Origin of the sequence: Paenibacillus sp. JJ-223, from assembly GCF_927798175.1 — a bacterium.
Lineage (GTDB): Bacteria > Bacillota > Bacilli > Paenibacillales > Paenibacillaceae > Paenibacillus > Paenibacillus hubeiensis.
Genome location: NZ_CAKMMP010000008.1, coordinates 57672 through 114931, shown reverse-complemented (window position 1 = coordinate 114931; position 57260 = coordinate 57672). Strand labels below are relative to the sequence as shown.

The 57260-nt window shown below is 50.6% G+C and carries 58 protein-coding genes and 1 tRNA gene (2 of these 59 cut by a window edge); 42 read left to right on the top strand and 17 right to left on the bottom strand.

Translation table 11 applies throughout. The features are described 5' to 3' along the window. Window positions 1–728, top strand: the final stretch of a protein-coding gene (locus L6H98_RS15705) for an ABC transporter ATP-binding protein (RefSeq protein WP_236416552.1). Its footprint begins 988 nt before the window's first position; only the last 728 of its 1716 coding nucleotides appear in the window; its start codon lies beyond the left edge, outside the window; the stop codon is at window positions 726–728. Between the two features lie 284 nt (window positions 729–1012). Here L6H98_RS15705 and L6H98_RS15700 read toward each other — a convergent pair whose 3' ends face one another. Continuing rightward, the gene (locus L6H98_RS15700) at window positions 1013–1915 is read right to left on the bottom strand and encodes a manganese catalase family protein (RefSeq protein ID WP_236416551.1); all 903 of its coding nucleotides are present in this window, start codon (window positions 1913–1915) and stop codon (window positions 1013–1015) included. A gap of 230 nt (window positions 1916–2145) precedes the next feature. On the opposite strand from L6H98_RS15700, the gene L6H98_RS15695 reads away from it, so the two are divergent. The 4 genes from L6H98_RS15695 to L6H98_RS15680 all read left to right on the top strand — a co-directional run bounded on the left by L6H98_RS15695 (window position 2146) and on the right by L6H98_RS15680 (window position 3460). After that, on the top strand, window positions 2146–2451 hold the full coding sequence (locus L6H98_RS15695) for a hypothetical protein (RefSeq protein ID WP_236416549.1): 306 nt from the start codon (window positions 2146–2148) through the stop codon (window positions 2449–2451). A gap of 50 nt (window positions 2452–2501) precedes the next feature. Continuing rightward, a complete protein-coding gene (locus L6H98_RS15690; RefSeq protein ID WP_236416547.1) occupies window positions 2502–2819 on the top strand; it encodes a DUF3889 domain-containing protein in 318 nt (105 codons plus the stop codon). Window positions 2820–2969: 150 nt separating this feature from the next. Further along, window positions 2970–3182, top strand: a complete 213-nt coding sequence (locus L6H98_RS15685) for a hypothetical protein (RefSeq protein ID WP_236416545.1) — start codon at window positions 2970–2972, stop codon at window positions 3180–3182. Continuing rightward, window positions 3176–3460, top strand: coding sequence for a hypothetical protein (locus L6H98_RS15680; protein WP_236416543.1), 285 nt, complete (start codon window positions 3176–3178; stop codon window positions 3458–3460). Before L6H98_RS15685 ends, L6H98_RS15680 begins: the two co-directional genes overlap by 7 nt. Window positions 3461–3550: 90 nt before the next feature. Here the strand turns inward: L6H98_RS15680 and L6H98_RS15675 are convergent, their stop codons facing one another. The 3 genes from L6H98_RS15675 to L6H98_RS15665 all read right to left on the bottom strand — a co-directional run bounded on the left by L6H98_RS15675 (window position 3551) and on the right by L6H98_RS15665 (window position 4871). After that, window positions 3551–3787, bottom strand: coding sequence for a DUF3892 domain-containing protein (locus L6H98_RS15675; RefSeq protein WP_236416540.1), 237 nt, complete (start codon window positions 3785–3787; stop codon window positions 3551–3553). A gap of 145 nt (window positions 3788–3932) precedes the next feature. After that, entirely contained in the window at window positions 3933–4376 is a 444-nt protein-coding gene (locus tag L6H98_RS15670; protein ID WP_236416536.1) for a GNAT family N-acetyltransferase, read from the bottom strand. 243 nt (window positions 4377–4619) lie between these two features. Then, window positions 4620–4871: a hypothetical protein gene (locus L6H98_RS15665; protein ID WP_236416533.1), complete on the bottom strand. Its 252-nt coding sequence runs from the start codon at window positions 4869–4871 to the stop codon at window positions 4620–4622. A gap of 149 nt (window positions 4872–5020) precedes the next feature. Between L6H98_RS15665 and L6H98_RS15660 the strand changes: the two genes are divergently transcribed. The 8 genes from L6H98_RS15660 to L6H98_RS15625 all read left to right on the top strand — a co-directional run bounded on the left by L6H98_RS15660 (window position 5021) and on the right by L6H98_RS15625 (window position 9436). Next, window positions 5021–5093: transfer RNA gene (locus tag L6H98_RS15660), tRNA-Val, on the top strand. 225 nt (window positions 5094–5318) lie between these two features. After that, window positions 5319–5876, top strand: a complete 558-nt coding sequence (locus L6H98_RS15655) for a YdhK family protein (protein ID WP_236416530.1) — start codon at window positions 5319–5321, stop codon at window positions 5874–5876. Between the two features lie 82 nt (window positions 5877–5958). Beyond that, window positions 5959–6138 (top strand): hypothetical protein, encoded by a 180-nt coding sequence (locus L6H98_RS15650; RefSeq protein ID WP_236416528.1) that lies wholly within the window; start codon window positions 5959–5961, stop codon window positions 6136–6138. A 218-nt stretch (window positions 6139–6356) separates the two neighbouring features. After that, the gene (locus L6H98_RS15645; RefSeq protein WP_236416527.1) at window positions 6357–6557 is read left to right on the top strand and encodes a hypothetical protein; all 201 of its coding nucleotides are present in this window, start codon (window positions 6357–6359) and stop codon (window positions 6555–6557) included. Window positions 6558–6894: 337 nt separating this feature from the next. Further along, a complete protein-coding gene (locus L6H98_RS15640; RefSeq protein WP_236416526.1) occupies window positions 6895–7509 on the top strand; it encodes a TetR family transcriptional regulator in 615 nt (204 codons plus the stop codon). 4 nt (window positions 7510–7513) lie between these two features. Continuing rightward, complete coding sequence (locus L6H98_RS15635; protein ID WP_236416525.1) at window positions 7514–8254, top strand: SDR family oxidoreductase; 741 nt, start codon at window positions 7514–7516, stop codon at window positions 8252–8254. A gap of 212 nt (window positions 8255–8466) precedes the next feature. Beyond that, complete coding sequence (locus L6H98_RS15630; protein ID WP_236416524.1) at window positions 8467–9021, top strand: copper amine oxidase N-terminal domain-containing protein; 555 nt, start codon at window positions 8467–8469, stop codon at window positions 9019–9021. Between the two features lie 97 nt (window positions 9022–9118). Further along, on the top strand, window positions 9119–9436 hold the full coding sequence (locus tag L6H98_RS15625; protein ID WP_236416523.1) for a DUF1292 domain-containing protein: 318 nt from the start codon (window positions 9119–9121) through the stop codon (window positions 9434–9436). Between the two features lie 1046 nt (window positions 9437–10482). On the opposite strand, the gene L6H98_RS15620 is transcribed toward L6H98_RS15625, so the two are convergent. After that, window positions 10483–11802, bottom strand: a complete 1320-nt coding sequence (locus L6H98_RS15620) for an MFS transporter (RefSeq protein WP_236416521.1) — start codon at window positions 11800–11802, stop codon at window positions 10483–10485. A gap of 65 nt (window positions 11803–11867) precedes the next feature. Continuing rightward, window positions 11868–13109 carry an ATP-grasp domain-containing protein gene (locus L6H98_RS15615; protein WP_236416519.1) on the bottom strand — a complete coding sequence of 414 codons (1242 nt, stop codon included), beginning with the start codon at window positions 13107–13109 and terminating at the stop codon, window positions 11868–11870. Between the two features lie 205 nt (window positions 13110–13314). On the opposite strand from L6H98_RS15615, the gene L6H98_RS15610 reads away from it, so the two are divergent. Together L6H98_RS15610 and L6H98_RS15605 are read left to right on the top strand one after the other, a co-directional pair. Continuing rightward, entirely contained in the window at window positions 13315–13878 is a 564-nt protein-coding gene (locus tag L6H98_RS15610; protein ID WP_236416516.1) for a hypothetical protein, read from the top strand. Beyond that, window positions 13875–14285 (top strand): DUF2000 family protein, encoded by a 411-nt coding sequence (locus L6H98_RS15605; protein ID WP_236416513.1) that lies wholly within the window; start codon window positions 13875–13877, stop codon window positions 14283–14285. The genes L6H98_RS15610 and L6H98_RS15605 overlap by 4 nt, the downstream gene beginning before the upstream one ends. A gap of 572 nt (window positions 14286–14857) precedes the next feature. Here L6H98_RS15605 and L6H98_RS15600 read toward each other — a convergent pair. Beyond that, window positions 14858–16333: an aminotransferase class I/II-fold pyridoxal phosphate-dependent enzyme gene (locus tag L6H98_RS15600; protein ID WP_236416734.1), complete on the bottom strand. Its 1476-nt coding sequence runs from the start codon at window positions 16331–16333 to the stop codon at window positions 14858–14860. A 201-nt stretch (window positions 16334–16534) separates the two neighbouring features. On the opposite strand from L6H98_RS15600, the gene L6H98_RS15595 reads away from it, so the two are divergent. Beyond that, entirely contained in the window at window positions 16535–17833 is a 1299-nt protein-coding gene (locus L6H98_RS15595) for an MFS transporter (RefSeq protein ID WP_236416510.1), read from the top strand. A 93-nt stretch (window positions 17834–17926) separates the two neighbouring features. On the opposite strand, the gene L6H98_RS15590 is transcribed toward L6H98_RS15595, so the two are convergent. After that, window positions 17927–18550, bottom strand: coding sequence for a DUF1054 domain-containing protein (locus L6H98_RS15590; RefSeq protein WP_236416509.1), 624 nt, complete (start codon window positions 18548–18550; stop codon window positions 17927–17929). 213 nt (window positions 18551–18763) lie between these two features. Here L6H98_RS15590 and L6H98_RS15585 point away from each other — a divergent pair, with 213 nt between their 5' ends. The 3 genes from L6H98_RS15585 to L6H98_RS15575 all read left to right on the top strand — a co-directional run bounded on the left by L6H98_RS15585 (window position 18764) and on the right by L6H98_RS15575 (window position 21801). After that, a complete protein-coding gene (locus tag L6H98_RS15585; protein WP_236416508.1) occupies window positions 18764–19363 on the top strand; it encodes a hypothetical protein in 600 nt (199 codons plus the stop codon). A 203-nt stretch (window positions 19364–19566) separates the two neighbouring features. After that, window positions 19567–20976: an NADP-dependent phosphogluconate dehydrogenase gene (gndA, locus tag L6H98_RS15580; protein WP_236416507.1), complete on the top strand. Its 1410-nt coding sequence runs from the start codon at window positions 19567–19569 to the stop codon at window positions 20974–20976. A gap of 315 nt (window positions 20977–21291) precedes the next feature. Continuing rightward, the gene (locus L6H98_RS15575) at window positions 21292–21801 is read left to right on the top strand and encodes a shikimate kinase (RefSeq protein ID WP_236416506.1); all 510 of its coding nucleotides are present in this window, start codon (window positions 21292–21294) and stop codon (window positions 21799–21801) included. A gap of 55 nt (window positions 21802–21856) precedes the next feature. Here L6H98_RS15575 and L6H98_RS15570 read toward each other — a convergent pair whose 3' ends face one another. Next, window positions 21857–22162, bottom strand: coding sequence for a rhodanese-like domain-containing protein (locus L6H98_RS15570; protein WP_236416505.1), 306 nt, complete (start codon window positions 22160–22162; stop codon window positions 21857–21859). A 151-nt stretch (window positions 22163–22313) separates the two neighbouring features. Here L6H98_RS15570 and aroA point away from each other — a divergent pair, with 151 nt between their 5' ends. The 4 genes from aroA (at window position 22314) to ptsP (ending at window position 28063) form a co-directional block, all read left to right on the top strand. Beyond that, the gene (gene aroA, locus L6H98_RS15565) at window positions 22314–23609 is read left to right on the top strand and encodes a 3-phosphoshikimate 1-carboxyvinyltransferase (protein ID WP_236416504.1); all 1296 of its coding nucleotides are present in this window, start codon (window positions 22314–22316) and stop codon (window positions 23607–23609) included. 36 nt (window positions 23610–23645) lie between these two features. After that, complete coding sequence (locus L6H98_RS15560; RefSeq protein WP_236416503.1) at window positions 23646–24080, top strand: CoA-binding protein; 435 nt, start codon at window positions 23646–23648, stop codon at window positions 24078–24080. A 345-nt stretch (window positions 24081–24425) separates the two neighbouring features. Beyond that, the gene (locus tag L6H98_RS15555; protein ID WP_236416502.1) at window positions 24426–26306 is read left to right on the top strand and encodes a glucose PTS transporter subunit IIA; all 1881 of its coding nucleotides are present in this window, start codon (window positions 24426–24428) and stop codon (window positions 26304–26306) included. After that, window positions 26303–28063 (top strand): phosphoenolpyruvate--protein phosphotransferase, encoded by a 1761-nt coding sequence (gene ptsP / locus L6H98_RS15550; RefSeq protein ID WP_236416500.1) that lies wholly within the window; start codon window positions 26303–26305, stop codon window positions 28061–28063. The genes L6H98_RS15555 and ptsP overlap by 4 nt, the downstream gene beginning before the upstream one ends. A gap of 154 nt (window positions 28064–28217) precedes the next feature. Here the strand turns inward: ptsP and L6H98_RS15545 are convergent, their stop codons facing one another. Further along, window positions 28218–28745, bottom strand: coding sequence for a type 1 glutamine amidotransferase domain-containing protein (locus tag L6H98_RS15545; protein WP_236416498.1), 528 nt, complete (start codon window positions 28743–28745; stop codon window positions 28218–28220). Between the two features lie 281 nt (window positions 28746–29026). On the opposite strand from L6H98_RS15545, the gene L6H98_RS15540 reads away from it, so the two are divergent. The 4 genes from L6H98_RS15540 to L6H98_RS15525 all read left to right on the top strand — a co-directional run bounded on the left by L6H98_RS15540 (window position 29027) and on the right by L6H98_RS15525 (window position 31876). Beyond that, window positions 29027–29428, top strand: coding sequence for a hypothetical protein (locus L6H98_RS15540; protein ID WP_236416495.1), 402 nt, complete (start codon window positions 29027–29029; stop codon window positions 29426–29428). A 122-nt stretch (window positions 29429–29550) separates the two neighbouring features. Continuing rightward, window positions 29551–29898, top strand: a complete 348-nt coding sequence (gene ytxJ / locus L6H98_RS15535; RefSeq protein WP_236416493.1) for a bacillithiol system redox-active protein YtxJ — start codon at window positions 29551–29553, stop codon at window positions 29896–29898. 92 nt (window positions 29899–29990) lie between these two features. Continuing rightward, complete coding sequence (ccpA, locus tag L6H98_RS15530; protein WP_236416492.1) at window positions 29991–30998, top strand: catabolite control protein A; 1008 nt, start codon at window positions 29991–29993, stop codon at window positions 30996–30998. 182 nt (window positions 30999–31180) lie between these two features. Beyond that, a complete protein-coding gene (locus L6H98_RS15525) occupies window positions 31181–31876 on the top strand; it encodes a 5'-methylthioadenosine/adenosylhomocysteine nucleosidase (RefSeq protein WP_236416489.1) in 696 nt (231 codons plus the stop codon). A 121-nt stretch (window positions 31877–31997) separates the two neighbouring features. Here L6H98_RS15525 and L6H98_RS15520 read toward each other — a convergent pair whose 3' ends face one another. Then, window positions 31998–32630 carry a GNAT family N-acetyltransferase gene (locus L6H98_RS15520; protein WP_236416486.1) on the bottom strand — a complete coding sequence of 211 codons (633 nt, stop codon included), beginning with the start codon at window positions 32628–32630 and terminating at the stop codon, window positions 31998–32000. A gap of 277 nt (window positions 32631–32907) precedes the next feature. Between L6H98_RS15520 and acsA the strand changes: the two genes are divergently transcribed. Then, window positions 32908–34632 carry an acetate--CoA ligase gene (gene acsA / locus L6H98_RS15515; RefSeq protein WP_236416482.1) on the top strand — a complete coding sequence of 575 codons (1725 nt, stop codon included), beginning with the start codon at window positions 32908–32910 and terminating at the stop codon, window positions 34630–34632. Between the two features lie 158 nt (window positions 34633–34790). Here the strand turns inward: acsA and L6H98_RS15510 are convergent, their stop codons facing one another. Together L6H98_RS15510 and rpsD are read right to left on the bottom strand one after the other, a co-directional pair. Beyond that, a complete protein-coding gene (locus tag L6H98_RS15510; protein ID WP_236416479.1) occupies window positions 34791–37883 on the bottom strand; it encodes a penicillin-binding protein 1A in 3093 nt (1030 codons plus the stop codon). 255 nt (window positions 37884–38138) lie between these two features. Further along, a complete protein-coding gene (gene rpsD / locus L6H98_RS15505) occupies window positions 38139–38738 on the bottom strand; it encodes a 30S ribosomal protein S4 (protein ID WP_236416476.1) in 600 nt (199 codons plus the stop codon). 464 nt (window positions 38739–39202) lie between these two features. Here rpsD and L6H98_RS15500 point away from each other — a divergent pair, with 464 nt between their 5' ends. From L6H98_RS15500 to L6H98_RS15480, 5 genes are all read left to right on the top strand, one after another. Further along, on the top strand, window positions 39203–41179 hold the full coding sequence (locus L6H98_RS15500; RefSeq protein WP_236416474.1) for a GGDEF domain-containing protein: 1977 nt from the start codon (window positions 39203–39205) through the stop codon (window positions 41177–41179). A gap of 138 nt (window positions 41180–41317) precedes the next feature. After that, window positions 41318–42187 (top strand): hypothetical protein, encoded by an 870-nt coding sequence (locus tag L6H98_RS15495; RefSeq protein ID WP_236416472.1) that lies wholly within the window; start codon window positions 41318–41320, stop codon window positions 42185–42187. Between the two features lie 167 nt (window positions 42188–42354). Next, on the top strand, window positions 42355–43470 hold the full coding sequence (locus L6H98_RS15490; RefSeq protein ID WP_236416471.1) for an aminopeptidase: 1116 nt from the start codon (window positions 42355–42357) through the stop codon (window positions 43468–43470). Window positions 43471–43568: 98 nt separating this feature from the next. Further along, window positions 43569–43814, top strand: a complete 246-nt coding sequence (locus L6H98_RS15485; protein WP_236416469.1) for an HPr family phosphocarrier protein — start codon at window positions 43569–43571, stop codon at window positions 43812–43814. Window positions 43815–44044: 230 nt separating this feature from the next. After that, window positions 44045–44338 carry a YlaN family protein gene (locus tag L6H98_RS15480; protein WP_236416467.1) on the top strand — a complete coding sequence of 98 codons (294 nt, stop codon included), beginning with the start codon at window positions 44045–44047 and terminating at the stop codon, window positions 44336–44338. A 165-nt stretch (window positions 44339–44503) separates the two neighbouring features. Here the strand turns inward: L6H98_RS15480 and cax are convergent, their stop codons facing one another. Continuing rightward, window positions 44504–45574: a calcium/proton exchanger gene (gene cax / locus L6H98_RS15475; RefSeq protein WP_236416465.1), complete on the bottom strand. Its 1071-nt coding sequence runs from the start codon at window positions 45572–45574 to the stop codon at window positions 44504–44506. A gap of 180 nt (window positions 45575–45754) precedes the next feature. Here cax and L6H98_RS15470 point away from each other — a divergent pair, with 180 nt between their 5' ends. Continuing rightward, on the top strand, window positions 45755–46117 hold the full coding sequence (locus L6H98_RS15470; RefSeq protein WP_236416464.1) for an Asp23/Gls24 family envelope stress response protein: 363 nt from the start codon (window positions 45755–45757) through the stop codon (window positions 46115–46117). Window positions 46118–46193: 76 nt separating this feature from the next. On the opposite strand, the gene ftsW is transcribed toward L6H98_RS15470, so the two are convergent. Both ftsW and L6H98_RS15460 read right to left on the bottom strand, forming a co-directional pair. Beyond that, the gene (ftsW, locus tag L6H98_RS15465) at window positions 46194–47489 is read right to left on the bottom strand and encodes a putative lipid II flippase FtsW (RefSeq protein ID WP_236416461.1); all 1296 of its coding nucleotides are present in this window, start codon (window positions 47487–47489) and stop codon (window positions 46194–46196) included. A 14-nt stretch (window positions 47490–47503) separates the two neighbouring features. Further along, on the bottom strand, window positions 47504–47851 hold the full coding sequence (locus tag L6H98_RS15460; RefSeq protein WP_236416457.1) for a YugN family protein: 348 nt from the start codon (window positions 47849–47851) through the stop codon (window positions 47504–47506). Window positions 47852–48059: 208 nt separating this feature from the next. Between L6H98_RS15460 and L6H98_RS15455 the strand changes: the two genes are divergently transcribed. From L6H98_RS15455 to L6H98_RS15420, 8 genes are all read left to right on the top strand, one after another. After that, entirely contained in the window at window positions 48060–49235 is a 1176-nt protein-coding gene (locus L6H98_RS15455; protein ID WP_236416454.1) for a M20 family metallopeptidase, read from the top strand. A gap of 129 nt (window positions 49236–49364) precedes the next feature. Continuing rightward, window positions 49365–51017, top strand: coding sequence for a DNA repair helicase XPB (locus tag L6H98_RS15450; RefSeq protein WP_236416452.1), 1653 nt, complete (start codon window positions 49365–49367; stop codon window positions 51015–51017). A 55-nt stretch (window positions 51018–51072) separates the two neighbouring features. Continuing rightward, window positions 51073–52941 carry a helicase-associated domain-containing protein gene (locus L6H98_RS15445; RefSeq protein WP_236416449.1) on the top strand — a complete coding sequence of 623 codons (1869 nt, stop codon included), beginning with the start codon at window positions 51073–51075 and terminating at the stop codon, window positions 52939–52941. Window positions 52942–53125: 184 nt separating this feature from the next. Further along, on the top strand, window positions 53126–53566 hold the full coding sequence (locus L6H98_RS15440; RefSeq protein ID WP_236416445.1) for a YlbF family regulator: 441 nt from the start codon (window positions 53126–53128) through the stop codon (window positions 53564–53566). Window positions 53567–53658: 92 nt separating this feature from the next. Next, a complete protein-coding gene (locus tag L6H98_RS15435; protein WP_236416733.1) occupies window positions 53659–53922 on the top strand; it encodes a YlbG family protein in 264 nt (87 codons plus the stop codon). Between the two features lie 212 nt (window positions 53923–54134). After that, the gene (locus L6H98_RS15430; protein ID WP_236416443.1) at window positions 54135–54572 is read left to right on the top strand and encodes a hypothetical protein; all 438 of its coding nucleotides are present in this window, start codon (window positions 54135–54137) and stop codon (window positions 54570–54572) included. A gap of 139 nt (window positions 54573–54711) precedes the next feature. After that, window positions 54712–55614, top strand: a complete 903-nt coding sequence (locus L6H98_RS15425; protein ID WP_236416440.1) for a selenium metabolism-associated LysR family transcriptional regulator — start codon at window positions 54712–54714, stop codon at window positions 55612–55614. Between the two features lie 84 nt (window positions 55615–55698). Next, window positions 55699–56574 (top strand): PHP domain-containing protein, encoded by an 876-nt coding sequence (locus L6H98_RS15420; RefSeq protein ID WP_236416437.1) that lies wholly within the window; start codon window positions 55699–55701, stop codon window positions 56572–56574. A 157-nt stretch (window positions 56575–56731) separates the two neighbouring features. Here the strand turns inward: L6H98_RS15420 and L6H98_RS15415 are convergent, their stop codons facing one another. After that, on the bottom strand, window positions 56732–57260 hold the end of the coding sequence (locus L6H98_RS15415) for an NFACT RNA binding domain-containing protein (protein WP_236416434.1). Its footprint extends 1223 nt past the window's final position; the window shows 529 of its 1752 coding nt (coding positions 1224–1752); its start codon lies off the right edge, out of view; the stop codon is at window positions 56732–56734.

Sequence of the window (57260 nt, the reverse complement as noted above, 5' to 3'; positions counted from 1 at the left end):
AAGGAGATATCCGTTATGAAAATGTCACCTTCGGTTATTCCGATCAGGAGCCTGTGTTGAAAGGCATCGATCTCCGCATTCAAGCCGGAGAGACGGTAGCCCTCGTCGGCCCTTCGGGAGCAGGCAAAACCACGATGTGCAGTCTGCTGCCGCGTTTCTACGACGTGTTAGGCGGCCGTATTACGATCGATGGACACGATATCCGGCAAATGAAGCTCGAATCGTTGCGCAGCCATATCGGGATCGTGCAGCAGGATGTGTTCCTCTTTGACGGCACGATCCGCGAAAACATAGCCTACGGCAAACTGGACGCCACGGAGGAAGAAATTTGGGATGCGGCACGCCGTGCCCAAATGGAAGCATTGATCAGCTCCATGCCCGAAGGGCTGGATACATTGATTGGCGAACGCGGCGTGAAGCTGTCCGGGGGACAGAAGCAGCGACTGTCGATTGCCCGGATGTTCCTGAAAAATCCGCCGATCCTCATCCTGGATGAAGCGACATCCGCGCTCGATACCGAGACGGAAGCCGCCATTCAGCAGTCGCTTTCCGAGCTGTCCGAGGGACGCACCACGCTGGTCATTGCCCATAGGCTTGCTACGATCAAAAATGCGGACCGCATTATCGTCGTTGCCGAACAAGGCATTACCGAGCAGGGCCGTCACGATGAACTGCTTGCCGCAGGAGGCGTATACAGCCGCTTGCATTATGCGCAATTTGGCGCGTAAGCCCTTTGCTCTAGAGTCGTCCTGTGTTTCATCCTATGTTTTCAAACCAATACACCACAAAACGCCTTCAGCCGGTTCGGGAAGAACCGTGAAGGCGTTCTTAGCGTTTAGGCCATGTTGGGGGAGGCCGGCCCATACTTCCCGCGAAAGTGGATGTTTTATGAGTCTGGGCATGACAACGGCAGGCCCTCCCCGGTGATTGGATCATCGAAAATCCATTCACCGCACCCGTTTGTTTTGGATTGCAGGCATGCCGTTTCGAATGATTTCGGGAAAATCATGATCTACTCGTGGATATTCCCGGCGATTTTCAACCGGCGTGCGATTTCTTTGAAATCTTCCTCGGAGATGCCTGGCGCGAATTCCTCTTCGGCTGCGGGATATTCCTTGATGGGCACACCTTCGGGTGCGCCTTGAATGACCTCCAACGGCTGATCGTCCTCGGGATGCGTACCCTTCCAAATCTGTCCAAGGGTATTGAAATCCTGTTCGCTCCATGTGTACAGCTTGCGATGGACGCCTTTGTCCTCGAATTTTCGGGCTTCGGTGAAAGCTTTGTTGTTTAAGGAAGGGATCGGCACCAGTTTGGTCACGTTGACTCCTGTTGCCACTTCCAAAGCTTTGGCATATGCCACGACATGAACGCCGCCGCGGACCAGCAGGTAGCCGACCACTTCCCGTGCCGCGGGATGGTCGGTCATTTCATAAACTTTCATTTTGTGGGTTCGCGCCCCGCATTCGAGAAAAAAGTTGTGCAGCAGGTCTTCCACCAGATTGCCGCTGTTGAATACGTTTGCTCCGGTCCACGGATGGCCCATTGAATCTACGGGCATGGCTCCTTGTGCGCCGGCGAGGTAATGATAGGAAAGCCTTGCGTCTTTAACCGGGTCCAACGGCGTTTGATCCGGGGTTTTGTGTTCGGTGGAGCCGCGCAGGATTTTGTTGATGCCATGCGAGACCAGTTCGACATGGCCAAGCTCCTCGGCCGTGATGCTCATCACCAAATCATAGAAGGGTTTGAGTTTGTCTTTTGCGCGGAAATTAAAAGATTGGTAAAGGTAATTGTTCAAGGTGGACATTTCGCCGAACTTACCTCCCAGCAGCTCTTGCACGGCTGCTGCGGCGTTCGGGTCGGGCTTGTGGACGTCAGGAATTTCAATGGCGATTTCATCCATACGTTTGAACATACCGAGATAGCCTCCTCATCATCATTTTGCGAAATGAAGGATCGTTCCGACAAGGGCTATTACACTTGAAATGATGGGAATAAACCATTTATTGGAGGATTGAGTCGGGAGTCGCAGTCCTGAAGAACCTATGTTTTGTTATTTCCAAGCCGGTTGAATTTTCGATACAATCAGATGAAATGCCTTATTGGCTTTAAAGGATTGAATGGATAGGGATGAGGGGGATTTCAGTGAGAAAACATAAATTATGGCGAGCTGCCATGATCCTTTGGACGGTACTTGTGATCCTTTTGGGGGCTGAGATTTCGAGCACAGAGGTGACGTTTGCGTTTGAACAAGGCGGTGTTGACCAGGAGACGGCAGATCGGCTTGCCGAAAAATACGGGCTGACCCAAGATACGGGAACATCCCCGTCCGCCATGTCGGTGGATTGGGGAATAAGTTTTGGGGACGAGCTTCTTTCATTGGGTGGAGCAGTAAGTATGGTCCGGGCATTCACGCATCCGATGGTGTTCTTGGTTCGTGTGTGGCTATGAATTAAATAGCTTGGGCACGCTAATAGAAATGCGGTTATGGAGGGAAAATAATGAGGACACTCTTTATTATTCTTATTGCAGTATTGCTTGGCGCGACCGGCGGTGGGACAGGATCGGCTTCTCCGATTCCCGATTATGCGAAATGGGGATTGATTGCAGTCAAAGAGACGCAGGCCAAATATGATGTCGACATTTTGGATTACAAACATATCGGCCGTTCGCCGCTTGCGGGCGGTTTGTCCCAGGAACAGTTCAAGCTGTGGGTGAAAGACAAAAACGGAAAGGAATTTGCCGTAAATGTACGCGTCAATTTCAATCCGGATACGCAAATGTTGAAAAACGTGGAGTTCACGGTTGAAAATCAATAGTGTGAAACAGGCGGGATGGAAGCCGGTTACCCTAAGACGGGGGTTCCGGCTTTTTTATATGGCGTGAGCATCCTTTTTTTGGAGGTTGAATAAAGAACTTATGTTCGCATATAATAAAAGCAAACAAATGTTCTTATTGGAGGGAATGGCATGATTGACAAATATGTCGGTCAGATGATCGAACTCGTTTACATGGATCGGGCAGGACGCATCACGCAGCGCGAGATCCGGATCAATAGCGTCAAGAGCGGGAAAATCCGAGCATCTTCCGGGGCCGACGGTTCGCCGCGGACGTTTCTGGAGCAAGGCATATTGGCATGGCGTCCTATTTCCGGTAAGGACAAGGAGGCGGGAGTATGCTGAATGATTTTGAACGAAAAATATTGCGTATTATCGTGAATTACGCTGGACAGCGGCGCCGTATGCCAAGGATGGATGAACTGGAGAACAAAACGGGCAGAAGCAAGGCGTTGATTCGCGAGTCTTTGCTGGAGCTTGAACGCAGGCAGCATATTTTGTGGGAGGATAAATCTTCGTTGGAGGGCATTCGCATATTGCAAGCATGGGAGCAGCCGCCGCAGCCTGTACGTAAGAGCGAGCCTGCCGGCGACCTTGCGGTCAAGTATTTTATGGAATACTGAACGTCCTATCCATAAGAAAACAAGCACCGATCCAATATCCAAGAGGATGGAAGGGTGCTTGCCAGTGGAATGCATGACTGCATCCGGGCTTTAGAATGGGGGAAGTTGATCCAGGTTGTTGGTTGGATCGCCATCGGCGTCGCCGCGGATGTACATTTCTCCATCCCTGCCTTTAAAGACGTTCACGCCCGAAATGGCACCGGACTTCACCTCAGCCAATGCTTGTTGATAATCCAGCACGCGCCCGGTGGAAGTCTGGAAAGCGGTCAGGTCGCCATCGCCGTTTTTCTGCACGGCCACGAACGTTTCACGATTCGTTGCATCCATCTGTACACTCTCCTTGTCTGCTGCGAATGGAATCCTTCCTTAGGTAGGTTGGCCCCATTGCATGAATAATATGCGTAAAGAGAGCGATTGGCGATCTGCTTGCATGGGGAGCAATGGTGCTCCTCTGGCGGGAGCAAGCAAGTTGTTACAGGCTTTTTCTCATCCGGACGTGCAAAATGCCTGCATCGTAAAAAGGCTCCGCGGAGATTACTTCATATCCCAGTTTTTCGTAAAAAGCTTGTGCTTGGCACTGGGCATCCAGCACGGAATAAGCAAGGCCCAGCTCACGCGCCCGCTCTTCCATGGCCAGCAGAAGCACACGGCCGTAGCCGAACGAGCGATAGGATTTAAGCACGGCGATGCGCTGCATTTTGGCCGTATCGTCAGCATAATAGACCAAACGGCCCGTCCCAACGGGTTGTCCGTCCACATGAAGCAATGCGTGATGCACGTCCGCGCTAATGACGTCATAATCGTCGATCTCGATTTCAGCCGGGACCTGTTGTTCTACCACAAATACATCATGGCGAATGTCCAACGCTTGTTGAAGTTGTTCCTCTGTCTGTGCATAGCTAATCTCCGCTGCCAATTCCATTCCTTCTTTCTTTCAATTCTGGCATAACATATCCGTCTGAAATTATACAAAAAACGGCGGATGCTGTATAGTTGAGGGAATATATGGGAAAGTGGTGAGGGTGGGGTATGGCGGGAGTTGTGGTCATTGCCATTTTGATGTCGCTTGGAATGATGGTTCTTATGTACTTTGTTACCAAGAAGGCCTATTCTCGAAAATGGGATGAGGAGGAGTGAAGCCTTCCGAATCGAGGCCTGTTCAAGGCAGAGATTCGACATGTCCTCGCGGGGAGTAAACGTCATGCTGAACGGAGTTGGAATAAACGTCCCGCCACACAGGTAGATCGTTCGTTTCGTTGGGCTGCATCAGCTGCTGGATTTGCACCGTGCGTTCATCCTTCTCCAGACTGCAGCCCGTAATAACAATGCACATCAGCAGGGAGATTGAACCGAAGCACAAACGGGCAATGATCGGATGGGAAGTGGTTTTGGATTCCGGCATATTATTCAAAGGTTGGACCTCCATTACTTAATTGGTAATCTTACCATAGTGTGCTCAAAATCAGCGAAAATATAACGTTAAAAAAAAGGATTGACAGTGTACGCGTTTACTTGGTATGATACTGTTACTTGATCGATACAACATTTAATATTTGATCTGATCTGTTAGCTCAGCTGGGAGAGCACTATCTTGACAGGGTAGGGGTCAGTGGTTCGAGCCCACTACAGATCATACAAAAGAAGCCTTGCGCAGCAAGGCTTCTTTTCTTTTGCCGATCCAGATAATAAGCTATGAATAAATGAAGTTGGGGGACGAATCAACAAGTTCGAACGAAAGCTCCGAAACCCCATGTCGACGTTTTCCTCCGCTTGGCTGACTTTTTGATGATTGAAATATACCCTATATGGGTATATTATGAAAAGTGATTCCAACTCTATTCATTAAAGGAGATTACTCATGAAAAAGACGGCCAGCATCGGACTTGCTATATTGCTTCTCAGCACGATTGTGTTCAGCGGATGCGGAAAAAACGAACCGCAGCCAGTTAGCAGTTCGAACCATGAAGGAAACATGGAGGAGATGCATCATTCCGGCTCGGGCGAGCTGCCCGCGAATCTGAAGGAGAAAAGCCATCCGACCTTTCCGATCGGGAGCAAGGCAACGATGAATGCAGATCACATGCCCGGTATGAAGGGGGCTAAAGCTACGATTGTCGGTGCATATGAAACCACTGCTTACGCTGTTACGTATAAACCGACAACGGGTGGCCATCCCGTAGAAAACCATAAATGGGTTATTCACGAAGAAATAAAGGACTCTGCTGATCAGCCGTATGAGCCTGGCGACGAGGTCATTCTCCAAGCCGACCATATGCCAGGAATGAAGGGGGCCGCAGCGACGGTCGAGACCGCCGAACTAACGACCGTTTATATGGTTGATTACAAGTCGACAACAGATGGAGAGATGGTTCGCAACCATAAATGGGTGACCGAACAAGAGCTGGCTGTTGATTGAGTTTCGAATTATTCCAAATTTGAAGTGATCTGGTGTTTAGTAGAGATTCAAAAACGACTTAGTAAACAGGAGGAGAATGGATATGATGGACTTCAGTAAGCCACCCCATGGCTCCGAAAGTTATACGCACCAGCAGCGTCACGAGGAGAATGAGCAAAAGTTGCTAGCCGGAGGCACCAGCATTTGGACAGAAATCAGTAACTGGCTGATTGTTGCCGGGATTTTTGTGGGCATTTTCCTGTTGTTTATATATGTGTTCTAAGCACTAAACAACTAAACTGCATTTGCTGCGAAGCCTCTGAACAGAGGCTTTTTTTGCGCCTGAACGTCGAACCATGGTTCAATCCTCATACTAAGCGTTGTGATCGACTCGTATACCGACGCCCTGCTCGCCATCACATTTGATGCATGCACACCTCTAGGCGAATTTCCATATAATGCTGTACTTCAACAAGCAATATGGGAAGCGGGGGAATCGGAATGGCAAAAGCAAAAGGCAAAAAGGCTTCGGCAGCAAAGAGTGACAAGGTTCGCGTATCGATGAAGTTGGTCACTTCGGATGTATGCGAACGATGTAAAACCCCTTGTGCCCGAGGGACGGAGTATGCTGCCAGAATGAGACTGGATGGAGCGGTTGGCAAAGGCGTGCCCTGCATCCTGACTCGTCATATCTCCTCATAACGCTTATTTATCTACGCGCAGCATACGTTCAATATGCGCCGAATGGATGTGAAACGATGATATGGATCAGTCGGAAATTTCCGGTTGATCCTTTTTGTATGCGTTTTAGCCTATGGGCTCGCGATCAGCTCGGGTTCAGCATGGATATTCCCGTTCCAACTGAATCGAAATTGTGTCCTATGCTTGGATTAGAGCGCTGTCTTTGCCATTTTCGTGCAACTTCGAGATCATTGATGATTAACAGTGACAAAAAATAAAATTTGTCATTCGTCATTCGCTGTGGTATTCTATCTGCAACGGAGGTGAGCGAAGAAGGCTGGGGCCATCTTGCAAACAAATGACCAAACAGAAAGCAACTGAATTTTTGACCAAAGAGCAGATTATGGAAGCTACGCAGGATACGGTAAGGCGCTACGGAGCGGCCAAATCCTCAGTGACGGATGTCGCCAAACGTCTTGGCGTAAGCCACGGTACCATATACAGGCATTACGCGAGCAAACAAGAACTGTTTGAGGCCGTCACCGAGAAATGGCTTGAAGAGGAGATCATTGCCCGGTTGGATGAAATCGTTAAAGACCGGGAGCTTTCGGGCCAAGGTATCCGTCACGTTCATGCCTATATTCAAACCTTGGTGCAGCGGAAGCGTCATTATGCCGAGACGGATGCCGAGTTGTTTGATTTGTACGCCAAAGTTACGGAGCAATCGGCTGACATTATCCAAGCCCATGTGCGGAACATGATCGCGCAGATCCGGGAAATTCTTGAAAAGAACCACCTTTTTGACGCTGCCAATTCGGGGAATATCGCGGCCGCCGTGTTGCAATCCACTGCTCGTTTTCATCACCCGGCACATGCCTACGAATGGAAACAGGGTGCCATTGAAGCGGAATTCGGCCAGGTATGGAACTTGGTAGAGAAAGGGCTTATCCAATTACAAGCGGAGAGGAAGTAGACTTATGAACCATTTAAGCGGCAAAGTAGCGATCGTAACAGGCTCATCACGCGGCATCGGACGCGCCATTGCGGAGAAACTGGCAGACCAGGGCGCGGACATCGTAATCAACTATACAAGCAATGTTGTCCATGCTGAGGCGGCGGCACAGGCCATTCGGCAAAAAGGCGTACGCGCAGCCGTTGTCCAAGCTAACCTTGCACGCAAGGAGGAGGTTGAACGGCTGTTTGAAGAGGCGATTGCCCAGTTAGGCAAAGTGGACATTCTGGTTAACAATGCAGGCATCATGAAAACAACGCCGCTTGCCGATGTCACGGAGCAGGAGTTTGACCAACAGTTTGCGATCAATGTGAAGGGGACGTTTTTTGCATGCCAGCAGGCGATGAAACATATGACGGAAGGCGGAAGCATCGTCAATTTCTCCACCTCGGTAGTGGGGCAAATGTTTCCGGCTTACAGCGTGTATGCTGGCACGAAAGGAGCCGTGGAGCAATTCACGCGCCAATTGGCGAAGGAATTCGGGTCCAGGCAAATCACGATTAACGCGGTGGCGCCGGGTCCGGTCCTTACTGAATTGTTTACTGAGGGAAAAACGGAGCAGCAGATAGAAGGCATGCGCAAATTGAATGCGTTTGGGCGGCTGGGGGAACCGGAAGACATTGCCGACGTCGTTTCTTTCCTAGTCGGGCCTGAATCCCGGTGGATTACCGGACAAACGCTGCGTGCCAACGGCGGCTTCATTTGAGCATGGGCATGTGAATTTGCTTCGGCTGAGAAGGGGTTGGCAACAACGAAATCATGGAGGTTTCCTGACACACAGGAAATCTCTTTTTTTCAATCCATGGAGTGGAAAAAATGTTGGATAAAAAATGAAAAATAATGAAAAACGGCGCAACTTTGTGAGCGAATCTGCAGTATAAATGTACAACAGCAGCAGCAGGGGAGGGAAATTGGCGCATGAAGTGGAAGAGGGTCTTGCTCTGTGTCAGCATATTTTCCTTGCTTGGCGGATCTCTACTGTTTGCAGATTCCGTGAACGAGAAGATTCGGGTACTCATCAATGGCAAGGAAGCGGCTGACGGCGGTTATTTGATTGACGGAACCACCTATGTTCCTGTGAGGGAAGCGGGCGGCATCGCCAAATGGGACAACAGTAGCAAGCGGGTGACGGTGATTAAGCCCAATGTACATATTTTTCTGTTCAAAGGAGACACTGTATTTGGCAACGTGAACGTGGGCAAGCTGAAGTTCAACGTGTTCTCACAAGTCGACAGTCTGACGACCGATGTGGCTGCCGTGAAGTTGACGATTACGAACCCGAGCGGGCAGGTGAAGGATATTCAGTCCCAGGAGCTGACAACCCAGAAAGATAACTTCTGGTTCCGCACGTATGATTTCACGTATGATTTCAGCCGCGCAGGCAAATATTCAATCGGTTTTCATATTAAGGAAAATGCAAACAGCAATTACGTGCAGGTCGCCGAGAAAGTCATTACCGCACTAAACGAATAAACCCGAATCACGCCCGCGGTCGAAATTGACCTGGCACTATGAACATGTTACGATATGCAAGGTTACACAATTTCAATCGATGAAGCGAGGTATATCAATGAGCGATCACACACATGAACACGGCGATGCCTGCGGCTGCGGTCACGATCATGACCACGACCACGAGCATGAAGAAGTTCTTCTGACGCTGACAGACGAGAACGGAAACGACGTGGAGATGGTTTTGGTGGAGACGTTTGACGTGGAAGACCATGTTTATGCGCTCCTGCTGGAACGTAACAATCCTGAAGCTGACGGTATCATTTTCCGCATGGAAGAAGAAAACGAGGAAATGGTACTCTACAATATCGAAGACGAAGCAGAGTGGAGCCGTGTTGAAGCGGCTTATAACGAACTCGTTGCAGGACAGGAATAAGTCAGGCTCCAAATAAGTTCAATAGACAAAACAAAGTGAATTTATGGACTCGAAACGGCATGGGAGAACAATCTGTGCCGTTTTTTTTAGTGCAAGCAAGGAAAAAGCGTATAGCAAACAAAACGGAGAAAAAATCCGCTTGAAAAATATCCATTCCCGAAATGATGACGTGCGAGGTCATCATCTCAGCGAAATTGTACCTGTTCATTCTGGCGAAAATCTCTTGGGTGATGGACTCTCGTCTCTTTGCAGGACAATACGTCAGACCTGAAAGATTGGTCAGAATCATTTCATTGGCTCCACTTGGCAGGATGAAACGAACCACTCAAAATGAAATCGGATAAAACAAATTTTCATGCAAATCCAAAAAATCAAAGTTTGACGTGGGAGGAACGAACTTATACATCTCAGGCTGAGCCTTGATTTCTTTGGATTGTTTTTTGGTGAGTGTCAGATGAACGTTCCGATCAAATCAAACTCTCCACCCGAGGGCAAATACAGGCCAGAAAGACGTCTGTTGCGAGATCATAAACTGCGTTCAAATGCAGAAGGTTATAGAGAGATGTCAGTCTTCTTTTTAATGAGTTCGCATACTCATCCATCTGACGTAACCTCCTTCTTTTTTAAGAGGCCTCGCCATCCGTTCCATTTGCCTGCTGAATTCCGTCACTCTTTTTGAACAAAACAAGAGCAAGCTATCTTTTCGATAACCCGCTCTTGTTCTATACCGCTCTGAGCTTAATCAACGACAGACCATGATGCGGCATTTTTCTTTTAACGTGGCTTAAAAAACAAGGCATTGATGATGCTGATCCAACCGTATTCGGGGCATGAAGGCCTGAAGTAGAAGTCTATTCCAAGCTTGCCATCACTGATGCACAGGAGGAATACAACGAAGTTAGCCATAGATTCCCCATTTAATACTATCTACTTTGCGAGTGCTGTCAGCTTCGCTGGTACTTCCCCAAAATGGTCACTTCAGAGTGATCCCTTTACTTTTTGATTCCTCGTTTAAGCTATAGTAGAGAGCTTCTACTCACAAAGAATTAGATACTTTTTGATAAATCTGTTGAATCCATTTCGCGTTTGGTAGGGGAGCTTTTTTCAATATACGAGAGAAGGGACATGCATAACGCATAGAACAGACTGATACCCAGAATAACAATCCATACACTCTCCATATCTACGCTTCGAATGAAAAGGCCGGTCAAATATGGACTAAGTGTGTAACCGAGACAACCTACGAATAACAGCAAGCCGTTAAACCTTCCCTGATGGGTATCGGGTACACGTGACGCGATATACAGGTTGATATTGGTTTGCACCAGAATCTCCCCGATGGTCCACAGCACAGTGGAAAAAACAACGATAGCGAAATGAGGCAAATCGCTCAGCAGGTAGAGAACGCCAAATCCAATTCCATAAAAGAGTGCACCTGCCGCTATGGAATTCTGAGCTGTGAAGCTGTGGGTAGCAGACAGGACCAACGTGGTGAGAATAATAACACTGATCGCATTAATGGTCATGACAGACCCATAATAAGCAGCTCCATTCTCTCCAAACGAATGATTCATCTGAAGTGGAAGGCTAAACGAGTATTGCATGTAGATAAAATAATTAAGAAATGACACTGCGATGAAGAAGGCGACGAGCGGATTTCTCAATAGCAACTTAAATATTGAAGGAGCCGATTGCTTCAATACTTGTTGATGTTGATGGTTGGGATGTTTCTTTTGTGATTGTTGCATCTGATGTGCATGGTCTCCGGTTTCCATTGCTTTGTTGCCCGCACCGACATGAACCCGCTTCAAGATGATCAAGGTGGAGATCAGAAACACTGTGCCGATACCTATAAAGACGATATGCACGTGATCCTTGATAAAAAAACCGGCAATGAGTGGTCCAAGCGCTATGCCTAGATTGGCTCCAAGATACATGAGAGAAAAGGCAGATTTGCGCTCCTTCTCCTCTGTGCACAGTTGAATAATTAAGGCGTTATAGGCAGGCCGGGTAATACTGATGAAAAACATGACTGCAATCAGAAGATAACCAATGGTTATCGTGCCCGACCAGAAGGAGCAGCTGATAATCATCAATGTAGACAACAGCTGCCCGATGACAATAATCGTTTTTTTGCCCATCAGATCACTTAAATAGCCTCCAAGCAATACGCCGGGACCGCTAATCAAGGCCGCCATGGCTACAAAAATGCCTGCACTGACCACATTCATACCAAGCTGGAGCGTAAGGACCAAGGTAATTAACGAGAATATAAAATCTCCAGTGCTGTTAATGGTTCTGGCCAAACAGAGATAATAGACATCGCGGCTTAGTCCCGCGTATGTTTTGGATAGAGATAAAGACAATCGTTCCAATCCTCCCCAAGAAAACCCCAATTCCATAAAATAAATCGTAAGGTGTATGTCCGAATCTATACAGTTTCGGCAACCTCAACCTCAATGACGAATCGATCATACAAGTCCAGCAAAGTCTGACGCAATTCCTCAAACGACTCCCCTTCAACAATGGCAAATCCTGATCGTGTCATCGTATCGTTCACATCTCCTACACGCTGCCCTATTTCATAAGAAACCTTGAACTCAATAATGCCAGAAACATCCTTATAATCGTCGATTCCTGATATTCGTTGAATGACACCCGCGCGTGAAGGAAAACAGATCATGCCCGTGAATTTGTTGTTCGTTTGCTGCTGTGTAAAAGTATATATGCCAACCTCCAGATCAGTTACGGCTTCAAAAAGATCTACGCCATGGGTGTTTTTGATACAAGGCGGCATAACTTGTGAGCCCCCGATTCTTGCCCCGATCTCTCCAAATACCACTTCTCCGTCCGGCGTGAGAAACAGCTCGGCATGGGTTACAGATTGATTAATCCCAAGGGCAGCAATGGCTTGTGAATTGATCTCTTGGATACGCCTGATAACGTTCGCGTTAGCGCCTTTGGGGAACGTAATGCTAGCCGGAGGTTTCTGCTTGGTTGCAATGTCCAGACAGTTGTAAAGGTATTGAGAGACAGAGGAAAATACAACGATTCCCTTGGACACGATGGAGTCACAGTGAAACTCTGTACCGTGAATGAATTCTTCCAGCAGGTCCCTCTGCAGCTCATGTCTAGTGTGCTGCAGATAATGTGAGAGCTCATCCATACTGGACAACTTGAAGGTATTGATACTTCCGTAACCGCTAAGTGGCTTTACAATGATCGGGAATCCATGGGCAGCAGAGAAATGAAAATAGTCCTGCTCTTGCAGAGCGATTGCTATTTTGGACGTACGAATTCCGCGTTGATGAAGCATTTGTTTCATAATCCATTTATTACGGACCGCCTCGGCCTGATTGCGCTGCATACCGGGGATGCCAAATTCGGAGCGGAGCTGCCCGCCGATCTCAATGGCATTCTCACCTGGAGTTAACAAAGCGATAATCGAATGGGTTTGCCTGATCTGTAGAACATGCTCCCGAATGGCATCGTAGGATTCGAGGTGATCGACGTAGCGAATTTCATCAAAATAATCCTGAAGCCGCTCGGGGTGATGTAATTGATGCTGTTCAATAATCAGAATTCTTTTGTGATCTGTGAATTTGGTAAGTGGTTTCACGAAGTTTAGGCCGAAAGGCAGTCTGAAATCAGATATGTAGACGATCGTTTTCATGGGACCTCCTTGAACAAAGTTAAAAATAGGAAAAATGGTTTTCTCAACATTATAACTCATTATTTTCCATATTAAATACATTTTTTGTAAAACATTATGAACAATTATACATATTTTTGTTGCGTTAAAGTGTTAATTGACAATAGGGATTATATGGTATACTATCATACCGGAAATAGAAATAAAAAGGAGGATATAGAAATAAATGGAGATAACTAGAGGGAAATACGCTATACTGGGCACATTGGGTGACGATGAAGGCTTCCTGACTTGCAGTATGCATATTGCAAAAAAAATGGATAATTCTGATTTGATTAAGCCATACCCCGAATTCGAAGCGGCAGCAGATGACCTGAAATCAGGCGAGATTTCCTGTCTCCTGGTTCCTGGAGCGTATCCCAAGCTTAACAGCTTCATTATGGATTCAGATCTCGTGGTATCTGAAAGCTTTGTAGAGAAGATTCCTGCACTGGTGCTGTCTGGTTTTCAGGTGGTATGCCCAGAACAGATCGATATTATCTATCATCATCCGGCGACTACATACTTGTTGACCGAACTTGATATCATCTATAGAGAGAACTGCACGGTATCATCGAACCCTGAGGCTTGCAGGAAAGTTATGCTAAATACGGAGAGATCGCTTGCGCTCACGAACCAGCTCTGTGCGGATCATTACGGACTGGTGACTTACAAGGTGCTGCGCGAGGGAATCCAGATGCCTTGGGTATGTTTTACGAAAAATACACAGAGGGTGAATGCACTCATATGAAAAGAATCGCTATTATACTGGATAAAAATCTGGAGCCTGGAGCCGCAGCGAATGTGGCAGCCCTTCTGATGGGACAAGCCTCCCTGAACGAGCCTGAGTTATATTCGAGTCAACCTGTACTGGATCAGAGCGGTGTTCAGCATGCGGGTATTCAATACAGCACGGTCATTCTAAAGGCCGGGGAGAATCAACTCATTAACCTGGTCAAATCCTGCTCAGAACACGATGGCGGATTGAATTTTCTTGTTTTTTCTCAGACTGGGCGGTCACTCAATAACGCATTTGAACAATATGCGAGTGAAATTGCGAATATGGCTTTGGAAGCCACCAAAGTGGTGGGAGTTATTATATGGGGAGAAGATGAAGCCGTTCGGGCCATGACTAAGAAGTTCAGTGTCATGAGATAAGGGAAGGCATGACGTAGGCGCTTCAGCGGCGGTGCAGTTTTATTGATGATGAGATAGAATTGAATATCTTGTCTGTGCGTGGTGCGGACATGACAAAGGGCAGAATCTATCCTTGGATAGACATCTGCCCTTAACTTGCATTACCTGATACAATCTAGGGCGTGTCTTCAAACTCAAGCAAGCCACACCATGATGAATGCCAGCGTCAAAAAAGCCTTGAACGTACACGCTAATTTATCATAACGAGTTGTCAAACGGCGATATTTCTTCTATTTTATTAAAGAAGCATTCCACCCAATGGCGCTCTTTGTAGACATATCGATCATATGTTGGGATCACTCGGTGATTTCTCTTTCGGGGAATCAACGCTACGGCCTGTTGTTCCTTCAAAAGCTCCGAATGGCATTCGTATCACTCGATTCGATTGACCACTGTGGACGTCCTCCTTGTGGTTTTCGCCTTTTGCAAGGGGGCTTTTGTGCTGCCCGAAAGATCGATCCTGCGCATTAAAAAGACCAGGCCTGATGGCCTGGTCTTGAGCAGTCTTGTCGTGAGAGAAGCATGAGGATCGATTAGAAAATCGCGTCGGCTTCCACGATCACCTTAACATTCGTAACGCTGCGGTCCTCAGGTCCTTTTACGGGCAGGCCCACTTCGACGTGATCGACAATGTAGTCGATATTTTCCTGAGTGATGACCTCGCCCGGCAACAGAATCGGAATGCCCGGAGGATACACATAAATAAATTCCGCTATAATGCGTCCCGCAGACTCCTTGAACGGAATAACTTCCGTGTCGCCGTAGAAGGCATCACGCGGAGTGAGCATCAATTGCGGGATGTCAGGTACTTTGACGACCAGTTCATGCGCCGGGTTGACCTGGTAATACGTACGGGACAGATCCTGCAGCGCGTTCAGCAAAATGTCGACCGATTCGTCCGTATCACCCGGAGTGATGAGACACAAAATATTGTACATGTCGCTAAGCTCGACTTCGATATTGTAATGCTCACGCAGCCAATTTTCGGTCTCATAACCGGTAATGCCCAGATGACGAACATGGATCGTAAGCTTGGTCGGGTCCATGTTGAAGGTTGCTTCCGTTCCAAGCAATTCTGTGCCGAAACAGTGCAATCCGTCGATGTCGTTGATGGCTCTTCTGGCGAATTCAGCCAGATCGATGGCTTTCTGTGCCATAGCGTGGCCATTCAGTGCCAGATTGCGTCTGGACGTGTCCAATGAAGCCAGCAAAATATATGATGTTGAGGTTGAAGTCAGCATACTGAGGATCGTCTGTACACGCTGCGGGTTCACGAACCCGTTTTTGGTGTTCAGGTTCAATACAGAGCTCTGTGTCATGGAACCGCCCAGCTTGTGAACGCTCGTTGCGGACATATCGGCTCCGGCAGCCATCGCAGAAAGCGGCAGGTCCTCGTGAAAATGAATCAGCACGCCATGCGCCTCGTCGACAAGCACAGGAACCTGGTAGCTGTGCGCCAGCTCCACGATCTCCTTCAGATCTGTACATACGCCGAAATACGTCGGATTAATGACAAGCAATGCCTTGGCGTCTGGATGACGCTCAAGCGCACGCCTGACCGAACGAACGGTTACTCCGTGGTCGATGCCCAGATTTGCGTCTTGTGCGGGAGAGACGAATACCGGTTTGGCTCCCGAGAAAATAATGGCTGACATGACCGATTTATGCACGTTACGGGGTACAATAATTTTATCGCCCGGTTCGCATACTGACAAAATCATGGTCATGATGGCACTGCTTGTGCCCTGTACGCTGAAATAGGTATAATCGGCTCCGAAGGCATCCGCGGCCAGCATCTGCGCTTCCTGAATGACGCCTGTAGGCTGATGGAGATCATCCAATGGAGCGATATTGATCAAATCGATGGACAGGGCATTATCGCCGATAAATTCACGAAACTCGGTATCCGTTCCCAATCCTTTTTTATGTCCCGGAATATGAAATTGCACCGGATTGAGTGCCGCGTGATTGGTTAAAGCGGTAAACAGCGGCGTACGGCGGTGATCCATCAGTGCTGTCACAACCTTTCTTCATTAAAATGGGTTCAGTTTCATGAGGAAACTTTATATCAAACAAAAATGAGTATAGCAAATGTGGGACCGAATGCAAGCAATCCTTATGACAAAATTTCAAATTACAAGGATTTGGGCGAATTTGTTCGCCTGAGGCGGGTCCATAAGCCAACGAATGAACGCTGAAAGGGGAAAAACATGCAACCACAACCAGCAACCAAACCGACCAACATTTTGCGCACGCCTTTTTTTATCGCCATGTGGCTGACCTTGTTTTTGGTCGAGGTCATTAAAGGGGCGCTGCTCGTCGCCGTCCTTCCCGTATACATGGGGAGCGTCCTTGGATTGTCCGCCGGGATTATCGGCGTAGCCTTTGCTTTGCAATATTTGGGAGATAATTTGTTTCGTGCCCCGTCAGGATGGGCTGCCGAGCGAATCGGTTTTCGCCTAACGATGGTGACGGCATTAGTGTGCACCCTCCTTGCGCTCATCATGATTATTTTTTTCAAAAGCTCATTCGGCTTGTCGCTGGCCTGCCTGATTCTCGGCATCGGCACGTCTCCGTTATGGCCGTGCGCGATGACAGGAGTAACGGCAATGTCCGGCCCCCAGAACAAAAACGGGACTGCGATGGGCGCGCTGGAGATGGCTGCGCTTGGCGGCACGGGGCTCGGCCCTGTTGGCATGAATTGGCTGCTTGAGCGGACGCATCACGATTACCGCACCATTTTTCTCGTGCTGCTGGGCTGTGCCGTCCTGGTCATTCTTGTCGCCATGATCTTGCCAGGACATGTAGTCGTGGAGGGAGAGCATTCAGAGGCTGCGAACAAAGGGAGACAGAAAAACGTGCCGGCGAAACCTCATCTGTTCACACCGCTGTTTCGGCTCAAGAAAAGTGTGCAGCAAACATTGCAGCGGGTGCGTGACACTTTAAACGTAAATCCGCTCGTCTATCCGGCCTTGTTCATGCAATCCTTCGTCATTGGATTGCTCAGCCCGGTCATTACGCTGTATACGCGTACGGACTTGCATATTTCGCCGAATCTGTACAGCCTGCTGCTGGTGGCGGGCGGAGGGATTACGGTGCTGGCCCTGCTGCCCGTCGGCAAAATGGTGGACAGGTTCGGTACATCCCTGTTTCTGAACATGGGCTTTTTGCTCGCTGCAGCCAGTTTGCTGGCATTTGCCTCCATCACTTCGATTCCGGTTGTATTCGGCATCGTCATGCTGGTTGGCGTTAGCTATGCCATGATTTTGCCGGCCTGGAACACCTTTGTGGCGACGCTGATTCCCAAGGGAGAGCGAGGGGCCATCTGGGGTTTCTTTCTTACCCTTCAAGGGTCGGGCATGGTGGTAGGCCCCATCGTATCCGGCTTGCTCTGGGACCACGTCGGTCACCCGGCTCCGTTTATCGCCAGCGCGGTGGTGATGGCTTCATTGGCGGCGGTGCATTTTGTGCTTTCGCGGAAGCCGTATCGAACCGTGCCGGCCAAATAAGGCAGGGGACAAACTGGATAAATCAAAAAAGCTTCCGGCCAGGTAAAGGCTCGGAAGCTTTTTTGATTATAAGCCGGCATGTCCGACAGCCGGCTAAAATGACATTTTATACAAAGGCAGCAACGTTTTGAACGTTTGACGCACGGTTTCAAGCAGCTTTTCGCCGTCTGCCGCCAGCGGATCATCGCGCTCAATACGCAGGCCGCACATCACCTCGGCTTTTTTCACCGTCTTCAGCTTGGTGATGATTTTATCGTAATCCTCATCCTGCATATCTTGCTGAAGGGTACCTGTGGGCGACATATGGTCCATGGACCAATAGTAACCCTGCGGCATGAACCGGCGTACTTCCCGCAACTGGCGCTCCAGCCCTTCGGCAAATGCCGCTTTGTTCGGACTCTCGTAGATGATGGCGAAAATGACGAACAGATGCGTGCCAAACAAACCCACTTCAAAGTGTGGCAATGCTTTATATCCACGTTTGGAGGAGGCCCAGGCCACCCATGTATCTATAGGCGGATTGACGGTTCTGCGCGCGTGTTTGGCCACATGCACGAACATTTCCTCCCCGCACAATTCCGTCAGGTACGGCGCAAGCTCTGCTCCGATCGTTTCCAGCTTCGGCCGTACCCGCTCGATCAGCATTTCCATACGCGGTTCCAGTCCAGGTATCTGGAAAACATCAAAATCGTTATCGTTAAACCCCGAAAAAGTCATCTGATTACCTCCGTTTCGCGTCCATTATATCATGAAATCCGGGGGATTGCCCCGGCTCGTCCAATGGATCCAATCCATTCGGGCCGATTGGGCGAAAAATAGTCAACTAACCAAGTACCCTTACATAAAATGAAGTATAAAATAGGGTAAGCCAACTTGAAGAAGGGATGCGGAAACGGCCGGAACAAACCGATATAGATGGAGGGGAATGCCGTGAACAAAAGTTACGAAGTTGAATATTGCAATGTGGAGCTGCGGTTCAACCGTCGGCATATCCAGAACTTGATCAAAGACCTGATCCGAGAAGGGTATTCACTATATTGGAGCGAGGACGAATCCTTTATCATTCTCTCTGTCCGCACAGGGCGCAAGCTCGTGAAGCTCCGTTTTCAACATACGCGCAGCGGCAATTACAAAATGACGGGCGATTACATCATCAAGGACGCCAAGCTGGCCGAGTGGCTGGAGAAGCTGATTGGCGACACGCGCGGGCATGCCGTGGTGAAACGGTTCAAGGACCATCAAATGACCGTGGAAAACATTTTGTTTGGCGAAGTGATCCGGCTTGTCGAGGTGACCGGCTTCAAGCAGCGCGTCATTTTCCAAAAGGGACCCGCCCCGACGGCGGAGGATATGGAGGAAATGTTTCTCTCTCATGAAGGCGAAGAGCGGTTAATGCTGCTGCGTATGGAGGTTGACGATGAACTGGAGCGGCTGCACGCCGCCCTGCTGACAGGCAATGCAGACAAAGCGGCTGCTTGTCGGGAAACGCTGGAACGTCTTTCCAGACAATTGCTGATGATGGAAGGTTAAATATACAATTATTGGATGTATGAGAGTGGCGGGAGGTTTCGATTTATGACTATACGATGAACACCTCAACGGATTGAGGTGTTTTCGCCTTGTCGGCAAGGGGGACAGGGTTCACTTCCATGCGTAAAACCGTTAAAATGAGAGTGTTGTCGGGAGACAACTCCAAACCCAAAAATACAGTGGATTAAAGGATGGAGGACCAGATGGCTAAACAACAGATCGGCGTAATCGGACTTGCAGTCATGGGAAAAAATTTGGCCCTTAACATTGAAAGCAGAGGCTTTACGGTGTCAGTATTCAACCGTTCCCCGGAGAAAACGCACGACCTCTTGAAAGAAGCGGAAGGCAAAAACCTGACAGGCACGTTCTCCATCGAAGAGTTCGTGGCATCCCTGGAATCCCCGCGCAAAATTTTGATCATGGTTCAAGCGGGCAGCGCAACGGACGCAACGATCGAACAGCTGCTGCCTCATCTGGACGAAGGCGACATCATCATCGATGGCGGAAATGCCTACTTCCCTGACACGCAGCGCCGCAGCAAAGAGCTGGAAGATAAAGGCATCCGCTTCATCGGCACAGGCGTCTCCGGCGGTGAAGAAGGCGCGCTGAAAGGCCCTGCGATCATGCCGGGCGGACAGGAAAGTGCCTACAAACTCGTCGAACCGATCCTGACGGCGATTTCCGCCAAAGTAGGCGACGATCCTTGCTGTACATACATCGGACCAGACGGTGCCGGACATTATGTAAAAATGGTGCACAACGGCATCGAGTACGGAGATATGCAGTTGATCGGTGAGGCCTACCACCTGCTCAAATCCGTGCTGAACGTCTCGGTCGAAGAGCTGCATGAAATCTTTACGGAGTGGAACAAAGGCGAACTCGACAGCTACCTGATCGAGATTACGGCCGACATCTTCTCCAAATACGATCCGGAAACAGGCAAACCGATGGTCGACGTCATCCTGGATGCTGCCGGACAAAAAGGAACGGGCAAATGGACAAGCCAAAGCGCGCTGGATCTGGGCGTACCGCTGTCCATGATTACGGAATCCGTATTCTCGCGCTTCTTGTCTGCCATGAAGGACGAGCGCGTAGCGGCAAGCAAAATCCTGAACGGCCCGTCCGCGTCCGCTTTCACAGGCGACAAAGCTGCGTTCATCGAGAGCGTGCGCAAAGCGCTGTTCGCAAGTAAAATCGTATCCTATGCCCAAGGCTTCGCACAAATGCGCGCAGCTTCCGACGAGTACGGCTGGGATTTGAAATACGGCAACATCGCGATGATTTTCCGCGGCGGCTGCATCATCCGTTCGCAGTTCCTGCAAAACATCAAGGAAGCGTACGACAACAATGCCGAGCTGAAAAACCTGCTGCTCGACCCTTACTTCCAGAACATCGTGGAATCGTACCAGGATGCATGGCGCGAAGTGGTGTCCGTAGCGGTAACGCAAGGTATTCCGGTACCGGGCTTCTCCAGCGCGCTGTCCTACTACGACAGCTATCGCACAGAGCGTCTGCCGGCCAACCTGCTGCAGGCTCAGCGCGACTACTTCGGCGCGCACACGTTTAAACGCGTGGACAAAGAAGGCTCGTTCCACCACAACTGGATGGAATAATACGCATTCTTTGGTTTTTGGACGAATCGAATGTTTGCGATCCATACGTTGATTCCCGCGCATGGATCGGCGAAAGGCCTGGAGTTCCGGCAATGCCGGACGGCTCCAGGCCTTTTTGGAGTGAAGTACACACGCAGGCGGCATAAATGTGCATCTGTCCCATCCCTTTCAGTGCAAGCGCGGGTGAACATCCTTGCCCGGAATGACAGGCGCCAGTCCCGGTCCATGAAACGACTTCCCCAGTCCGTGGGGGTGTGTTATGATAGGACAAACAAAAGTGTCCATGAGTTGCTTGGAATTAAAGGAGTGTACACCTTGAGCAAGTCGAACAATATTATTCTTATCGGCATGATGGGTACCGGCAAGTCAACCGTGGCGGAGATGCTGGCAAATGAGCTTGGTTATCAGCTGGTAGATCTGGATGCCGAGGTAGAGAAAGAGGAAGGCTGTACGATTCCCGAGATGTTTGCAGACAAGGGAGAAGTGTATTTCCGGGATGCGGAAAGCCGGGTGCTTCGCAATGTGCTCGCGAGCGAATCACAGGTCATCGCTACGGGCGGCGGCATCGTGCTGCGCCAGGATAACTGTGACGAGATGTCAGGACAAGGCTGGGTTGTCGCCTTGACGGCCGATCCCGAAGCCATTGTCGAACGCATCGGCGGCTCAGACCATCGTCCGCTGCTTGCCGGCAATGCGGAGGAACGAATTCGTACCATTATGCAGGAGCGGAAAGACGCGTACCTTTTCGCACATCACACCGTGGATACAACCGAGCTATCCGCCGCTGAAGTGACCCGTTTAATTTTAGCGCATTACCGCGTCTAAGCCTGTAAATGTTCCGGAAACAAAAACGGGCCTTTCGGCCCGTTCCTGATCCACTCTATTCTTCCTGCTGCCACTGCAGCATGCCGCCAACCATGTTGGTGCATCCTTCGTAGCCAAGCTGCTGCAAGTATTCGCAGGCACGCTCGCTGCGATAGCCGCTGCGGCAGATCAAGACGATTTCGCCCGTCTTCTCGATTTCGGACAATCTGTCCGGAATTTGTCCGAGCGGAATATGTTTGGCGCCTTCGATCATGCCCAGGGCGACTTCTTCGTCCTCGCGGACGTCGATCATCTGCAGCTTCTCGCCGGCTTGCAGGCGGCTGCGCAGTTCGGAAGGCAGAATTTCAGCGATTTGTGTCATTTCAGGTCCTCTTTTCTGTATGGACTTAACGCCTATAATGATACGAAGCGGCAAGTGAAATGTCAATTTGGCTTGCAGCCGATTGTGGTTATCGACATCAGCATTGCACCTTATTTCGAATGAATCTGATCAATGAAGGAGAATTTAATCGATGGACGTTATCGTTAAACCGACACCTACCCTGAAAGGGGACATCGGAGCTTTGTCTTCGAAAAACTACACGACGCGTTACTTGCTTGCGGCAGCACTGGCAGAAGGCACAAGCACCATTCATTTCCCTGCCCACAGCGAGGACAGCGATGCGATGCGCAGATGCATTCGCGACCTTGGCGCCGTGCTGGAGGAAGACGACAGCAAAATCGTGATCCAAGGTTTTGGCAAACACCCGCGCGACGTGCGCGAACTCAACGTGGGGAACGCGGGAGCCGTATTGCGCTTTCTGATGGGGGTAGCCGCGCTTTGCCCTGAGGTGACGTTCGTGAACACGTATCCGGAATCGCTCGGCAAACGCCCGCATGACGACCTGATCGATGCGCTCGGCCAAATGGGAGTCGAAGTTCAGCACGAGCAAGGACGCCTGCCGATCACGATCAAGGGGGGACATGCGAAAGGCGGTCATATCCGCGTATCCGGTTCCGTCAGCTCCCAATATTTGAGCGCACTGCTTTTCGTAACGCCGCTTCTGGCGGAAGACAGCACGATCGAAGTGCTGAACGATTTGAAATCCAAGGTTGTCATCGGGCAAACGCTCGAAGTGCTTGAGCAGGCGGGGATCGTCATCCACGCGAGCGATGACTACATGTCTTTCCGGGTGCCGGGCGGCCAGTCCTATCAACCGCAAACGTATACTGTTCAGGGGGATTATCCCGGGTCTGCAGCTGTGCTCGCCGCAGCGGCAGTTACGCAATCGGACGTGAAGATCCAGCGTTTGATGGAACAAAGCAAACAGGGAGAGCGCGCCATCGTGGACGTACTGCGCATGATGGAAGTGCCGCTGACGCATGAGAACCATGTCGTTCACGTACAGGGCAACGGCAAGTTGAAGGCCGTGGAATTCGATGGCGATGCGGCAACGGATGCCGTGCTTGCGATGGTCGCGGCGGCCGTATTTGCGGAAGGCACCTCCCGGTTTTATAATGTAGAGAACCTGCGTTACAAGGAATGCGACCGAATTACGGATTATCTGAACGAACTGCGCAAGGCTGGTGCCAATGTGGAGGAACGCCAAGCCGAGATTATCGTGCATGGACGTCCTGAAGGCGTGGAGGGCGGTGTGGAGATCAATGCCCACTTCGACCATCGCGTAATTATGGCACTGACGGTGGTAGGCCTGCGTGCCAAACAGCCGATTCGTATTCGGGACGCACATCATGTAGCCAAGTCTTATCCTCAATACTTCGACCATCTGCGGGCGCTTGGAGCCTCGGTGGAATGGGTAGAAGGATAACATAACAAACGTTTGCTGAAAAGGACGGTGCTTTGCATGGAATTCAACAACCCTACACGTGAAGAGATCGGACACATTTTGCGCAATGCAGGCAACATCGCGATTGTCGGTCTGTCGGACAAACCGGACCGGACTTCCTACTTGGTTGCGGAAGCACTGCAGAGCAGAGGTTACCGGATCATTCCGGTCAATCCGCAGGCAAGTGGTGGCGAGATTCTTGGTGAAAAGGTGTATGCCTCTCTGGCGGATATTCCGGAGCCCGTTGACATCGTGGACGTTTTCCGCCGCGCCGAGTTTTGCGCCGACGTTGCCCGCGAAGCAGCTGCCATCCATGCCAATGTGCTTTGGCTGCAGCTCGGAATCCATAGTGACGAAGCCGTGCAGATTGCAGCCGACAACGGCATGACGGCTGTTACGAATCGTTGCATCAAAGTGGAAGATTACGCACTGCGGAGCGCCGGAAGAGGTTAAGGCCTTTTCATGTTGAAGGCAGCCCTGTGACTTGTGCCCTGCGAATAACAGGTTCATAAACCGCTTGTCGAAACCCCGTTGACCCCCCAAGGTTGGCGGGGTTTCGCATCCGTAAGGTGGCGTTGCGAAACCTTCCAGACCAAGGAAATGACCGGTTAGGCAGGAGAGGAATTTTTGCTTCGGGTAAGCGTTGAAGTGAGTGCCGATGCCAAAGGCAAACCGCACGAGGATACGGCCTTTTTGACATGTGTCGCAAGGGATGTTTTAATTTTTGGCACGCACTCGTTTTGTTTTGACAAAACGTTCCGTAAAGCTTACCATCAAGGATAGAAAGGAGAGGACGCCATGAATTGGCTCGGGTCCTTGCAGCAGCTCGGAAGGGCAGTCATGCTGCCCACAATGGTTTTGCCCGCCGCAGCGATTCTGCTCAGCGTTGGCAGTTTGCCCTGGGATGCCTGGGGACTAAACGTTGTTGGCGAGATTTCTACCGTGGCTGGACGCGGTATTTTTTATTTTTTGCCCTACATGTTTGCCGTCGGCGTAGCGCTTGGCCTCTCCAATCAAGCCGGACAGGCGGGGCTTGCCGCGCTTGCGGGCATCGTGATTTACGATCAGGTCATTCGTCATTTCGGGGACGGGACGGTTCAGCCTGCTTCATTAATCGGAATCATCCTTGGCGCGCTCGCCGGGGTTACGCATAATCGGTTTAAAAGCATTAAACTGCCCGAGATTTTGCAATTTTTCGGCGGTTCCAGGTTTGTTTTGCTGATCGTGGGGCTGTGCTCGGCCTTGTTTTCCTGTTTTATGCTGTGGATTGCTCCCATTCTTCAAAACGGGCTTAATGTGATCGCTTCGTGGGAGTACAGTCTGGGCGGGTTCGGGCTGTTCATTTACGGGGTGCTCTACAGGGTGCTCGTGGCGTTTGGGCTGCACCATCTGCTCAATAACGTGTTCTGGTTCCAGCTCGGCACCTATCAGACACCTGATGGCCATATCGTTCAGGGGGATTTGCCGCGTTTTTTTGCGGGTGATCCGACCGCCGGATATTTCATGGCAGGACTGTTCCCGATCATGATGTTTGCGATTCCCGCGATCGCGTTTGCCATCATTCAGGAAGCAAGGGAAGATCTCAAGCCCAAGATCAAAAAGACGTTTTTGACGTCTGCGTTAGTGTGTTTCCTGACAGGGGTATCGGAGCAGATCGAATTTGCATTTCTGTTTGCGGCACCTTATCTGTTTATTGTGCATGCCGTAATGTCGGGAATCGCCATGTGGATGGGATACTGGCTGGACATACGCCACGGGTTTTCCTATTCGGCGGGTATCATCGATTACATCATCAATTTCCATCTGTCCGAAAATGCCTGGAAGCTGATTCCGCTCGGCATTCTTTACGGATTGGTGTATTATTTTCTGTTTCGCTGGGCTATTCGCACGTTCAAAATTCCAACGCCCGGCCGCGAGGAAGGCTCCGTGCTGGAAGATTGGGTGGGCAACATTCCTTACCAGGCTCCCCTTGTGCTGGAAGCATTGGGAGGCAAGGAGAACATCGTGCAGGTGGAGGCATGCATCACCCGGTTGAGGCTGACGGTTCACAATGACAGGCTTATCGATACGGGAGCGATGAAGAGTTTGGGCTCCGCGGGCCTGATCAAGCTGGGCGGCGGCAATGTGCAAGTGGTGTTTGGTACATATTCGGAGCTGATCCGGGAAGAGATCGCAAAGCTGCTTGAGCGGGATTTGCAGCAGGTGCTGTTCTGCGCCCCGGTTCAAGGCAAAATGCTGCCGATCGAAGAAGTGCCGGATCAGATCTTTGCGGCCAAACTGGTGGGTGACGGCGTTGCATTTGTACCTGAAAAAGGGGAATTGGTTTCCCCTGTGTACGGGACGATCATGCATCTCTATCCGACCATGCACGCACTCGGCATTTCGACCCGGGAAGGTTTGGAAGTATTGCTGCATATCGGCATCGACACTTCGCAATTGAAAGGCTGTTTTGAAGCGCTTGTGCAGGAAGGGGACACGGTGGAGCCGGGGCAGCTGCTCATCCGTTTCGATCTCGCGAAGCTGCGGACCGAAGCGGCGTCCTTAACGACACCGATGGTGATCACCAATCCGGATCGCGTCAAGTCCTGGAGCTTTGCTCCGTTCAAGCATGTCAAGAAAGGTCAGGCATCCGTTATGTCCGTGGTGCTCTATGACAGGAACGTTGGAGGGGTAGAATGAAGATAGAAGGCATCAATGGCGCTGCAGGGATAGCGATCGGCAAAGCATTTGTCCTGCCCAGCTGGGAGTGGGACCTGCCGGATCAGAAGATGGACTCGGTAGACCTTGCCCAGGAATTCGAACGACTGTATGAGGGAATACGGACATCGAAGGACGAGATCGAAAACATCAAAAACGAGTTCAAGGAAGTAGTCGGTCCGGAGGAATCGAGCATCTTCGATGCCCATTTGGCCATCCTTGAAGACCCGGTGTTCATGAACGAAATCCGCGGGATCATCGAACGTCAGTACAAGGCGGCCGAAGTGGCGGTCAAAGAAGCGATCGACCATTTCGTCACCATGTTCGATCTGTTGGATGACGAATACATGAAGGAACGGGCCATCGATATCAAGGACGTCGGCAATCGGCTCCTGAAGCATCTGCTGGGAGCGCCCGAAATTACGCTTCCTTCGGATACCCAGCCGTACATTTTGGTGGCGAAGGAGCTGTCGCCTTCCCAATTGGCGCATCTGAATCCAACCTACGTGCTGGGCATCGTGACCTTGATTGGCGGCAAAACGTCTCACTCGGCCATCATGGCCCGCGCACTGGGCATACCGCTCGTTTCCGGACTGGAAGCGAACCTTGGCATGCCGGTGGAGACCGGAGACCTGCTGATTGTCGATGGCGATAACGGCTTGGTGTTTACGGAGCCTGACCGCAAAACGGTGGAAAGGTATACGGTGCTCCGCGCCCAGCAGCAAAAGAAAAAAGAGCAATTGCAAGTGCTTGCCACGGTGGACGCCGTTACGAAGGACGGAGAAACGCTGCACCTGGCATCCAATATCAGCTCCGTGAAAGAACTGGAGCTTGCGCTGAAGCACGGAGCCAAGGGGGTCGGACTGTTTCGGACCGAGTTTCTGTACATGGACCGGGCGACGTTCCCTGGCGAGCAGGAGCAATATGAGGTGTATCGGCTTGTTGCGGAAAAAACCGCAGGCCAATCTGTCGTCATCCGAACGCTGGACATCGGCGGAGACAAGCAGTTGGACTATTTTGAATTGCCTGAAGAAGATAATCCATTCCTCGGATATCGTGCCATTCGCATAAGCCTGGACCGTAGAGACCTGTTCAAAACGCAGCTTACGGCCATTTTGCGTGCCAGCGCTGCCGGCAACGTCAAGGTCATGTATCCGATGATCTCTTCCGTGGAAGAACTCAGACAAGCCAATGCGATTTTGCGCGAAGCGATGCATGATCTGGATGAGCGCGGATTGCCTTACGATCCGCATATTCAGGTCGGCATCATGATCGAGGTGCCGGCCGCCGTCATGATTGCCGACTTGCTGGCAGAGGAAGCGGACTTTTTCAGCATCGGCACGAACGACCTGGTACAGTATGTCCTCGCCGTTGACCGCATGAACGAACAGATTGCCCACATGTACCATCCGTATCATCCTGCGGTGCTGCGGATGCTGCGCACAACGGCGGAAGCGGCGCACCGTGCGGGAATCGGAATCAGCGTCTGCGGCGAAATGGCGGGAGACGAGCGGTCCATACCGCTCTGGCTGGAGCTTGGCATTTTCAATTTGAGCATGTCGCCCCAGTCTCTCCTGCGGGTCAAACACCGGGCCCTGAACACGACGGCTAGCACAGCGAAAGAAACGGCGAGAGCATGTTTCGGCCTTCGCACTAGCGAAGAGATCGAGGAGAGACTGCAAGCCTTCAATAACGCCAATTGCAGTCCTGACGAACAAAACGATTCGAATGCATCGTAAAAACGACGAGCACCCAACCCGATTTAGCCAAACCGGGTTGGGTGCTCGTTCATTTATTGGCCGCCATCCATAAAACGCCTTTTAACGGGCAAAAGGAGCGGTCCGGCCTGTTTGGCATATGCGTTTTCAGACGGTCAACCAAGTTGCGATGTCATTATTGGTTATTCGCGAGCGCATCGCAGAACGCTTTGCCATAGGGAGGCAGGTCGGGAGGACGGCGGGCCGAGATGATATGGCCATCTACGACTACCGCCTCATCCTTCCAGATCGCTCCGGCATTTTCCATGTCGTCCCGAATGCCTGGCGTAGAGGTTACCGTAACGCCTTCCAAAATTTTGGCTGAGATCAGTACCCAGCCCGCATGGCAGATTTGACCGATGGGTTTGCGGTCGGCATGCATTTCGCGGACCAGCTCAAGCACCTTCGGATATCGGCGCAGCTTGTCCGGCGCCCATCCCCCGGGAACGAGAATGCCGTCATATTGCGAGCTTTCCAGTTCGTCGAAGCTGTATTCGGCCTCGGCTGGAACGCCGTATTTTCCAATGTAGGTTTTTCCTTTTTTTTCGCCGGCCAGATGCACTTCCGCACCTTCCTCACGAACCCGATGGACCGGGTACCATAGCTCCAAATCCTCGAATTCTTCATCGACAAGGGCGATAACTTTCTTACCGGTTAATCTCATGATCATCTCTCCTTTATTGAACGTGTTCACCATCGCGATTTATTGTAACAAATTTTGTGGACGGCTTCACGGTCAGCATTTTCGTCGGTACAACGATTCGTGTCGATGTATGCTTTCCTCATAAGGTACCATCTTCTGGGGATGGTGGTAATTTGTTTAATTTGTGGTTTTGGGCAGGATTTGCGCCGAAAAAGGTCGAATGAACTATTCATGAGCAAAGAACGAATGAGGTGATGGATGTGCGCAAATCATGCAAGTGCGGACATGTAATGGAATTGGAAATGAGAACGGTAGTATATGCCAAAAAGGTGGAAATTCGCAACGTGCCTGTATTCGCATGCACGGATTGCGTTACATACGAGGTTCTTCAGCCGGTAAAGCCGGACCTTAAGGAATGTATCAGCAAATTGGGAGATCATCCCGTGCAGCAAGACGTATCTTTCGGTAAACAGAACGAACTCGCCGACCTTTTTCACGAAATGCTTCAGTCGTGGCCGGACGCGTCGGATCGGGAGATGGAAGAGCGCATGCAGCAAGCCGTTCAGGAACGCATCAACCTGCTCCTGGATATATTGAACTATGCCCAAAAATCCGGTGACGAGGAATGGATTCAAATGACACAGCGCAGGCTGGGACAATTGTCCGGCTTTGCATGGAGAAGTTATTTCTCGAATGCTGTTTGATTTTGACGCGTTTCATGCTTGTTTTCATGAAAATTGGCTTTTTCCTGCACTTTTTGTTAAGATATCGTAGAGTGAAAACGCTCAACATATTGGTATTCCTGATAAAGGGGGATGTATATCCAATGGCTTACATGACCAAAATGACAAGTGTTGAACAGCTTAACTCCGCACTGGGAGCTACGAATAATCAACCATTGCTTCTGTTTAAGCATAGTACTCGTTGCCCAATCAGTTCAAGAGCTTATCAGGAGATGGACCATTATCTGCAGAACCAGCCGAACGAAAATGTGGACTATGGCATCGTCTATGTTGTGGAAGATCGCCCTGTTTCCAATGAAACGGAGGCAATACTCGGGGTTAAACATGAGTCGCCGCAGGCCATTCTTGTGCAGAATGGGAAAGCGGTATGGCATACCTCCCATTCAAACATTACTTCGACTGCGCTTACAAGTGTATTAAACGGCTATTGAAGCCTATTTTAATTGATTAATGCAATAATTTGTCGTAATATAAATCTTAATGAAAATGGTATGAAAATTTACTGGTAATGGAGAGAAGTGCTGTGACGGTAACCATTTATGATGTAGCACGTGAAGCTGGCGTATCCATGGCGACAGTATCACGGGTTGTCAACAATAACCCTAATGTTAAACCTCAAACCCGCAAAAAAGTCTATGAAGCAATCGAACGCCTGGGATATCGTCCTAATGCTGTAGCCAGAGGTCTGGCGAGCAAAAAGACAACAACCGTCGGCGTTGTGATCCCTGATATTTCCAACTCCATCTTTGCCGAGATTGCCCGCGGTATCGAGGATATCGCGAATATGTATCACTACAATATCATTTTGTGTAATGCGGACAAAAAGAAGGAAAAGGAAATTCGCGTTATCAACACGCTGCTTGAGAAACAGGTGGACGGTCTGCTCTTCATGGGCGGAACCGTGACGGACGAGCATATCCAGGCGTTCCAGTCTGCCGCCGTGCCGATCGTGCTTTGCGCCACAAGTGACGAGAAGGGGGCATATCCTTCCGTAGACATCGACCATGAGGCGGCTGCATTCGATGCGGTGAATACGCTGATTCGCCATGGTCACAAGGAAATTGCCATGATCAGCGGCACGCTGCAAGACCCGGCCAACGGTTATGCCCGTTTCCAAGGCTACAAGAAGGCGCTTGAAGCTGCAGGTATGGAGTACCAGGAGGATCTCGTACGTATCGGAAATTACCGCTATGAGTCCGGCGTGGAAGCCATGAAGTACTTCCTGGGCTTGAAGAAGAGACCAACTGCGATCTTTGCCGCGACGGATGAAATGGCGATTGGTGCCATCCACAGCATTCAGGATGAAGGCTTGAAAGTACCGGATGATTTCTCGATCATTAGCGTGGACAACATCCGTATGGCCTCCATGGTTCGTCCTCAGCTGACAACGGTGGCCCAACCGATGTACGACCTGGGTGCCGTGGCGATGCGTCTTTTGACCAAGCTGATGAAGAAGGAAAACGTAGAAAATCCACGCGTGATTTTGCCGCATGAAACGATTTTGCGTTTGTCTGTCAGCCACGCTGGCTAAACGGGACGGCAAAGGGATGTCGCGTCTGGCGGACGCCGCCCGGATTAAGATGAAAGGGAAGATTTATTCCCTCTCTACATAGTATACAGGCGAAGCTCCGGAAACGGAGCTTTTGTGCTTGACAAGAAGTAGATACGTCCGAATCTCAAGACGAGGCTTGGATCAAATGGAGGCAGGACAGGATGCGCGAAACCATCGGAATAATCGGTGCGATGAATGAAGAAGTGGAGCTTTTGCTGGCAGGCATGAAACGATCGGAGACCGTCAAACAGACCGGGCTTACGTATGTCGCAGGCGAGTGGCTGGGGAAACAGATTGTAGTGTGCAAGTCAGGCGTAGGCAAGGTCAATGCCGCCGTGACCACGCAAATTTTGATTGACCGGTTCCAGGTAGACAAAATTATATTTACAGGTGTGGCCGGAGCGGTGCATCCCGAGTTGAATATCGGCGATATCGTCATTTCTTCCGTATGCGTCCAGCATGACATGGATGTAACCGCGCTTGGGTTCGAACGCGGCGTCATCCCTTATCAGGAGACGTCGGCTTTTCCGGCCGATGAGACATTGATTGCGCTGGCGGAACAGGCATGCCTTGCACAAGGGGCACATTATCGGATCGGCAAAGTGTTGTCAGGCGACCAATTCATCGCCAGCAAGGAGACGGTAGGCAGGTTATATGCCGAAATGGATGGCGCCTGTGCCGAGATGGAAGGGGCTGCGGTTGCTCAGGTGTGTTTCATGAATCGTGTGCCGTTTGTGGTGCTGCGCGGCATGTCCGATAAGGCTGACGGTTCGGCCCATGTCAATTTTGCGGAGTTTACCGTACATTCGTCGCAACGTTCTCACCGTATTGTGGAACACATGCTCACCAATATGTAAGCGAAAGCAAATAAAATCGTAAATGCGCCCTTGATGGGAGCGAATTGTTGTAAAAAACCGCTATGACTGCATCCATGTGTCTTTCAAATGAAACATGGTTGAAAGGATAGCGGTTTTTGCATCAATACATAAACCGGTGGCGGAAACGAACGCGATCGAACTGCTGCTCGGATTCGAGAGGCACCTTATTTCCGATACGCACCATCAGGCAATTGGCCGGATGCGAACATATTTCGGGATCGTCGGTAGCGTACCAGGTCATGTCGACGGTCTGCATCAAACGCTCCATCATTTTCCGATAATCCCACACGGACAGACCGCTGCCTTTCAAATCCCAATGCCAGTAATATTCAGTCGTAAACACGATGTATCTTTCCATCTGGCCGCCCGCAAAAGCCGTAAGCAGCATTTCTTTCCCGATGCCCAGCGAGCGGTACCGATCCGCTACCTCAATAGCTCCCAATTCAATCAGATCGGCCATGCTGCCTTCAGACCAACGCTCACACTCATCGGCGTAGTGAAACGTAATATAACCCACGATCGTTTCGCGTTCACGAGCGATGATGATGCGCCCTTCGGGCAAACCTGCAATCTCCATCAACGCTTCCTGCTGCTCGGCAGGGCGCCGGAACGCATCCAGATCCGGATGAAAAGACAACGCTGCGATCCTGTCAGGAGGCAAAGGGCCTTCCACGGTAATATGGAAACCGGACTTGAAGATGGAACGCATGTGGTATTCTTTCAAATGCTCCATGGTTCATGCTCCTCTCCTCCCTACTTATAGCAAAAAATCAAAAAAATGAAAAGCCATAGACGGTCCCGGAAGCAATTTGATATAATTGCCTTGACATAAAACGTTCACAATTGGAATACAGAATGAAGCTGCACCGATTTTGGCTACCTGACAGGGTACATGCAGAGAGTTGCTCTCTAAATAATGTAAGCGCTAACTGTAAGTTCAGTCAACACCAAGGCAAAGCGAAACACCTTTTTGAAGGAATCGAAATGTCGAGTTGAGGAGGCTGGCAAGCATGAGTCAAGCACATGGTGAGATGCTGCAAACGGTTGTGTCCGAATCCAATCTGGGTGATTACGAGGAAGCTCGAAGCCGCTTCGATTGGGAATCGGTTGAGAAACATTTTACGTGGTATACCAGCGGAAAAGTAAACATTGCGCATGAGGCGGTCGACCGTCACGTGCTCGAAGGCAGAGGCGGCAGAACCGCATTGTTGTACAGCGATGCCACAAGAGAAGAGGCATACACGTTTGCCGATCTAAGCGAGCAATCGAACCGCTTCGGGAACGTTCTGCGAAAATACGGCATTGCCAAGGGAGACAGGGTTTTTATATTCATGCCCCGCAGTCCTGAACTCTACTTCAGCCTGCTCGGCATTCTGAAGGCAGGCGCCGTAGTGGGCCCGCTGTTTGAAGCGTTCATGGAGACGGCGGTCAAGGATCGCCTTGAAGACAGCGGCGCGGTTGCGATTGTGACGACGCCGGAGCTGCTCGGTCGGATCAAACGTTCCGAATTGCCTGAGCTCAAGTATGTATTCGTTGTTGGCGGCGGAGCGCAGACCGAAGAAGGGCTCGTTGATTATGATGCCGAGATGTCGTCCGCTTCGGACGAGATGGAAGTGGAATGGCTGACTCGCGAGGACGGGCTATTGATTCACTATACCTCAGGTTCCACCGGTAAACCCAAAGGGGTCTATCACGTTCAAAATGCCATGATTCAGCATTATTACACCGGTAAAGTGGTATTGGACCTGCGCGACGGCGATGTGTACTGGTGCACGGCTGATCCGGGGTGGGTCACAGGCACTTCTTACGGTATCTTCGCTCCGTGGCTGAACGGGGTAACCAATGTCATTCGCGGGGGCCGTTTCAGTCCGCAGGATTGGTACAGCACCATTGAGAAACGCAAAGTAAGCGTATGGTACAGTGCGCCGACTGCATTCCGTATGCTGATGGGAGCGGGAGAGGACGAAATAAAGCGGCATGATCTCAGCAGCCTGCGCCATGTGCTGTCCGTAGGAGAACCGCTTAACCCTGAAGTGGTTCGTTGGGGATGGAACGTGTACGGGCAGCGCATCCATGATACGTGGTGGATGACGGAAACCGGTGCACAGCTGATATGCAACTATCCGGGCATGCCGATCAAACCGGGATCCATGGGACGGCCTTTGCCAGGGGTAGAGGCGGCAATCATCAACGATCAAGGCGAGGTACTCCCTCCGTATAGCATGGGGAATTTGGCCATCCGCACCCCTTGGCCATCCATGATGGCGAAGATATGGAACAATCCTGCCAAATACGAGGAATATTTCCGTTTGCCTGGATGGTATGTCTCAGGGGACTCCGCGTATATGGATGAAGACGGGTACTTCTGGTTTCAGGGGCGGATTGACGACGTCATTAATTCCTCGGGAGAGCGCATCGGTCCCTTCGAGGTCGAGAGCAAGCTGGTGGAGCATCCGGCTGTTGCCGAGGCGGGGGTTATTGGCAAACCCGACGTCATGCGAGGGGAGATCATTAAAGCTTTTGTGGCATTGCGTGAAGGCTATGAAGCTACTCCTGAGCTTAAAGAGGAGATTTACCGCTTTGTGAAAGAAGGGTTATCCGCCCACGCTGCTCCACGCGAAATTGAGTTCAAGGATAAACTGCCGAAGACCCGTTCCGGCAAAATCATGCGGCGTGTGTTGAAGGCATGGGAGCTGGATCTTCCGGCTGGCGATCTATCCACGATTGAGGATTAGAGCAGCAGGGTTCGCTCGTCTCTTGAATGAAAGCATAAGAAATAAGCCTGTTCTGGATCACACCAGAGCAGGCTTATTTTTATGACATATAAGACATATAAGCCTCGCCTCCAATCAAAGGAGGCGGGGCTTAACGTTTTAATGCGTTCAGGTTTCGATCAAGGCTGCAAAGAAACGGCTGCCGAAGGGCTGGATTCACCCGCATCGTTAGTCGCAGAGACCTTGAACCAACCTCCGGTTCCTTTGGCTACGCCGAAATCAAGCGATGTGCCCGAAGTGGTTCCGATTTGGTTAAACGGTGCTGATCCGGTTTCGCTGTAATATACCGTGTAGCTTTTGACCCCATCCGTCTCCGGGTTCGGAGACCATTGAATGCGAATGCCTTGGGGAAGGGCGGAAACGCCGACCTGGCCAGGCGTGCCAGGAGGCGTTGGCGCGGCCGGTTTCTCCCCTGTATTCGTTGGATCAATGACAGTACCCGGAACCTCGATCGGTTCATTATTTTCTACGTCCGGTTCGGCTGCATTGACTGCAGTGCTGACGATGGCACTCGGTGCAGACTCTTTGCCTGCTACATCGACGGCAGTGACATAGTAAGCAAAATTACCGTTTGTCGAAACGCTAAACGATCTGGATTCTCCTGTCAGGACGACTTTGCCTTGATTCTGGAATCCTCCGCCATTGGCGGATCGATACAAACGATAGCCTACGACGTCGTTCTCAGGCGTTGCGCTGAATGTGATGACCGACCCGGAAAGCCTTACATTGGATGGCGCATCAGGTGCCTTGCCGTTGTCCGTACGCGGATCGATCTTGGTAGGCATATCACTGCCGGCATCTTCAGGCAAATAGTATGCGAGCGATTCGTGACGACTCATGCGAGAAAACGCATTTTGCAGTTCTTTAATCAACTCGGAAATCGGCTTTTTCCGTTTGATGACCGTTTTTACTTTGAGCATATCCGAAGGCGTTCCGTCCCGCGGAATGTAATTCACGCCATTGTAAGTGATATATGTTGCCCGCCCAACGCCGTCATCGCTCTCTTTCGGCACGTATTTGCTGTTGAATATATCCGTCACAAATTTGTCCGTTAGAGAAGTAGGCAGCTTGCCGCTGTAAGCCGATACGGTTTTGCTAACGATCCCGTCGGGTTTTTTGAACGAATCCGTCACGAATAAGTCCTTTTGAGAAGAAACCAACTCATTCATGATCTGGGTCCATAGCTGCTGCGCCCGTTTGCGTTGGGATTTGGTCTCAAGCGTATTCACAGGCTGCTTGTATCCAACCCATACACCCAAGGTGACGTCTGGCGTGTATCCTTCAAACCATACGTCTGCGTAACTTTGAGTGGATCCTGTTTTACCGACAATAGGAACGCTCTTGGTATATTTGTAATTGGAACGAACTTTGTCGGCCGTCCCTTCCGTAATGACTGTCCGCAGCATGTCGGTCATCAAGTATGCCGTTTGCTCGGAAAAAGCCTGAACGGGATTGGCTTCGTGTTTGTAAACAATGTTGCCTTTGGAATCTACAATTTTGCTGATCATGTACGCATCGTTATAGACGCCATTGTTGGCAATTGCGCCATAGGCATTGGTCAGTTCTTCGACGGTTACGCCATACTGAAGGCCGCCAAGAACACCGGTCTGCGCTTGGTAATCGCTTTTCTGGATGGTCGTGATGCCGAGCTTTTTCGAAAAAGCCCAAGCTTTATCGATTCCGACTTCTTCATTAAACAGCTTGAGTGCAGGGATGTTCAATGAATAATTCAATGCCCTGCGGGCTGTAACGAGTCCCTGATAGCGATTGTTGGCGTTTTTCGGAATATGGTATCCGGCACCGCCGTTCTTCAGGATGATCGGAGCATCGTCGATAATGGAAGCCGGCTGAACGAGACCTGCCTCCATGGCCGGCAAATATGCTGCGATCGGTTTCATCGTCGAACCTGGCTGACGTACCATTTGGGTGGCATAGTTCATCTGTTCGTCTTGGAAGCTGCGTCCTTCGATCATGCCGAGAATGGCCCCGGTTTTGTGATCGATCAGCATGGCCGCTGTTTGTTCTTTGCCTTTGGTAGGATCTTCGGCAGAGAAGTTGCTATCATCCTCGGCGATCGACCTCATCGTTTTGTACACATTTTTGTTGATGGTCGTATAGATGCGATATCCGCCAGTGCGCAATTGCTGCTGTGCTTCCTCCAACAATGTGCTGTTGTCCTTATCCGCGGTATTTCCATCCGTGTCCTTGCCGGTTGAGTTATTCGTTTTGTCTTTTTCCGTATTCAGATCCATGAGGATCTGCGCAGCCTGCCGCTCCGTTTCCATCATAAGGTAAGGATAAGTGTTGTAAGCTTTTACGGTTTTTGGTGCAAGCGAACTTTTGATATCGAAAGCAAGGGCTTCATCGTATTCCGACGTATTGATTTTGCCGAGTTCAAGCATGCGGCGCAGCACGAGGTGCTGACGATTGATTGCGCGCTCGAAGTTTTCCTCTACAAAATCGCCTTTTCCGTTAAAGGCAGAGTAAGAAGAGGGTAACTGCGGCAAACCTGCGAGATAAGCGGCTTGTGCCGTATTCAGTTTCTCCAAATCATTGATGTTGAACAATCCTTTTGCGGCCGCTTTGATCCCGTAGACGTTATAGCCGCTAGACCCGTTACCGAAAGGAACCTTATTCAGATACGCGGTCATGATTTGGTTTTTGGTCATAAAGCGTTCAAGCCGCAGAGAGAGCAGAATTTCTTTGACTTTGCGGTCCTCGGTTCGGTCCAAATTGAGGAATACACGCCGGGCCAGCTGTTGGGTCAGGGTGCTTCCGCCGGTTTGAACGGATTCGTTCAAAACCTTCTGTTTCACTGCGCGCAGCGTTCCGCTCATGTCTACGCCGCTATGTTCGTAAAAATGATTGTCTTCAATGGCAATGACGGCGTCGATGACCTTTTGCGGAATCTGGTCAAAGGTGACCGGGCGCCGATCTTCTTCGGTTCGCAACTGGCCGATCGGGCTTCCATCGGCGAAGTAAGCAAAGCCTGTAATGGAGTTTTCGCTGACTTTTTGCTCGATCAGGGCTCTTGAACGAACGGGTTCATCTTTAACGATGGAACTGACGTACCCCATCAAGGCACCGCCAACGAATAGCACGCCCATGAATCCCAGGATAACCATCCATTTGACAACGCTGCCGAGTTTGCGGATAAAGCTCCGCTTGCGGACAGGCTGCTCGTCGGGCTTGTTTTTATTTGCATCAACCATTCAGTGTCTTCCTCCTTTTAACGACACTTATTATAGCATAAAAAGGAGGCTTTGCATGCGTGAGAAATACAAGCAATCGACGAAAATTGCCAATTTCTTGGGGGAATGACTGAATAAGTTGTCATCGAGACGAAGTCGTTCGATTAGTATATGTAAGTTGTGGGGGAATATAGGCTTAGCATGGAAGCAAAAAAACAGCTGCCGAGAAATTTCTCAGGCAGCTGTTTGGGGTAAAGCAGGATTGAAAAACAACGATTAACGGTTGTAGAACTCGACGATTTGTTTTTCGTCGATGTCTTGGGAAAGTTCCGCGCGTTCTGGCAGGCGGATGTATTTTCCTTCAACAGCTGTGTCGTTGAATTCCAGGTATGCCGGAAGATGCGTACGGTTTTCCAGAGCTTCCTTCACGGAAGACAAACCGCGGCTTCTTTCACGCAGGCCGATTACGTCGCCAGTGCTTACTTGGTAAGAAGCGATGTCGACTTTTTTGCCGTTTACAGTAACGTGACCGTGGGATACCAACTGACGTGCACCTGCACGGGAGTTAGCGAATCCAAGGCGGTATACCAGGTTGTCAAGGCGGCTCTCGAGCAAGAACATGAAGTTTTCACCCGCGATTCCTTGCATTTTTTGCGCTCTAGCAAACAGAGTGCGGAATTGTTTTTCGCCCAGGCCGTACATGTGGCGAAGTTTTTGTTTTTCTTGCAACTGCATACCGTAGTTGCTCATTTTTCTGCGTTGGTTAGGACCGTGCTGACCCGGAGGGAAAGGACGTTTCAATTCTTTGCCAGTTCCGCTCAGGGAAATGCCGAGACGACGGCTCAATTTAAATTTAGGACCAGTGTAACGTGCCATGTGTAAAGTAGCTCCTTTTTAATTAAAATTCAATAGTTAGGGCTCTGTTTGCGCTTCGTTTTGTTGTTGCGGGCAAGCCTCGCAAGCATCAATCAGGAAAGTTCAGCCGCTGTCCTGAAAGCAACAAAACAAATGAGGGTGACACAACCGGTAATGCCCAAATTTAAAGACCCATTAGCAGTCTTCATCAACAATATATTCTACAGTTTGGATAAAAGGAAGTCAAGAGCAAGGTGAAGATAGAAAAACGTCTAATTTTGTCGATAGGTCATTGGGCCTAAAAAAATGGGACGATTTTATGGAATATGGATGCAAAAACCCTTTAAAGAGAGTAGAATAAAGTGTATCTTAACTTTAAAGGATTGCGTAAAACAAACGTTATCCCATACCTTTTGCAGATTTGCGATAGGATCTGCAGATTCATGCATCTTCAGATGCAAAAACGGTGCAAAGGAGCGCCTGACATGTTGGAACATCTAGGAAGGTTGCCAGAGAGCGTCAATTCGCCTAACTCGACCGAAACGTTATTTTCCAAAAAATCACATGAAGAGCATACGCTCTGGATGCAGCATATGGACATCACACCTTTTGACTTCTGCTATCTTGACATGTTGCTGCAACAAGCCTTTGCCGATTGGCAGGTACAGCGTTTAACGGACTTTGGCCGTTCGCAAACGAAGTATTCTGTCTGGAATGCCGAAGGCATATGCGTCGCTCCAATTGAACAGGAGAGTATCGGGGCTGTCGTGCAATTGGTTTCGGAATGTCTGGATTCCGGACAGCCGCGAATCGCTCGAAACTTGGGCGCTCATGGCCAATATGCGATGCTTGCAGAGCCGTTGTACTCGAGAATCAATCAAGACTTGTTTGCTGTCTTCACGGCCTTGATTCACGAACCTGATCGATATGAAACGTCTGAAGCTGTAGTTCGATCTGAGGCGGCGCACTTTCGTACTTGCTTCTACCGAAGATTTGAATACATATTTATGACGGATCTGTTGAAAGCCCATGAACAAACGGCACGCGAGGAACATCGCAGATCAATTCTGTTTCAGATCATTCAACGGTTGAATGACAAGATGAATGCGGATGCGATTTTGGACAAGGTGTTTGAAAGCATCGATTACTTGTACCCGGCCACCCGGATGAATTTGTACATGTCGCAGGATCAGAAAAGCCCCCATTCCCGGATCAAGCCGTTATTGGTTCGCGAACGAGGAAATGATATTTGCGTGCGCTCCTTTAAAGAGGGGAAGATGATCGTACTCCGTTCAGAACAACCGGGAAATCGCATTGCCGAGGTGGCTTTTCCTCTTAAGGGAAACCAGGGAGTATATGGGGTATTCCACATGGAAATGAACGAGGAAACGATCGAGGAGTCCGATCTGCAGCTGGTGTCCATGATGGCTGACACAACGGGAACGGCATTTGAAAATGCCAAATTGCATGAACAGTCGAACATGCTCGTTCAGGAGCTGCGCCTGATGAATGACCTGACACAGCGATTGAACAAAAGTTTGCAGCTCATGGAAATATTCGATTTTTCGGTCCAGGAGCTGTTAGCCATTTTTCAAGCCGAATGGTGCTGCATCCTGCAGTTAAAGGAGGATACGGACCAATTTGAGGTCATGTCTTCGAATATACCCGATTTCGCCCATAAAACGTTTCCTCTGGATTATGGATTTGCCGGATTGCTGCGCCAAACCGAGGAACCGATCATTCTTTCCAACTATGCCGAGTACGGGCAATTGACTTCCGTGTTTATGGAGGTTACCCATTCGCTTTCGCTCATGGCTGCGCCTGTAAGAGTGAATGGTGTGGTGAAAAGCTTTATTTTGCTGTCCCACCGGCGCGAGCATTATTTTTCGTATGACAACTATCGGCTGCTTCAAATGTTGTCCATTCATATCGGACTGGCCCTTTCGAACGCTACGCTTCACGCCGAAGTGCGGCGGCTTGCCAATCTGGACATGTTGACGGGGTTATACGTCAGGCATTATCTGGATAATATCATTCATGAACGTCAGGCTCACGAATTTTGCGGTTCTTTGATCGTGGTGGACATTGACCAATTCAAGCAGGTGAACGACACATTTGGGCACCAAACCGGAGACCAGGTGCTGAAGCAGGTCAGTGATATCGTGACAAGTTCGGCTCGCCCCGAGGATGTATGCGCAAGGTGGGGGGGCGAGGAGCTGGCCATTTACATGCCGCAAGTCGGAATACATCAGGCTCGGCATTATGCGGAAACCATCCGTAGAAGAGTGGCGGAAGAAACAAGACCGCTTGTGACAGTGTCCAGCGGGATTGCCGAGTGGAATTGCATGGATGATAAGGTGACCGTGGAATCGTTGTTTTACCGCGCAGACATGGCCCTGTATGAAGCAAAAAACGGGGGACGCAATCGCATCGTGCTCGAAAAACAGGAGATCAACCGATAAAAAGAGGACATTCCGTTGTGCGGGATGGTCCTCTTTTTGCGATGGATGGGGGCATCCCTCTTACAATACTGACAAAGTATAAGGCGAATCCCACGGGGCAGGCTATGAAGAACGTTTGCCCGAAAGGTGGAATTCGAGATGTGGATGTGGATAAGACGTCATATGCCGACTGCATTTTTGCTGATCGTCTTGGCGTTATGTATGGGTGGTTGCGGAATGTTCCAGAAGGAGCAAACTCCTGAGGAAGTATTTTCGCGTGCGGTTTCCGGCATTGCCGGAAAGGAAAGGTTGGTTTTTGAAGGAGAGGCCGGATTACGAAGGGAGAACAGCGCCCGGTTCGAGAATCAGTTCAAATTTGAAGGCAAGCTGGAAGACCATGATCGCCTGACGCTGCAGACGAGAGTGCCCGGAACGATTGCGGCTGCCGGTAAGGAATCCGGCATTGCGCCTCTGGATGGAAAGCCTCTCAATGGGAAGAAGGGAGGGTTTAGCGCTTCTTTTGCGCGAAAGGGTGGAAAATGGCAGGCATTATCCGCTGAGCATGAACCGCTGCGCGGATCTTTATCCCGTTTCAATCCGATTGCCCAATTGGAGAACATTGATCGCATGAACAAAACCATCCATTCGGAATATGGATCAGGCCGTCGCACGCGGATTTTGCGGATTGAACTGGCCCCGAAAGACGCGAAGGCCTGGGCCGTCGCCCAACTGAACGGCGAGATGGAAGCCATACGGGCGGAGTACCTGCATAAAGCGGCTGCAAGCGGGGGGAAGAATCGTCCAGCAATGGAGAAAGAATTGGACAAGGTTTGGAAACAAGGAGAGGACAGGTTGATGCAGATGATGCAAAATGCTGAGGTGCAGACCGTTTATCATCTTACCGTAGACCGGAGAAGCAGTTTGCCGCTGCGATTATCGTCCGAAAGCAAGGTAAGTCTTGAGGAAGACGGCGTCAAGAAAAGTCAGGAAGCGCTTGTGACGGACGTTAACTTCAAGTCCTATAACTAAGAAGCTGCAAGGAATTAGAGGTAATTTATTTCGTCGCAGTTCTGGGAGGCCGAAAACGGGAATTGAGCACTGCCTGCTGACGGGAACGCTGTAGCGTGCTACAATAGTTAACGTAATTTACCGTTGTTCAATTTAAAGAATGGCGGATGACAGGAGGATGTTACGACATGAAGGACCCAAGGATTCAGAAACTCGCAGCAAACCTCGTCGGCTACTCGGTAGACGTGCAGCCTGGGGAGAACGTGCTCGTTGAGATGATCGGAACGGAACGCGATTTGATGAACGCCATCATTGAAGAGGTAGGCAAAAAAGGCGGAAACGTCTTTGTGCAGTTGACCGATCGAACGGTGCAGCGCGCCATGCTCAAAAACGCCACCGAAGACATGATGAAAACGTGGGCGGAAATCGACCTGAACCGGATGAAGCAGATGGATTGCTACATCGGCATTCGCGCCGGGGAAAACGTAAACGACCTGTCCGATGTGCCGGAAGACAAAATGAAGATGTACAATGCGCTGTATTCCCACCCGGTACATAGCGAACAACGCGTCAAACATACCAAATGGGTAGTGCTGCGTTATCCGAATGCAAGCATGGCTCAGCTTGCAAACACAAGCACGGAAGCCTTCGAAGATTTTTACTTCGACGTCTGCAATCTGGATTACGCCAAAATGGACAAAGCGCAAGATGCTCTCGCGGATCTCATGAACCGTACGGACAAAGTCCGCATTACCGGACCTGGCACGGACTTGAGCTTCTCCATCAAAAACATTGGCGCGGTGAAATGCTCCGGCCAAAAAAACATTCCGGATGGCGAGGTTTACAGCGCGCCTGTGCGCGATTCCGTCAACGGTACAATCAGCTACAATGCGGCCACGCTGTACAACGGCATTACGTTTGAAAACATCAAATTCACCTTCAAAGACGGGAAAATCGTTGAAGCGACGAGCAATGATACGAAACGTTTGAACGAAATCCTCGACTCCGACGAAGGCGCGCGCCACATCGGCGAGTTCGCGATCGGATTCAACCCATACATCCTGCATCCGATGAAGGACATCCTGTTCGACGAAAAAATTGCGGGCAGCCTGCACTTCACCCCAGGGCAAGCCTATGAGGAAACCGATAACGGCAACCGTTCGTCGATCCACTGGGATCTCGTATTGATCCAACGTCCGGATTACGGCGGTGGCGAAATTTATTTTGACGATGTATTGATTCGCAAAGACGGCATTTTCGTTGTCCCTGAGCTTGAATGCCTTAATCCAGATCAATTGAAGTAATCCTTGCCATTTTGCTGTTGCTAGGAAAGCGGATTCACGGTATCATGAAGGGGTAATTCATAGATGATACCATTTAGTGAAAAGACGGAGGGATTCCTATGTCGAGTAATAACGCTGCGGTAGTGGAAATTGCTCAAACAGCAGGCAAGTTTACATCTTCAATCGTATTGCATTCGGACAACAAGTATATCGACGTCAAAAGCATTCTGGGTTTGTTCACAACGTTGGTGAGCACGCACAGCTATGAGCTGCACGTTCATGGCCCGGATGAGGATGAAGCCAAAAAAGCGATGGCGGAAGTGTTTGCCAAGCACGGCCTCAATGTAACGATCGCGTCCGAGTAATGGTTCGGGAAGCATCTCTGCCTAACGTGGCGGAGGTGCTTCTTTGCGTTGTTCCCGAGACGTATTGATCTCTCCGATTTCCATAAATACGCCTATAGGGTATTATTTCATCGAACTGGACTCGGATTAGGTGGTTATTTTGGTCAAGTTCTTGTATTAGCTTCTGATTTCGTCTAATATTAGGGGTAGAACGTCTTTACGCGATTTTTGGGACATAGGGGGGGAAATGCATGACTTCATCTGATCTGCAGGAACAGCTGAATATGAAAGCGATCAGTCTTCTTCAAGAAGATGCAGATAAAATACAGAAGCTTATTGAAGTACAGATGGAGAATCTGGCTACCCGCTACTGCCCTCTCTACGAGGAAGTACTGGATACACAGATGTATGGGTTCTCCAAGGAAGTGGATTTTGCTGTTCGCGCAGGGCTTCTCCCGGAAAGTTCGGGTAAGCAGATGGTCAGTGCCCTTGAGCGGAATCTGGCTATTTTATATGAGGCTTTGAACAAGAAGAATGAGCAATAGCCTGCCTTCGCGCGGGTCCGAATAGAAGGCATGCAGCGGCTATGCATGCTTTTTTTGTGTGCGGATTCCGGGAGAATCGGCAGACCGCTGCCAAAGCAAAGAGGAGCTGTCTCATAGGTCAAAACAGAATGACCAGGGACAGCTCCTCTTTGTTGTGTTAATGGACTAGACAAGAAAGAACGATACACCGAGAATGGCATAGACAACCAGCAGCAGCAAGCCTTCGTACCAGTTGGTCGAGCCGTCCTGCGTGATGGATTTTGCGATAAATACGGACACCCCGATGGCGACCAACTCAATCGTTGTAAATACGATATCCATCGTGTCCCCGATAAAGTAGCTGACAAAGATAAGCACGGGTGCCACGAACAGGGCAATTTGCAGGCTGCTGCCCACCGCGATTTCCACGGCGGCACCAATCTTGTTTTTCATGGCAAGCATGACGGCCGCGCTATGTTCGGCTGCATTGCCGATAATGGCCACAAGGAAGGCACCCACAAAGAGCTCGCTCAATCCGAATTGTTCCGTAAACACCTCAAGCGTGCCGACAAGCCATTCGCTGACAAAAGCAACCATGACGGTAGCGAGCACAAGGTACAGGATAGATCTGCTTTTGGACCATACCGGCGCATGTTCATGCGGCAGCTCCTCGTCTTCGTCTTCCGTCACATCGGCAAGATACGTTTTGTGCGTCACCATGGAGAACAAGAGCCAGGCAATGTAAGCCAGAATGAGCAAGCCTGCCACGACCAGGCTAAGTGTGTCGGTATCCTTTTGCGTAATGGAATGGGTGTTCAGAAAGACGGCGGGAATAAACAGCGCGATGATAGCCACAATCATCAGTGAACCGTTAAGGCCTGCCAGTGAAACGTTATAATTTTGGATTTTGAACTTGAGGCCGCCGGCAAAGATGCTTAATCCAAGCACGAGCAACAGGTTTCCGATGATGGAGCCTGTCAGGCTGGCCTTGACCATGTCGAACAATCCCTCTTTAACGAGAAATATGGCGATGATCAGCTCGGCCGCGTTGCCAAAGGTGGCATTCAAAAATCCGCCCAGCCGTTGTCCGGCATAATGTGCAACGGATTCGGTAGCCTTGCCCAGAAATCCGGCAACGAAAATGACCGAAAGGGCCGAGACTACAAATTGCAGGACCGGATTCCAGTTCGCGTAATGTGCAATGGCGCTGAGTACGAAGGTTACGATCAGCAAGGTTGATGAAATCCGTTTTTTCACAAGCTAACACCTCGGCATTATGTATTTATTTCAATTTGAAATGGAAAAGCATATGAGAATATTTTTATAACTCAATATACCCAAATCATCCTGGATTGTAAACGCCGCAAATGACTTTCATTTGCTTTTTGGTATGGAAACCGGATAAAATACGAGTAACGAAGTGAAGGAGGATGTGGCATGGCAGAACAACTTCAACTGGATGGCGGAAATATCCGGATTGCGGATGACGTCGTGGCGAAAATTGCCGGAATGGCTGCGCTCGAGACGCCCGGAATTGCCGCAATGTCTGGAGGATTGTCGGAGGGCTGGGCCAAGCGCCTCAGCGGTAAAAACGTACAGAAAGGCGTGGGCGTTGAGGTCGGCCAGCTGGAAGCAGCCATTGATCTGCGCATCATCGTCCTGTACGAGACCCCGATTCATGAAGTATCCCGCATGCTTCAGCAAAACGTAAGGGAAGCGGTTGAAAGCATGACCGGATTGCGTGTTGTTGAAGTCAACGTCAAGGTCGAAGGCGTTTCTTTCAAAGGTGACGACGTATAATCATCCATATGCGGTAAGAAAAAAGACTTCACATCCCAAGGGATGTGAAGTCTTTTTTCGATTATCCATTCACCGATTAACGAACGCGACGAATGGCCTGGCGGGAACGTACCGCCGGAGAAGTGCGTGTTTGGGTTTGAATCGTGACGGACTTCGTTTTTTCTTCCTTGATGACATCCAGGTTGTTGGTGCGTGAAATACTCAGCAAAATGCCCATGGCCACCATCATAATGAAGAGGGAAGTACCGCCATAACTGATAAACGGAAGGGTAACTCCCGTCACCGGAATCGTTTGAGTCACGCCACCGATATTAATGAAGGCCTGGATGGCGATCAATCCCATGATGCCGATGCCGACGAGCGTTCCGAACGGATCGGGGCAGCGTAGGGAGACGATGATGCCTCGCCATATGAAGTACAGATAGACGAGCAGGAAGAGCATGCTTCCCAAAAAACCGAGCTCTTCGCCAATGACCGAAAAAATAAAGTCATTGTATGCATTGGGCAAGTAATGCAATTTAATGGTGCCTTGCCCGATTCCGGAACCCGTAAAGCCGCCGTCCCCGATCGCGACTAACGAGCGATAGAGGTTATAGCTGCTTCCGTTCGGGTCAGACATCGGATCGAGGAACGCTTGAAACCGTCCAACCTTGTAATTCGACTTTGACGCGTCTGCAGCGTCCGTGGTGGAGGCTGCGTTGTCCGAGGGGGATAAGGTTGAAAGGAGAGCGTTTCCTCCAAAAGCCAGCGCAGCCCCAAGCACCACCAGCAGAATGGATCCCATGATGTGTTTCATGTTGGCTCCCCCTGCATAAATGACCAATCCGCAAGTGGCGACCAAAATAAAAGTCGTACCGAAGTCAGGCTGAAGCATAATCAACCCGGCTACGAATCCCACAATAATCAGGACGGGAAGATACCCTGTCTTCAAATCCCTGAACCGCTCGCCTTTTTTGGTAATTAGCGCGGACAGGTACAGAATAATGGCAATCTTCGCGAACTCGGCAGGCTGCACGCTGAATCCGAAAATGTGGATCCAGCTTCTCGCCCCGTTAAGCACCTTGCCCATAATCAGGACCAGCAGGAGCATAACCGTTGTAAACAGGAAAAAGGGTGCATACAGCTTCTTATACTTGTTGAAACGAATGTTCATGGCAAAGAACATGCCAAACAGGCCGATAACCGCCCACATCAGTTGTTTTTTCGTGAAGTAAAGGGCATCATTGTGATAATCCGCGTTAGCAATTGCAATGCTGGAACTGGAGCTGAATACCATCACCAGTCCAAAGCCCACCAACAATAGAGTGAGGATCAGCAGTTGAAAATCCGGCGTGCCTCTCTTCGTTCTCTTCTGGGCCGTTTGTTGTTTCATCGTATGGCCCCAGCCTATGCCTGAAGCAGTTCTAACAGCTGCTGCAGTTTTTGGTTCGCCAGCTTCACGACTGGCTGCGGAACGGAAGAGTCATAGTCCAGGCCGTGCGGGAACGTTGCTTTTCCAAGATACACGGCTTCTACCGCCAGAATGCTGTCCGGTTTTTCCAATTTGCCGTCAACAACGCGGGTGTTGATTCGTACGAAATATTCCGATTTGGTGGATTCGTCTTCAATTTTGTAGTCATATGTAGCCCGGTAATATTCCCATTGCCATCGAATAAATCCGACTTTCTCGGCGCTTTCATCCAGGTATGCCAAGTCGCTTTTCAAGCCATCTAAGCCTGTATTTTTAAAAATCATAAGCGTCTGCTCCTCCTCACAAGCTTCCGAGTGTATTTTCTCGTGCATTCTCTCATTCATGATAGTATGTTTCCCCTTCCCGTGCAAGCTTTCGAACACCGTTTCGTATCGGATTTCTTCCAATTCTGTTACAATATACAGCAATAGGTTTGCCAAGGTTGTTGCGGGCCTGATAGAAGCTCTGCTCAAGAAAGAAAGGATGGGAGAAATGACAAACAAAATATGGTGGGAGGATCTGCAGATCCATATGGTGGAATGGCGCCGTCACCTTCACCGTAATCCTGAGGTTTCCTTTCATGAGGAGAAGACGTCGACCTTCATCGCGGACATGCTGGAAAGCTTCGGCATTGAAGTGCAGCGCCATGTGGGCGGACATGGCGTCATCGGCATTCTGCGCGGGGAACAGCCCGGGCCGGTCGTCATGCTTCGTGCCGACATGGACGCGCTCCCGATTCAGGATGAAAAAGACGTGGAATACGCTTCGCAATCGGCGGGGGCCATGCATGCCTGCGGTCATGACGGCCATGTCTCGATCCTGCTGGGAACGGCACTGTATTTCAGTCGCCATCGGTCCGACATTCGGGGCGAAATCCGTTTTTTGTTTCAGCCTGCGGAGGAGCTTCTTCCCGGCGGAGCAGTCAAAGTTATCGCCGACGGTGCGCTTGAAGGTGTGGACGTCATCTATGGCATTCATCTCTGGACACCGCTTCCGGTGGGCGTGGCAGCCAGCAAGGAAGGACCGATGATGGCTGCGGCGGACGATTTCTACGTCACGCTTACAGGTAAAGGCGGGCATGGAGGCATGCCGCAATCGACGGTGGACAGCGTGGTCGCTGGTTCGGCGCTGGTCATGCAGCTGCAAACGGTAGTCAGCCGGTCCGTGGATCCTCTCTGTCCGGCTGTGCTGACCATTGGCACGATGCAAGCCGGTTCGGCACAAAATGTCATTGCCGAATCCTGCAAACTAAGCGGGACGATCCGGACGTTTGACGAGGCGACCCGGGCATCGATGAAGGAGAGGGTACATACGGTCGTTGCCCAGACAGGCGCGGCTTATGGCGCGCAAACCGATGTGAATTACATCATGGGTTATCCGCCTGTGGTGAACGACAAAACGGAATCGGAGCGTTTTTTCCGTGAAGCCGTTCAGGTATTCGGTGAAAGCAACGTCCAGACAACGCCGATGCTGATGCCTGCGGAGGATTTTGCGTATTATTTGCAGCAGGTTCCCGGCTGTTTCATGTTTGTGGGGGCAGGCAATCCGGAGAAAGGGGCCGTGTATCCCCATCATCATCCGAAGTTTGATTTCGATGAAGACGCGATGCAGCTTGGCGTTCAGTTGTTCATTGCGATGGCCAAGGGGTATGCTTCGTCTTTCGAATGATTTTTCCAGTATTGGGCACTCTATTCCTAAGGAATAGGGTGTTTTTTTTATTTGTAGCGTCGACCGGAATTTCTTCGACGTGTTGAAAAGGATGAATTCGGGTCAATGTGATATTCATAGGAGGAAAGCATGGAAACGACAGGGGCTTGCATCGTGCAGCGGGACTTTACGATTTTGCTGGAAACGGATCATCCTGGCAGCGAGCAGGCGAGGTCGCAGCTGGCGGCTTACGCAGAGTTGATCAAAACGCCGTCTGCATGGCATACGTATCGGATCACGTCTTTATCGCTATGGAACGCTGCGGCCATGGGATGGAATGCAGATGGAATCATGGCAAGCCTGAACCAGCATTCGCGCTGGGACATGCCCGCATCCTTGGCGGAGTTTATTCGCAGAACGATGAACCAATATGGCAGGCTGCAGTTGCACGCAAGCGAGGAATCGCAGCAGTTGCGGCTGGTCGGTGATGAAGAACTGCTCGACGAGTTGGCCGAGGCTCGTTCCTTATCCGCTTTTGGCCTGAAGCGCTCAAGCCGTGCGGAATTCGTGCTGGGCGGCGAGCATCGGGGCCTGCTGAAGCAGGAGCTGACACGACTTGGATATCCCGTGCTGGATTACGCCGGATATCGGGAGGGAACGCCGTTGTCCATTGGATGGCGTGATGGTGCATTTTCGTTGCGTCCCTATCAAAAGGAAGCGGTCGAAGCTTTTGGCGGAAGCGACGCCATGAACGGAAGCGGACTGCTGGTGCTGCCCTGCGGGGCAGGCAAAACCGTCATTGGCATGGCCGTATTGCAGCGGCTGCAATGCGAATGCCTCATTTTGACGTCCAACACGACGTCGGTTCGTCAGTGGATTGCTGAATGGTTGGATAAAACGGAGCTTGCTCCCGAACAGATCGGGGAGTATTCCGGTCAGAAAAAGCAGATAAGACCGATTACGGTTGCGACGTACCAAATTTTGACCCACCGCAAATCGAAACAAGCGGAATTTTCCCATATCCGATTGCTCAGCGAACGGAAATGGGGGCTGATCATTTATGATGAAGTACATCTGCTGCCTGCCCCTGTATTCAGGGCCACTGCCGATATCCAGACCACGCGGAGGCTTGGGCTGACGGCTACGCTGGTTCGCGAGGACGGCCGTGAGCAGGATGTATTTTCATTGATCGGTCCCAAACTGTACGATATGCCTTGGAAGAAGCTGGAGCATCAAGGTTGGATTGCTAACGTGCAGTGTCAAGAAATCCGCGTCCCATTATCCCCTCAATGGAGATCGAAATACGATCGGGCAGGCAGCAAACACCAGTTCCGCATCGCTGCCGAAAATCCGGCCAAGGCCAAGGTCGTTCGCAGGCTGCTCGATACTCACGCAGAGCTTCCGGCGCTAGTGATTGGTCAGTATTTGGATCAGCTGGAGGGGATTGCCCGGGAAATTAACGCCCCCCTGATTTCGGGTCAAATGTCGCAACCGGAAAGAAACAAGTGGTTTTCGGCTTTTCGGCGCGGTGAAATAAAAACGATTGTTGTTTCGAAGGTCGCCAACTTTGCCGTGGATCTTCCCGATGCGGCTGTTGCCCTTGAAATATCGGGAAGCTTTGGATCCAGGCAGGAAGAAGCGCAGCGTCTCGGCCGTATTTTGCGACCAAAATCGGGCGAGAACAAAGCTTTCTTTTATACGCTTGTATCCGAGAACAGCAGGGAACAAGAGTTTGCGATAAACAGACAACTGTTTCTGATTGAGCAAGGTTATGAATACACGATTAGACATGAGGATATATAGCGTTGTGAGTTCCTTGTTTTCTGAATGTTTCTGAAAAGGAGGGCGTGGTGGTTCGATGCATTTCGAAGATACATGCGGGGCGAACATGGTTTCAGCATTGCCGGCAATGGAGCAGACGGTTTTGGGAGCCGTTTTTTGCAAGCATGCAGGCCAACCCTTCGCGTCGGTAATGGCTGCGGCTGATTGGGCCGAAGAAGGACTTAGCCGGGCGGAGGCGAGAGCGGCGTTTGCCTCATTATGGGAGAAGGGATGGATACAGGCCGTCCGCAAAGCTTGGGGCGAATGTTTGTACTACATCCCGGCTGCCCACCTCCCTATACTCGCAGCGGCCTTTGAACGGAGAATCGGCCGCGCTTTGGAAGGTGTCCCGCCTTTCTCCTCCAGCTCGGTTTCGCCGCTTCAGGGCGGGGGGTTAAGCCCTTCGCCCCATCGCGTGGGCATGGCCGTATGGCGGGAAGGGAAAACCAACATAGCCCTCGATCTGCTGCACGTGCTTGCCTGGTTCGGAAGCAAAGGTCTGCCATTGACCCGAAAGGGCACACTGCACAAAAAAGCAATAAACCAGCTTGACCGTATGACCAGCATGCGGCCGGAAGATGTGAATGGGCTGGTTTTTCAGTATAAGCATCAGGAGGTTTATCCGCGCCACGTTGCGATCATGCTGGACTTGCTGCTTTCATTGGGGCTTATTCAAAAGAACGAGGACGTGTACGCCATATCCCAAGATCGGCTGAGTTCATGGCTGGATTTGCCCTGGAGCGCGATGCACAGGAAGATCTATGGGCTGTGCGCGGACAAGTATGCTGCAATGAATCCCGTCATGCAGCATGTGCAGTATCGCCTGCTGTTGCTCGCGCCGGGCAAAGACCAATGGTTTGGTTTGCGGCAGGTACTGCCGTTCATCCGCGAATGGCGCGATGCTGCTGCTCCCCATGAACATGAACATGCCAAAACCGTTTCGATTTCGGTTGATCCGGGGTGGCAACCCGAATGGGACCATGTATTCCCCCGAATTCTGGGGTGGTTGGAGGCATTGGCGGGTTGGGGCTTTGGCGAAATCGGCCAAGACGCTGCGGAAGGGAGCGTGTTTCGCTGGCTTGTTGATCCCCATTCGCTGTTGTATGGAACGGAGAGGGAGGATGGGACACAGGATGCGCGGTTGCCTCGTATCATCATTCAACCTGATTTCGAGCTGCTCGTTCCTAGCGAGGCAGCCCCTTCCGTGCATTGGGTGGCAGAGTGCTGTGCCGAATTGGTTCATCGCGATCGCCTTAGCGTATATCGTTTAAGCCGAGAGAGCTTTGCCAAAGCTGCGCACTTTGGAACATCGGCGGAAGAGGTTATCCGCTGCCTCGCGCTAAATGCGATGGAGGAGCTTCATCCCCACATCCAACTTGCTCTTGAAGAATGGGGAGGGGGCCATCCGTCGGAAAGGCTAGGCGGCGCGCTGCTCATGAAGCATGAGGTGCCAAAGGCGGATATGGGCGTTGTTTACGGCGAGAATCCGGTCGAAGGCGGCCACGAGAAGGAAAAGTCCGACCGGATTGCGTTTCGCGACCACCTTGGTGATGGGCTTGTCGAGTCCAACCGCGGATGGCTTCGTCTTGAATCCGTCCCCTTCCGGAATCAAAAGGAGGATATACTGCCGGATTTGGACCGGGTGCCGGACGTGTGGCACAACGACTGGAGGCGGTATCATCTATCCACGGCTCGCCAAATCGCGGCCCAAGCCATTGAGTGGCAGACAAAACTGGTCATGAAGATGAAGGATGAGCTAGTTTTCGTGATTCCCGAAAAGATCCATGGCCATGAATCATGGACGTTGACCGGATGGAACGTATCTGCGCCTGACGGCAAAGTCATACGCGAAAACTTCTCGCCCTGCGATTGGGAAGAAATGCGCATCCTCGTACCTGAGATGTAGTTCCCCGCATCGAATGGTGAAAATGAGCTGCGTCCATGCTTCCCATGCGGCGTTTTCGATTTGGGCGTCGTTGTTGCGCCCTGTTTTCTAAATGCAGGAAAAACTCTTCTTAACCCATCAGGGATATGCTATGATAAAGTAGTCTACGTTACGTAGAACTTTATATATAGATAGGGATGATTTCATGAGCGTAGCGGAAATAAACACGGTCGATATGGCCCAAGTGTTGACGGGCGCATATGAATTGGCCGACATGATCAATCAATCTGCCGAAGTATCGGATTATTTATATTGGAAGCAGCAAGTTGATACGAATCCCGACATCCAGGCGGGGATCCGCAAACTGGAAAGCAAAAAGCAGCTTTTCGAGGAAACGCAGCGTTTTGGGCATTTTCATCCGGATTACCATGCGGCCAAAGATCAGGTTCGCGACGTGGAGATGGAATTGGAGCAGTTCGAAGCAGTGGTTCGTTTCAAACAAGCGGAGAGCCGGCTTGATGACATGCTGCACCAAATGTCGGAGACGATTGCTTTTGCGGTATCCTCCAGCATCAAGGTTCCAAGCAATGATCCGAACCCCAAAGGCGGCTGCGGCAGCGGGGGTAAATGCGGCTGTGGCGGCTGAGCCGGTGCTGGCACGGAGAAGGGAACGATAATATCAGACAGGCCGGACCCGATGCAGCGTCCGGCCTCCATTTTAGAAAGGCGGGAAAGATGATGTTTGCCGAAAGAACAGGATTCATTATTTGGGTCAGCGATTTAAAAGCTGCCCGCAATCTCGATAAATATGGCACCGTTCACTACATATCCCGCCGCATGCATTATGTGGTCATGTACGTGAATGCCGATCGGGCCGACGATACGATGAAAAACGTGAAGCGCCTTTCCTATGTGCGCAAAATCGAGCGTTCCTACCGGAACGAAATCAAGACGGAGTATGCAAGCAAAACGGCAGATAAAACGAGTTATTACGGATTGTGATCTGCGCTGTCGCGCCTGAGCGTCGAAGCCCATGGCCGATGCAGGAAAACGTCTTTATGGAGGGGCCTTTCGGGGCCGCTCTTTTGTTCCATTATGCAGCAAGCTTGTTTTGTGAAAAAAATGAAACATATGCCTTGAGGTTGCGGGACTTATGTTGTAATATATTGGTTAACAAATAGATAGAAAGTCCTATCTGGTGGAGAGTGATTCCCATGCGTGATAAGGTGATGCAACGTTGGAGCACGTACGAGCCCTTCTTTGTGGCTCTTGGAGACAAAAAAGTGGCCGACATCGTTATTACCCACCATGCCAAGATTCGGTACACGGACCGGATCGAGCCGAAACATAATGACGATGACCATATTGCGACATGGTTATGGGAGTGCCTGAAGCAAGACCGTATTACGCCATATTACCGCAATGAGCAGGATGTATACCTGATTGATGACGATTTGGTAGTGGTTGCTGAATTTTCCGAGCTTGAAGGGGAATACGATATTGCCGGCAATCCGCTGCACAAAATGATCATCGTAACGTTTCTCGGACGGATGTCGGAGACGATCGAGCTTCGCGATTTGAAATCGTATTATTCCTGGCTGAGACATTCCAGAAGGATGACGCTGGTGAAAAACAGCCGCAAGCACAAGTAACGATTAGGAGTAACCTTATCCCGAACGTATACCATCATAGCATTAGGCTACATCGCATGCAGACAAGCTGCATGCTTTTTTTGTTGGAATCGAAGAAATGGGCTACAATGGAGAGAGTGTAAAGAAGAGGGGCGAAGCCATGAATTTTCATCAATTACATATCTTTTATACGGTGGCAGAGAGGGGTAGCTTTTCGGCTGCAGCCCAAGCGCTTCATATGACCCAGCCTGCGGTAACGATGCAGATCCAGTCGCTGGAGGACTATTTCGGTATCAAGCTGCTGCATCGTTCCACCAAAAAATTGGAGCTGTCCGAAGCGGGGCTGACTTTACTGCCCTATGCGAAACGAAGCGTTGAGCTGGTGCGGCAGACGGACGAAGCGATGTCCGCCTTTACCGAGAAACTTCAAGGCAGGCTGCAGCTGGGAGCAAGCCTCACCATCGGCGAATACGTATTGCCCCGGATGTTAGGACCCTTTGCCAAAAAATATCCCGATACTTCGATCGTGATGAAGGTCATGAATACTGCACAAATTATGGAGGATATCCTGAAACATCAACTTGATCTGGGGCTGATCGAGGCACCCGTACAGCACCCTGACATGGTCGTGGAGACGGTTATGCAGGATGAACTGAAGCTGGTAGTCCCGGCAGGACACGCCCTTGATCGTGGAGAAGTCGAGCTTGAGGAAGTGTTGACTTATCCGTTTGTTCTTCGTGAGAAAGGGTCGGGAACCCGCCAAGTCATGGAGGATGAGCTGCTAAAACGAGATATTGATGCCCGGCATATTCATGTTGTGATGGAGCTTGGCAGCACGGGAGCCGTAAAATCCGCAGTCGAGGCGGGCGTGGGCATCACGATGCTGTCCCCCTCATCGGTGCAGCATGAACTCGCTCTAGGGCTGGTGCGGATCGTGGATATTCGCGGACTGGAGTTCAAGCGCCAGTTCTACGCCATTCATTTGAAGTCATCACTCCCGCCGCTGCCGGCAATAGCTTTCCTCAATTATCTTCGCCACCAGGAGCAGGGGACGGATAAATAAGCGATCGGAAGATGGTACTGCACTCGCAGTGCCTTGTGTCATTGTTTAGTGCGGTTTATATAGATGATAAAGGAGATGTTAAGGATGAAACCACTGAACGGACAATGCGACCTGCATACCCATACGCAAGCCTCGGACGGCATGCAGCCGCCTGCGGAGAACGTGAAGTTGGCCAAGCGGAAGGGACTCGCTGCGGTAGCGATTACGGATCATGATACGGTAGCGGGCATTGCCGAAGCGGTTCAAGCAGGATTGGAAGAAGGGATCGACGTCGTGCCTGGCGTGGAAATCAGTACCCGTGCCGGCGGCAAGGACATTCACGTACTCGGTTATTACATGGATCCGAACGATGTTCGGTTTTTGGAGAGACTTCGCGGCCTGCGGGAGGCAAGAGACCAGCGCAACCATAAAATCATCGCGAAATTACGGGAACTGGGGCTGGATATCACATGGCAAGAAGTCATCGATGCACTTGGACGGCCGCTTCAGCCCGACGAAAGCATCGGCAGACCGCACATGGCTGACGTGTTGGTACGCAAAGGATACGCTGCCAACATGAAAGACGCGTTCGATCAATATTTGGCTGAAGGCAAGCCGGGCTTCGTATCGGTACCCCGGGTAACGCCGCAAGATGCATGCCAGTGGATCAGGGAAGCGGGCGGTGCGGCGGTGATCGCACATCCGGGCCTGTACGGCGATGATGATCTGGTTAGGGATATATTGCACCAGGCCAAGCCTGATGGCATCGAGGTCTTTCATTCCGACCATGGGCCAGAGGAAGAACGCAGGTACGCGCAGTTCGCCGGCGAGTTTGACCTGATCGAGACGGGAGGGTCGGATTATCATGGTGAGCGGCAAGGGGTTGTTTTTCATGGCGATTTGGGAAGCCGGACGGTCTCAGCCGATGTGCTCGCGAAGCTGAAGGCTGCAGCAGAGCGAAATGAAACAGGCGTTAGCTAGGCGCCAATGTATGTCTCCACAGTTAACCATGACACATAAGCAGAGCCTTGTTTTGGCATGAAACGACATAAAAATCCCGCGAGCAGTCAAACAAGGCTGCTTGCGGGATTTTTTAATGCGTATGCATCATCGGTACATAAATGGGGGAGCAACACCTTTAACCGTTCTTGACGGTAGAAGGCAGGCTTTTAATCAGCTCTTCGTTCGGTGTAACAAACAGCGTTTTCTGATTATCGTAAATGACGAAACCCGGTTTAGCCCCGTTCGGCTTGCGAACATGGCGGATGTATGTGTAGTCGACGGGCACGCTGCTGGATTCCTTGGCTTGGCTGAAATATGCGGCCAGCTGGGCCGCCTCTTCCAGCGTGGCATCGCCGAATTCCTGGCTGCGAATGACGACGTGAGAGCCGGGAATGTCCTTGGTATGCAGCCACGTGTCGTTGGCGGAAGCCAAGCGGTTCGTCACGTATTCGTTCTGCAGATTGTTTTTGCCGACCAGAATGTCGATGCCTTCCGAGGAAGTAAACTGATGCACGGTAGGGCGATCGTTCTTCTTTTTCTTTTTGCCTTTTTTGGCCCGGTCGCGCAGGTAACCCTGCTGTACCAGCTCGTCGCGAATTTCCTCGATATCGCTCATGGATGCGCTGGAAAGCTGCTGCAGCAGGTTGTCCATATAGACGATTTCT

Excerpts from the sequence above, each read along its gene's own strand:
- L6H98_RS15700 (WP_236416551.1), bottom strand. The coding sequence starts at position 1,915 with ATGTTCAAACGTATGGATGAAATCGCCATTGAAATTCCTGACGTCCAC.
- L6H98_RS15690 (WP_236416547.1), top strand. The coding sequence starts at position 2,502 with ATGAGGACACTCTTTATTATTCTTATTGCAGTATTGCTTGGCGCGACC.
- L6H98_RS15685 (WP_236416545.1), top strand. The coding sequence starts at position 2,970 with ATGATTGACAAATATGTCGGTCAGATGATCGAACTCGTTTACATGGAT.
- L6H98_RS15680 (WP_236416543.1), top strand. The coding sequence starts at position 3,176 with ATGCTGAATGATTTTGAACGAAAAATATTGCGTATTATCGTGAATTAC.
- L6H98_RS15675 (WP_236416540.1), bottom strand. The coding sequence starts at position 3,787 with ATGGATGCAACGAATCGTGAAACGTTCGTGGCCGTGCAGAAAAACGGC.
- L6H98_RS15655 (WP_236416530.1), top strand. The coding sequence starts at position 5,319 with ATGAAAAAGACGGCCAGCATCGGACTTGCTATATTGCTTCTCAGCACG.
- L6H98_RS15650 (WP_236416528.1), top strand. The coding sequence starts at position 5,959 with ATGATGGACTTCAGTAAGCCACCCCATGGCTCCGAAAGTTATACGCAC.
- L6H98_RS15645 (WP_236416527.1), top strand. The coding sequence starts at position 6,357 with ATGGCAAAAGCAAAAGGCAAAAAGGCTTCGGCAGCAAAGAGTGACAAG.
- L6H98_RS15640 (WP_236416526.1), top strand. The coding sequence starts at position 6,895 with ATGACCAAACAGAAAGCAACTGAATTTTTGACCAAAGAGCAGATTATG.
- L6H98_RS15635 (WP_236416525.1), top strand. The coding sequence starts at position 7,514 with ATGAACCATTTAAGCGGCAAAGTAGCGATCGTAACAGGCTCATCACGC.
- L6H98_RS15630 (WP_236416524.1), top strand. The coding sequence starts at position 8,467 with ATGAAGTGGAAGAGGGTCTTGCTCTGTGTCAGCATATTTTCCTTGCTT.
- L6H98_RS15625 (WP_236416523.1), top strand. The coding sequence starts at position 9,119 with ATGAGCGATCACACACATGAACACGGCGATGCCTGCGGCTGCGGTCAC.
- L6H98_RS15615 (WP_236416519.1), bottom strand. The coding sequence starts at position 13,109 with ATGAAAACGATCGTCTACATATCTGATTTCAGACTGCCTTTCGGCCTA.
- L6H98_RS15610 (WP_236416516.1), top strand. The coding sequence starts at position 13,315 with ATGGAGATAACTAGAGGGAAATACGCTATACTGGGCACATTGGGTGAC.
- L6H98_RS15605 (WP_236416513.1), top strand. The coding sequence starts at position 13,875 with ATGAAAAGAATCGCTATTATACTGGATAAAAATCTGGAGCCTGGAGCC.
- L6H98_RS15600 (WP_236416734.1), bottom strand. The coding sequence starts at position 16,333 with ATGGATCACCGCCGTACGCCGCTGTTTACCGCTTTAACCAATCACGCG.
- L6H98_RS15595 (WP_236416510.1), top strand. The coding sequence starts at position 16,535 with ATGCAACCACAACCAGCAACCAAACCGACCAACATTTTGCGCACGCCT.
- L6H98_RS15590 (WP_236416509.1), bottom strand. The coding sequence starts at position 18,550 with ATGACTTTTTCGGGGTTTAACGATAACGATTTTGATGTTTTCCAGATA.
- gndA (WP_236416507.1), top strand. The coding sequence starts at position 19,567 with ATGGCTAAACAACAGATCGGCGTAATCGGACTTGCAGTCATGGGAAAA.
- L6H98_RS15570 (WP_236416505.1), bottom strand. The coding sequence starts at position 22,162 with ATGACACAAATCGCTGAAATTCTGCCTTCCGAACTGCGCAGCCGCCTG.
- aroA (WP_236416504.1), top strand. The coding sequence starts at position 22,314 with ATGGACGTTATCGTTAAACCGACACCTACCCTGAAAGGGGACATCGGA.
- L6H98_RS15560 (WP_236416503.1), top strand. The coding sequence starts at position 23,646 with ATGGAATTCAACAACCCTACACGTGAAGAGATCGGACACATTTTGCGC.
- L6H98_RS15555 (WP_236416502.1), top strand. The coding sequence starts at position 24,426 with ATGAATTGGCTCGGGTCCTTGCAGCAGCTCGGAAGGGCAGTCATGCTG.
- ptsP (WP_236416500.1), top strand. The coding sequence starts at position 26,303 with ATGAAGATAGAAGGCATCAATGGCGCTGCAGGGATAGCGATCGGCAAA.
- L6H98_RS15545 (WP_236416498.1), bottom strand. The coding sequence starts at position 28,745 with ATGAGATTAACCGGTAAGAAAGTTATCGCCCTTGTCGATGAAGAATTC.
- L6H98_RS15540 (WP_236416495.1), top strand. The coding sequence starts at position 29,027 with ATGAGAACGGTAGTATATGCCAAAAAGGTGGAAATTCGCAACGTGCCT.
- ytxJ (WP_236416493.1), top strand. The coding sequence starts at position 29,551 with ATGGCTTACATGACCAAAATGACAAGTGTTGAACAGCTTAACTCCGCA.
- L6H98_RS15525 (WP_236416489.1), top strand. The coding sequence starts at position 31,181 with ATGCGCGAAACCATCGGAATAATCGGTGCGATGAATGAAGAAGTGGAG.
- L6H98_RS15520 (WP_236416486.1), bottom strand. The coding sequence starts at position 32,630 with ATGGAGCATTTGAAAGAATACCACATGCGTTCCATCTTCAAGTCCGGT.
- acsA (WP_236416482.1), top strand. The coding sequence starts at position 32,908 with ATGAGTCAAGCACATGGTGAGATGCTGCAAACGGTTGTGTCCGAATCC.
- L6H98_RS15510 (WP_236416479.1), bottom strand. The coding sequence starts at position 37,883 with ATGGTTGATGCAAATAAAAACAAGCCCGACGAGCAGCCTGTCCGCAAG.
- rpsD (WP_236416476.1), bottom strand. The coding sequence starts at position 38,738 with ATGGCACGTTACACTGGTCCTAAATTTAAATTGAGCCGTCGTCTCGGC.
- L6H98_RS15500 (WP_236416474.1), top strand. The coding sequence starts at position 39,203 with ATGTTGGAACATCTAGGAAGGTTGCCAGAGAGCGTCAATTCGCCTAAC.
- L6H98_RS15495 (WP_236416472.1), top strand. The coding sequence starts at position 41,318 with ATGTGGATGTGGATAAGACGTCATATGCCGACTGCATTTTTGCTGATC.
- L6H98_RS15490 (WP_236416471.1), top strand. The coding sequence starts at position 42,355 with ATGAAGGACCCAAGGATTCAGAAACTCGCAGCAAACCTCGTCGGCTAC.
- L6H98_RS15485 (WP_236416469.1), top strand. The coding sequence starts at position 43,569 with ATGTCGAGTAATAACGCTGCGGTAGTGGAAATTGCTCAAACAGCAGGC.
- L6H98_RS15480 (WP_236416467.1), top strand. The coding sequence starts at position 44,045 with ATGACTTCATCTGATCTGCAGGAACAGCTGAATATGAAAGCGATCAGT.
- L6H98_RS15470 (WP_236416464.1), top strand. The coding sequence starts at position 45,755 with ATGGCAGAACAACTTCAACTGGATGGCGGAAATATCCGGATTGCGGAT.
- ftsW (WP_236416461.1), bottom strand. The coding sequence starts at position 47,489 with ATGAAACAACAAACGGCCCAGAAGAGAACGAAGAGAGGCACGCCGGAT.
- L6H98_RS15460 (WP_236416457.1), bottom strand. The coding sequence starts at position 47,851 with ATGATTTTTAAAAATACAGGCTTAGATGGCTTGAAAAGCGACTTGGCA.
- L6H98_RS15455 (WP_236416454.1), top strand. The coding sequence starts at position 48,060 with ATGACAAACAAAATATGGTGGGAGGATCTGCAGATCCATATGGTGGAA.
- L6H98_RS15450 (WP_236416452.1), top strand. The coding sequence starts at position 49,365 with ATGGAAACGACAGGGGCTTGCATCGTGCAGCGGGACTTTACGATTTTG.
- L6H98_RS15445 (WP_236416449.1), top strand. The coding sequence starts at position 51,073 with ATGCATTTCGAAGATACATGCGGGGCGAACATGGTTTCAGCATTGCCG.
- L6H98_RS15440 (WP_236416445.1), top strand. The coding sequence starts at position 53,126 with ATGAGCGTAGCGGAAATAAACACGGTCGATATGGCCCAAGTGTTGACG.
- L6H98_RS15435 (WP_236416733.1), top strand. The coding sequence starts at position 53,659 with ATGTTTGCCGAAAGAACAGGATTCATTATTTGGGTCAGCGATTTAAAA.
- L6H98_RS15430 (WP_236416443.1), top strand. The coding sequence starts at position 54,135 with ATGCGTGATAAGGTGATGCAACGTTGGAGCACGTACGAGCCCTTCTTT.
- L6H98_RS15425 (WP_236416440.1), top strand. The coding sequence starts at position 54,712 with ATGAATTTTCATCAATTACATATCTTTTATACGGTGGCAGAGAGGGGT.
- L6H98_RS15420 (WP_236416437.1), top strand. The coding sequence starts at position 55,699 with ATGAAACCACTGAACGGACAATGCGACCTGCATACCCATACGCAAGCC.